The organism is Diaphorobacter ruginosibacter (assembly GCF_014395975.1).
Lineage (GTDB): Bacteria > Pseudomonadota > Gammaproteobacteria > Burkholderiales > Burkholderiaceae_C > Diaphorobacter_A > Diaphorobacter_A ruginosibacter.
The window spans coordinates 1705082-1759774 of record NZ_CP060714.1 but is presented as its reverse complement, the minus strand read 5'-3'; the positions used below and the strand labels follow the sequence as shown (position 1 = coordinate 1759774).

Sequence of the window (54693 nt, the reverse complement as noted above, 5' to 3'; positions counted from 1 at the left end):
GTTCGTCGGAAAACATGGATGGATTACTTCTTCGCAAACAAGGGATGCAGGGTGCTGTGCTTGGCGTCGTACACCTGGCCCGGTGCCTCATCGACCTGCACGGTCAGGCCCAGGTGCTTGCGCGGGTTGGCGAACAGCGGCGCCAGGTGCTCCCTGGCACATGCGGTGATCGCATCGCCCGAGGCTTTCTTGACCGCATCGGTGCGGCCGCCGCCCATGCGCAGGTTGATGTAGATGAAGCCATAGTCGCCATCGCCGCCCGCGGCGACCCCGGCGGCCCCACCGTCCGAGACCGCATGGTGCGGCGCCGGATAGGCATAGACGCGGGTGCCGCCGGTGGGGAATACCTGGCTGCCGTCTTCGGCGCGGATGGTGAGCATGGTGTCGGCAATGCCTCGGCACAGCCGCGTCATGTCAGTGTGCGGCTCGAGATTGCCGGTGTAGAAGATGACTACATGGGGCACGGTAACTCCGATCGCCTTCAGAGCCTGCCGGCCAGCGCAACGCCGGCCGAGGCCTGCGCCTGTGGAATGGCACTGCCGTCCTGCGGCGTGACCGGGAACACGGCGTTGATCTGCCCGGTGCCCGACGCTGCGAAATAAGGCGAGATGACTTCCGCCTTGCCATCGTAGGCCGACCAGCCCAGCGCGCCCATCAGCATCGCGGTGTCGTGCATGAAGCCCTCGCCATGCCCCTTGGCCGCATATTCCGGCAGCATGCCGCAGAAGGTGTCCCATTCGCCGGCCTGCCACAGGCGGATGACCTCGCGATCGAGCTGCTCCAGGAAGGGGCTCCAGATCTTGAATGCGAAGTCGGGCGCCTGGCCGTTCTGCGCGAAACGGTGCGAAAGCGACCCGCTCGCCAGAATGGCAACAGTGCCGTCGTACTGCTCCTCGATCGCGCGGCGCATGGCCCAGCCCAGGCGCGCGCTGTCATTGAGGTAATGCGCCATGCACATCGCGGAGACCGAGATCACCTTGAAATGCTGGTCCGCATTCATGTAGCGCATGGGTACCAGCGTGCCGTATTCCGGGTGCAGCGTCGTGGCATCGTGCGCCAGCGTCTCCACGCCGAAATCGCTGCCTGCCTCGGCCAGCAGCCGGCCCAGTTCCGGATTGCCCGGGAACTCGAAGCCCATGTTGCTGATGAAATGCGGCAGTTCGTTGCTGGTGTACAGCCCCTTGAAATGGGCTGCGCAGTTGATGTGGTAGCTCGCGTTGACCAGCCAGTGCGTGTCGAAGACCACGATGGTGTCAACGCCCGCTTCCCGGCAACGCCGGCCAATCTCCTTGAGACCGTCGATGGCATCCTGGCGCGAGCCCTTGCGCGGGCCGTCCAGTTCGCTCAGGTAAATGGACGGGACATGCGAGACCTTCGCGGCGAGTGCAATCTTGCCCATGATGATTCTCCCCTTATGAACGATAACTTTTCATCCTGATTTCCCAGGCTGACTGTTTGTACGATGACGATGGACGCGGCGCTGCCATTCAGCCCATCGTGATGTTGGCGCGGCGGATGATCTCGCCGTACCTGGCGATCTCGCTGTTCACGAAGCTCGAGAACTGCGCGACCGTTCCCGCCTGCGAGACCACGCCGCTCTTGGCGAAGACCTCGACCACGTTGGGCGTGGCCAGGGCCTTGTTCACCTCGGCATTGACCCGCTGGACGACCGCCTCCGGCGTGCCCGCGGGCGCGAGCAGCCCTTGCCAGGAATTGGACTCCAGGGCGGCGCCCTGTTCGGCCAGCGTGGGGACATGGGGTGCAAAGCGCGAACGCTTGGCGGTGGCCATGCCCAGGGCGACCAGCTTGCCGCTTTCGATATGGCCGCGAAACTCCGACCAGTTGCCAAACATCACGCCGACCTGACCACCCAGAAGATCGGTGAGCGCCGGCCCCTGGCCCTTGTAGGGTACGTGCACCATGTCCACCCCCATCATCTGGCACAGCAGCGCGCCCGACAGATGGGCCGATGTGCCGTTGCCAAAGGAGGCATAGGTCAGTGCCCCGGGCTTGGCCAGGGCCGCTTTCCTGAGGTCATCCAGGTTCTTCAGGCCGCTGGACGGATGGGTGGCGAGCACATGCTCGGACAGGCCCATGAGCGCCACGGGCTGCAGGTCCCTGGTGGTGTCGTAGGGCAGGCTCTTCACCAGCGTCTTGTTGGCCGTGAAGCTGTTGGCCACGCAGACAAGGGTGTAGCCGTCGGCTGGCTGCTTGGCCACGTAATCCACGCCGATCACGGTGCCGGCTCCCGGCTTGTTCTCCACGATGACACTCTGGCCGAGCTGCTTGCCGAGCTCGACGCCGATCAGGCGGGCCACCATGTCGGTGGTGCCGCCCGGCGTGAACGGCACGATGATGCGGACGGGCTTGGCCTCGGGCCAGCTGCCGCCCTGAGCCCAGCTCGCTTCGAGCGTGGGCGCCAGGACGGTCGCTGCCGATGCCTGCAGGAAATGACGGCGTTGCATGTCTGTCTCCTCAAGCTATCAATACACAATGCGCCAACACGCTCTTACACGCCCCAGTGCGGGATGTGATGCGAGCCCATGGAAACGGCGACGTTCTTCGGTTCGCAGAACACTTCGTAGCTCCAGGTACCGCCTTCGCGGCCCGTGCCGGAGGCCTTGGTGCCGCCGAAGGGTTGGCGCAGGTCGCGCACGTTCTGGCTGTTCACGAAGCACATGCCCGCCTCGATGGCAGCCGCCACGCGGTGCGCCTTGCCGATGTTCTCGGTCCAGACGTAGCTCGAGAGCCCGTACTGGATGTCGTTGGCGAGGCGGATCGCCTCGGCCTCGTCGCTGAACGGGATGATGCAGGCCACGGGGCCGAAGATCTCGTCCTGCGCGATCTGCATGCGGTTGTCCACGTCGGCGAACACGGTGGGCAGCACGTAGTTGCCCTTCTTCACGCGATCGGGCACCACGGGCGCGTCGAGGCCGCCGCACAGCATGCTCGCTCCCTCCTTGCGGCCCAGCTCGATGTAGTGGCGCACCTTGGCCAGGTGGCCCTGGCTGATCATGGGGCCGACGATGGTCTTCTCGTCGAGCGGGTCGCCCACGGTGATCTTCTTGGCGCGCTCCACGAAGCGGTCCACGAATTTCGCGTAGATGCCCTTCTGCACCAGGATGCGGCTGCCGGCGGTGCAACGCTCGCCGTTGTTGGAGAAGATCATGAACACGGCGGCGTCCAGCGCGCGCTCGAAATCCGCGTCGTCAAAGACCACGAACGGGCTCTTGCCGCCCAGCTCCATGCTGAACTTCTTGAGGCCCGCTGCCTGCACGATGCGATTGCCCGTGAGCGTGGAGCCCGTGAACGAGACGGCACGCACGTCGCGGTGCGCGACGAGCGGCTCTCCCGCGTCCTTGCCGTAGCCGTGCACCACGTTGAGCACGCCCGCGGGAACACCTGCCTCGAGCGCCAGCTCGCCCAGGCGCGCCGCCGTCATCGGCGAGAGCTCGCTCATCTTGAGCACGGCCGTATTGCCGAATGCCAGGCACGGGGCCACCTTCCATGTGGATGTCATGAACGGCACGTTCCACGGAGAGATCAGGGCGCACACACCCACCGGGTGGAACAGCGTGTAGTTCAGGTGCGTGGGCGTGGGATAGGTATGGCCGTCCACGCGCGTGCACATCTCGGCGAAATAGTAGAAGTTGTCGGCCGCGCGCGGAATGAGCTGTTTGCCGGTCTGCGCGATGACCTGTCCGCAATCGTTGGTCTCGGTCTCGGCAATCTCGGGAACGTGTTTGGCGATCAGGTCGCCCAGCTTGCGCACGATCTTCGCGCGCTCTGTCGCGGGCGTGTTGGCCCACTTCGGGAAAGCGTCCTTGGCGGCCGCCACGGCCGCATCGACATCGGCGGCACCGCCCGAGGCGACTTCGGCCAGCACCTCCTGCGTGGCGGGATTGACGGTCTCGAAATAGTCCTTGCCGGCAACCGACTGGCCGTTGATCAGGTGATCGATTCTCATGGTGTGCTCTTTCGTTTCTGTGTCTGTCTATCTGTCTGTCGGGTGGGTTCAGTCCAGGGTGATGTTGCGGCTCTTGATGAGCGCATGCCACTTCTGCCGCTCGGCACTGACGTAGTTGATCATGTCCGGCGCGTTGGTGGGACGTGCTTCCCACCCCGCGTCATAAAGTTTCTGCCGTACACCCGGATCGCGCATGGTCTTCTGCAGCTCGGTGCTCAGGCGCTCCTGCACGTCGCGCGGCGTGTTCGTCGGCACGGCCAGCCCTTGCCAGGTGTAGGCCTCGACGCCCGTGAAACCCATTTCCCTGGCGGTGGGCACATTGGGCAGCTGGGGGATCCGCTCGGCGGACATGGCCAGCAGCGGGACGACCTTACCCGCCTTGACCGCGCTGACGCCGCTGGGCAGGTCGAGCATCATCAACGGCACCTGCCCGCCCATGAGGTCCTGCAGCGCGGGCGCACCACCCTTGTAGGGCACATGCAGCATCGACACCTTGGCTTCGCGCTGGAACAGTTCCAGCGCCAGGTGGTGCGGGCTGCCGACACCCGCCGTGGCAATGCTGTACTTGCCCGGAGCACCCTGCAGCGCGGCGAGCAGGCCCTTGGCATCGGTGAAGCCCGAATTGGGGGCCGCGGTGATGACCAGGGGCGAGCGTCCCATCATGCCCAGCAGGGCAAAGTCCTTCTGCGGCTCGTAGTTGAGCTTCTTGTACAGCGCGCTGTTGTAGACCAGCACGCCGTTGTCGGCCGACAGCACCGTATAGCCGTCACCCGCGGCCCGTGCCACGAGTTCCGAGGCGATGATGGCCCCGGCGCCGGGACGGTTGTCCACCACGACGGGCTGCCCCAGCTGCTGCGACAGTTGCGCGCCCGTGGTGCGTGCGAGGAAGTCCGTGCCGCCCCCCGCGGGGTAGCCCACGACCCAGCGCAAAGGCTTGTGGGGATAGCTTTGTGCCGACACTACCGGGCTGGTCAGCGAGGCGGTTACGGCGAGCATGGCGGCGGCGAGGCAAAGATTGCGGCGCATGGCACTTGTCTCCTGGATGAAATCAGGTTTGGAAATGAATGATGGGAAATCAGGCTGCGGCCAGGGTGTTGACCAGGGTGCCGATACCGTCGATCTCGGTCTCGACCACATCGCCCGGCTGGACGTTGACGACACCGTCGGGCGTTCCCGTGAGGATGACGTCGCCGGGCTGCAGCGTCATGAAGCCGCTCAGATACTCGATCAGCTCGGCCACGCGGTGGATCATGTCGCCCGTGTTGCCGTTCTGCGTGACCTGGCCGTTGACGCGGGTGCGCAGGCCCAGGGCATGCGGATCGGGTACGTCGGCGGCGTCTACCAGCCAGGGGCCGATCACCGTGCAGGCATCCCGGTTCTTGACGCGCAGGTTCGGGCGGTAGAAGTTCTCGAGGTAGTCGCGCACCGCATAGTCGTTGCAGACCGTGTAGCCCGCGACATGGGCCATGGCGTGATTGGCGCTCACGCGGCGAGCGGTCTTTCCAATCACCACCGCCAATTCGCACTCGTAGTGCATGAAGGCGGCGCCCACCGGACGAGGCGTTTGCTCGCGATGCCCCACGAGGGAATTCGGTCCCTTCAGGAACACCAGCGGAGCGTCCTTGCTCGTCACGGTCAGCTCGCGCGACAGTTCCTTCACATGGTCTGCATAGTTCAGGCCCAGCGCGATGATGGTGCCGAACGCCACCGGAGGCAGCCATTGCACATCGGTTTCAGCCAGCAGCCTGCCGTCAGGCAATTGCACCTTGCCGCCCTGGCCTTCGGTGACGTCCAGCGTCTTGCCCTCGAAAAGAATGCGTCCGCGCTTCATGCCTGCGTCTCCTTCGCCACACCGTGGCTCAACTCGCCCAAGCCGGGCACGGTGATCCTGACCTGGTCGCCCGGCCGGGCAACAGGCGAGCCCTCGCCGGGGCCGAGCAGCAGCACATCCCCCTCGGACAGCGTCATGAACTCGGTGACATCGGCCACCAATTGCGCCGCCGGCCGCACCAGCGTGGCGAAGCTGCGCTCGTAAGCACGCTGGCCGTTGATGCTCACGCTCAGGGTGGCGTTGTCGATGTCGAAGCCAGGCTGGCTACGCAGCACCGCGCTCACGGGGCAGAAGCCGTCACGATTGCGCTGCACGACAGCCGGACGGTAGTAGTTCTCGTGCGGCAGGGTGACGTCGCTCACCACCACGAAGCCCGCGACATGCTCCATGGCCTGGTCCACCGAGACGCGCGTGGCCGTGCGGCCGATCACGAGGCCGATGGTGGCATCAATGCGCACCTCACCGGGTTCCGCCGGAATCTGCACCACGGCGCCGCTGGGCACCAAGGTGTTGCGCGACTTGATATAGAGCACAGGTGCCTTGGGTGCCGCCTTGTAGGGCGCGCTGTCGAACTGGGGCTCGAGCCGCTCGACGGTGGCGCGGTCATTGAGCAAGGCGCCATAGACCGTACCCAGAGGTCGGCCATCGCCCAGGATGGGGTGCTGCAACTGCATGGTCTGCATTTAATTAACAAGATAATAATTACCATGTTAATTACATGAGTGTCGGTTGAAATCAGGGTTTACCCTAAATTTCAAAGGCAGCACCATTTCGGCCCCTCGGGTGCCGTCAGCCCGTCACAGGAATCCTCATAGGTTCTCTGAGCAATCACTTTATGTGATACCCCCATGCCTGCAGGCGACTGCACAAGGACGGGACCGCTTCCTATAGTTCAGCCTCATTCGCCTGCACGCCAAACCACCCCCCCGGCGGCTGCGGGATGCCCATCATGAAAACAGAACCCCGAGGTATCGCGGGCGTGCCGTCCGCTGTCCTGCGCGCCTGCCGATCTCGCAGCCGGCATCACGCCACGCGCCGTGCACCCGGGCCCTGAGGAGACGATAAAAATGAAAGAGTCCCTGGAAGAGCGGTTCGCATCCATCGAGCCATTGGTGAATGCCAACCGTAGACTGGTGCATCGCGGCCGCTACCTGACGGCCAGCATCAAGGTGTGCGTGGGTGATTCACCGTTCATGCTGGAGATCCGCGGCGGGGAGATCCATGGCATCCACCGGCAGTCGCCCTTGTTTGCATCCGCCGACCTGGTCATCCAGGCGACGGAGGAGGCATGGGCAGCCCTGTGGGAGCCTTGCCCCCGCCCCGGCTGGCATGACCTGTTCGCCCTGACCAAGCGCGGCGCCATGCGCATCGAAGGCAATTCCCATGTGCTCTTTGCCCACCTTCAGTACCTGAAGGATGTCCTGTGCGCGCCGCGCCGCCGCCCCGCCCCGTGACCCAGTCCAAGGAAATGCAATGACAGCCACCATAGAACCCATCGTCGGCAGGTACGTGCACGTCAACATCATGGGCGATGCGTGCCGCGTGTACTTCGAGGAATGCGGCCAGGGCATCCCGCTGCTGTGCCTGCACACCGCCGGGTCGGACGGACGCCAGTTCCGCCACCTGCTGTGCGACGAGGACGTCACCTCGAAATTCCGTGTGATCGCATTCGACATGCCCTGGCATGGCAAGTCCTACCCGCCCCTCGGATACCAGGACAAGGACTACGAGCTCACCACCGAGCGCTACGTAGCGACCATACGCGCATTCGCCGCCGCGCTGGAGCTCGATCGCCCCGTGGTGATGGGTTGCTCGATCGGCGGCCGGATCGTGCTGCAGCTCGCCCATGCCCATGGCGAGGAGTTCCGCGCGCTGATCGGCCTCGAAGGAGCCGACCACCAGCCACCCTGGTACGACACGAGCTGGCTGAACCGCCCGGACGTGCATGGCGGCGAGGTCTGCGCGGCACTCGTGTCGGGCCTGATCGCGCCGCAAAGCCCGGATGAGTACCGCCATGAAACGCTGTGGCAATACAAGCAGAGCGGCCCTGGCATCTTCCGCGGGGATCTCTATTTCTACCGCGTCGACTCCGACCTGCGCGGCAAGCTCGATGGCATCGACACGCGCCGCACGCCGCTTTTCCTGTTGACCGGGGAGTACGACTTCTCGTGCAGTCCCGAAGACACGCTCCGCACGGCCCGCAGCATCCCCGGCGCGCAGGCCGTCGTGATGAAGGAGCTCGGGCATTTTCCGATGAGCGAGAACCCGCGGCAATTCAAGAAATACATCACGCCGGTGCTGCAGGCCATTGCCCAGGCCTGACCCCGTTCCTGATTCCAGACCCATCCAAACCCAAGGAGACTGAACATGAAGAAGATTGCCATCACCGGCCTGCTGTGCCTCGCCGGTACCGCGTTTGCCCAGGAAGAACTCAAGATCGGGGCCATCGTCACGCTGTCGGGCGCGGGCGCCGCCTGGGGACAGGCCATGCTCTATGCCACCGAGCTCGCCGCCGAGGATGTCAATGCCAAGGGCGGGCTGGAGGTGGGCGGCAAGAAGTACAAGGTCAAGGTCGTTCCCTATGACGACAAGTACCAGGCCGGCGAAGCGGTGACCGCGGCAAACCGCCTGGTCTTCGAGGACAAGGTCAAGTACATCATCGGCCCGGTGGGCTCCGCGGGGGCGCTCGCCGTGACGCCCATCATGGACAAGAACAAGGTGGTGATGCTCACCCTCGGATTCACCGACAAGGCCTTGGGAAAGGACAAGCCGTTCAACTTCCGTCCCAACCTGACGACCATGGAGACGTCCCAGCCCCAGATCAACTGGATCGTGAAGGCCAAGAACATCAAGAAAGTGGGTGGCCTGTTCCCCAATGACGAAACCGGCCAGCAGATCGCCCAGGATCTCGAGAAGGCCTACAGCAAGGCCGGCGCCCAGCTCAACGCCAAGGAGTTCTTCGAGCGCGAACGCGTGGACATGATGCCGCTGCTCACCCGCCTGATGGCCAAGGGCGTCGATGCCATCGAGCTGGACGGCAATGCGCCCGGTACCGCCGGCCTGATCGTCAAGCAGGCGCGCGAACTGGGTTTCAAGGGATTCATCATCCGCAGCGGCGGCCCCGCGACACCCGAGATCGTGAACGTGGCCGGCAACACCGCCACCAATGGCATGCTGGTGAACACGCCGATCAACCCCGCCAACACAGCCGTGAAGGCGTACTCGGACCGCTACCTTGCCAAGTACAAGAAACGCATGAACGGCTTCAGCCCCGCGTTCTATGACGGTACGCACATGCTGTTCCAGGCCATGTCCGCCGCAGGAACGACGACCGACACCGAGAAGGTGCGCGTGGCGCTCGAGAACATCAAGGACTTCAAGGGAATCCTGGGCACGCTCAACTGGACTGGTGCCGAGGTGTATGGCGCGGCCCACCAGATCAGTGCGCCGTTCTACATCGCCCGCGTGCAGGACGGCCAGGAAGTGATCGAGGCAAGCTGCTCGCTCACCGAGTGCAAGTGATCCGGCTCCTGGCTCGGCGCTGATCGTTCGGGGATACCACCGTGGACTTTACTTTCTTGATTGGCCAGGCGTTGACCAATGGCCTCATCATCGGGCTCCTGTACCTGCTGATGGCCATTGGCTTCACACTGGTCTTTGGTGTGATGCGCGTCGTGAACTTTGCGCATGGCGAGTTCTACATGCTGGGCGCGTTCTCGGCATACGTGTGCGTCACGAAGCTCCAGCTGCCTTTCCTGGCGGCGGTGCTCGCCACGTTCGCCTTCACGCTGGTGATCGGCTGGATCATCGAGGTCGTGGTGATGAAGGGCTTCCGGGGCGACGAGCTCAACGGGATGATCGCCACCATCGGGCTGGCGATGATCCTGCAGAACGGCGCCCTCATGGTCTTCGGCCCCGATCCCCAGTCCATGCCGCCGGCAGCCGAAGGCGTGGTGTCGCTCGGACCGGTGATGCTGCCGATGTCACGCCTCTATGTGGTGGCGTTTTCGCTGGTGGTGCTGGTAGTGCTCTATGGGTTTCTCATGCACAGCAAGGGCGGCCGCGCGTTGCGCGCCGTGGTGCAGGACATCGAGATCGCCAACGCGCAGGGCATCCGCTCCCAGTTCATGTACCCGCTCGGCTTCGGCATCGGCGTTGCGCTGGCCGCCATCGCGGGTGCACTGATGGCACCGGTGTTCTCGGTGTCGCCCAGCATCGGCTCGACGCCCCTGCTCAAGGCATTCATCGTGGTGATCCTGGGCGGCCTTGGCAGCATCCCGGGCGCTGCGCTGGCAGCCCTGCTGCTCGGGGTTTTCGAGAGCGTTGCCAATACCTTCATGTCCAGCAGCTTCTCCGACATGCTGCTCTTCTGCTTCGTGATCCTGATGCTGATCTTCCGTCCCTCGGGGCTGCTGGGAAAGGCAGGTCGCTGAGCCATGACCACTTCCACCATGACCGACAAATCCATCCGGGGTGCAGGCCCCGGTACACCCACCCGCGACCGGGCGCCAGGAGGCTCCTGGAAAGCCTGGATCCCGGCACTGCTCGTGCTGTTCGCCACCCCCCTGCTGCTTGCCGGGAACGCCTTCTACATCCATCTCGCGGTGCTCATCTGCCTCAATATCATTTTCGTGAACGGGCTCGCACTCATCAACCGCACGGGACAGCTCTCCTTCTGCCACGCCGCATTGATGGGCATGGGTGCGTTCGTCGCGGTGATCTGCACCGTGCGCTTCCAGGCACCGTTCCTTCTCTCCGTGCTGGCAGGTGTCGCGGCTTCCATGCTGGCCGCCTACCTGCTCGGCGCGGTCATCCTGCGCCTGCAGGGCGTGTACTTCGTGCTCGTGACCTTCTGCTTTGGCGAACTGTTCCGCCTGGTGCTGCTGGAGGGGGGCGACATTACCGGCGGCGCCAACGGCATCGCCAACATTCCGCCCGCCAGCCTGCTGGGTTTCGCGTTCGACAGCAAGCTGTCGTTCTATGTCCTGGCGGCCGCATGTGCGTTCCTGTCGATCCTCTTACTGATCGCGCTGTTCAAGACCCCCAAGGGTAATTCGCTCGATGCCGTGGGGGACAACCCCGACCTGGCCGAGGCAAGCGGCATCAGCATCCAGGGCTCCCAGATGTTCGCCTTCGTGCTGGGCAGCGCGTTTGCCGGCTTTGCCGGGGCACTGCTTGCCCACTACCTCGGGTTTGTTTCTCCGGAGTCCTTCAACCAGCACATCTCCGTGGCCGCCATCATCATGCTGGTGATCGGCGGACGCGGCTCGGTGCTGGGCCCGATACTCGGTGCGCTCATCATGACGCCGCTGCCTGAACTGTTCCGCAGCGCCATCGAAACGCAGAACATCATGTATGGCATCACGTTGATCCTGGTGCTCAAGTTCCTGCCCAAAGGACTGGTTGGACTGGTCGGCGCAGCCTCCAGGTTCCGCAACGAGGGAGGCCGGTGATGGCAGGCACACTGCTCAAGGTCGAGGGCCTCTCCAAGACATTCGGCGGACTCGCCGCGGTACGCGACCTGAGCTTCGAGCTCAGGGAAGGCGAGATCGTCGGCCTGATCGGCCCCAACGGCGCCGGCAAGAGCACGGCGTTCAACATGATCAGCGGCTCGCTCGCCCCCACCGCGGGCAAGATCGTGTTCGCGGGCGAGGACATCACGGGCCGCAAGCCGAGCCACGTGGTCAGGCACGGGCTCGCGCGCACGTTCCAGTCCGCAACTGTCTACCCGAAATCGACGGTGCAGGAAAACATCTACCGCGGCGCGCTCTGCCACTTCGACATTCCCGTCTGGGCCCAGATCGCCCGCACCTCGGCCTACAGGGATGCATTGGACAGGGTTCGCCATGACGTGGACAAGGTGCTGGAGATCACGGGCCTTGCAGCCTACCGCCACGAGATCGCGGGCGAGCTGGCCTACGGGCACCAGAAGCGCATCGGCGTGGCCATCGGCCTCGCGACGAATCCGAGGCTGCTCCTGCTCGACGAGCCGGCTGCAGGCCTCAACCCCGAGGAATGCGCCGAATTCGGGCGACTCCTGAAGACATTGCGCGATGAGCACCGCATTTCACTGCTGTTCGTCGAGCACCACATGGCGCTGGTGATGGGAACCTGCGAGAAGATCATCGTTCTCGTGCAGGGACAGAAGATCGCCCAGGGAACCGCGGAAGAAATCCGCAACAGCCCCGCCGTGATCGAAGCCTATCTGGGAGTGGATGAAGATGCGCACGCTTGAAGTCAAGGACATCGTCGTCCACTACGGGCTGGTCGAGGCATTGCACGGCGTGAGCTTCCGGATAGATGCTGGCAGGATCGTCGCGCTGATCGGCTCCAATGGCGCCGGCAAGAGCACCACGCTCAAGGCGCTGATGGGCTTGAAGAAGCTCACGTCCGGATCGCTCATGCTCGACGGCCATCGCATCGATGGCACCCACTCGGCTCAGCGCGTGGGCATGGGCATTGCGCTGTCGCCCGAGGGCCGCCGCCTCTTTCCGAGGATGTCCGTATGGGAAAACCTGATGGTGGGCGCGCATACCGTGGGCTCCGCCGCCCGGCGCAGCCAATCGCTGGATCTCGTCTATGAGCTCTTTCCCCGGGTCAAGGAGCGATGCCAGCAGATGGCTGGCTCGCTCTCGGGCGGTGAGCAGCAGATGGTGGCCATCGGCCGCGCGATGATGTCCAGCCCGCAGATCCTGATGCTCGATGAACCGTCACTCGGCATTGCCCCCAAGATTGTCTCCGAGATCGCGCAGGCCATCCGGCGCCTGAACCAGGAGACCGGTATCTCCGTCATCCTGGTGGAGCAGAACGCACGCCTGGCGCTCAAGATGTCCGATGATGCCTATGTATTCGAGCAGGGCCTCGTGATCCGTTCGGGCTCGGGGCAGGAGCTGCTGAACGACGTGTTCGTCCAGAAGGCTTTCCTGGGCATCTGAATTTCCGAATCCGACTCCACACGGCCACCCCATGACCCATCACAGCCCCCTCCCCATCATCCCCCGGGCCGAAGTGCGGCCCGCCTGGCTCGCACAGCATGCCGAGGAAGCGCTGGAGCCGTCGCTTCCGATCATCGATCCGCACCACCACCTGGCGGACCACAACTGGGGCGGCTATCTGGCGGAGGACCTGCTGGCCGACGTGAGCTCGGGCCACCGCATCGAATCGACCGTGTTCATCCAGGTGGGCTTTGCCTACCGCGACAGCGGACCGGAACCCCTCAGGCCCGTGGGCGAGACCGAGCGCGTGGTGCAGATTGCAGGCCGGGCCAACGCGCTGCAGGACGGAACGCAGGTCTGCGCGGGCATCGTCGGTTTTGCGGAGCTCTCGCTCGGCGCGGGCGTGGAGGACGTGCTGGCCGCGCACATGGAGGCCGGTGGCGGCCGGTTCCGAGGCATCCGCTGCCATGCGGCCGCCCACGAGAAGTTCCAGTACGGAGTGATGAACGCACCGCCACTGCATGTCTATCTCAACCCCTGCTTCCGCGAAGGCTTCTCACAGCTTGCGCGCTTCGGGTTGAGCTTCGACTCCTGGGCCTATCACACCCAGCTGGACGAACTGGCGGATCTCGCCAAGGCCTTTCCCGAGACACCCATCGTCATCGACCACATCGGTGTGCCGCTGGGAGTCGGACCCTACGCGGGCCATCGCGACGCCGTGTTTGCCGAGTGGAAGGCGCGACTGCAACACATTGCCCGGTTGCCCCATGTCTTCATCAAGCTGGGCGGCCTGGGAATGAGCGTGTTCGGGTTCCCGTTCCACGAGCGGAAACAGCCGCCCACCTCTGCCGAGCTCGCCCAGGCCTGGAAGCCCTACATCCACACCTGCATCGAGATCTTCGGCCCGAAGCGCTGCATGTTCGAGAGCAATTTTCCGGTGGACAAGGGCACCTGCAGCTACCAGGTGCTCTGGAACGCGTTCAAGCGCATCACGGCCGGCATGTCCGCCGACGAAAAGCGGTGGCTCTATCGCGACACGGCTGCCAACTTCTACCGCCTTTGAATCCGTAGCGTAGATCACGCAGTCCCTCCTCAGGCGCCCGCGCGCGCCTCGCGCCGGCATGCCCGTGCGCGGCCTTGACGCCGGCAGCGCCCGCATTGGCCGGCCCTCACTTCCACCCGATCCATGCCTTGATTTTTCATTTGACACAAAGCCCTTCTCAAATTATTCTTTCAGACAGAACTTTAGTTCTATCAAAAAGAACTCTCATAAAAATCCGCCAACGAACCCCGTCGGCCCGCGGCGACTTGCTCCCGCATTCAACGGATGGTTCAACCTCGCAGCACACAGGAGACCCGCAGAAATGACGACACCAGGCCACCCCTCCCCGGCAAAGATCCATCGCAGGCAGGCATTGGGAGGCATGCTGCTGACCGCGCTCGCCCCCGGCCTGGCGTGGGCCCAGGCCCCCCAATTCCCTTCCGACACCGTGCGGCTGGTCGTGCCCTACGCCGCTGGCGGCGCCACGGACATCGTGGCCCGGGCCGTCGTGGACAAGCTGGCGGCCCGCTGGGGGCATGCCATCGTGGTGGACAACAAGCCCGGCGCGGGCACCACGCTGGCGGCGGCCCAGGTGGCACGCGGCGCGGGGGATGGCCACCTGCTCTACATGACCACCTCGGCGCACACCATCAGCGGCCTGCTGTACAAGAAGCTCAGCTACGACCCGCTCAAGGACTTCGCGCCGCTGACCCTGATCGCCAAGGTGCCCCTGGTGCTCGTGGTCCGGCCCACCCTGAATGTGAAGAACCTGGACGAATTCACCCGGTATGTGCAATCGAACGCGGACAAGGTCTCGTTCGCCTCCCCGGGCAACGGAACCGCCCAGCACCTCACCGGCGAGATGTTCAATGCCACGATGAAGACGCAGATGGTGCATGTGCCCTACAAGGGCGATGCCCCCGCCATCACCGATCTGATGGGCGGCTCGGTCGATGCGATGTTCGCCACGCTGACGGTCGTCCTGCCGCACATTGCCTCGGGCAAGCTCAAGGCGATTGCACTCGCCAACGGCAAGCGGATCGAGAAGGTCCCGGACATCCCCACCTTCGGCGAACTGGGCCTCAAGAACTTCGAGGCCGCCACCTGGTTCGGCGTGCTGGCGCCTGCCTCGCTCACGCCGGCACTGCGGGAGCGCATCTCCGGCGACATACGCGCCGTGGTCGGCCAGCCCGATCTCAAGGCCAGGCTCGTCGATCTGGGCGGCGAAGTGGTTTCCAGCACGCCGGCCGAATTCGACACCTTCATGCAGGCCGAATTCCGCAAATGGCAGGACATCGTGAAGCAATCCGGCGCCGTCATCAATTGAGCCGGAGCCACGCTCCTTCCCCCAGCCCTTTCCTGCAACGAGATAGAGACACCCACCATGTCCACGGAAAAGACAACAGACCTCCAGCCGATGCTCATCGGCGACCAATGGATCACCAGCGATACCGACGCGCTGGACTCCGTCAACCCCGCCAACGGCAGCATCAACTGCCGCATCACGACGGCAAGCGCCGCGCACGTCGATGCGGCGGTTTCAGCAGCGCGCGAGGCCGCATCGGCAAAGTCATGGCGCGACATGCTTCCCCACGTCAGGGCGCAGATCCTGGGGCGCATCTCCGACGGCATCCGCGCCCACTCTGACGAACTGGCGCGGCTGCAGATGATCGAGAACGGTAAGGTGCTGAGCGAATGCAAGGCGCAGGTCGCGAGCGCCGCCTCGACCTACCGCTACTACGCTGCCGTCTGCGAGACGCTGGGATCGGAAATCCCGCCATCGCGCGGCGACTACCTCTCCATGACGGCCTATGAGCCCTACGGCATCGTCGCGGCGATCACGCCATGGAACTCGCCCATGACCATGGAGGCGCAGAAGATCGCTCCCGCACTGGCCGCGGGCAATGCCGTGCTGCTCAAGCCCTCCGAGGTCACGCCCAGCGTGGGCCTGGCGGTGGCCCGCATCGCACTGGAAGCCGGCCTGCCCCCCGGCATCCTGAACGTGCTGCCCGGCAGCGGCGCGGTCACGGGGAATGCCATCATCCACCACGCCGGCGTGCGCATGGTCTCCTTCACGGGCGGCACGCAGACCGGACGGAACATCGCCACTGTCGCCGCGCAGCGCCTGATCCCCGTGGCCCTGGAGCTGGGTGGCAAATCGCCGCACATCATCTTCGACGACGCCAACCTGGACGCGGCCGTCAACGGAGTCGTGGATGGCATCTTCGAGGGCAGCGGCCAGTCCTGCGTGGCAGGCTCACGATTGTTCGTGCACCGCAAGGTGCTCGACCGGGTGCTGCAGATGCTGGTGGATCGCGCCAACGCGCTGCGCGTCGACCTGCCTGATGCTCAGGGCGCGCAGATGGGCCCCGTGGCCGGGTTCAGGCACCGGGAGCGCATCGAGTCCATCGTGGAGAGTGCCCGCCGGGAAGGCGGCGAGATTCTGGCCGGAGGCGTCCGCCCGGGCGAGGAACGCCTGGCTTCCGGCGCCTTCTACCGGCCGACCGTCATCACGGGCCTCGACAACCACGCCACCGCGGTGCGCGAGGAAATCTTCGGCCCCGTCCTGTGCGTGCTGCCGTTCGATGATGAGGAAGACCTGGTCTTCCAGGCCAACGACACGGCATTCGGGCTCGCCTCCGGTATCTGGACGGCCAACTACCAGCGTGCATGGCGCGTCGCGCGGGCCCTGGAGGCCGGCCTGGTGTGGATCAACACCTACAAGCAGCTCTCGATCGCCACTCCGTTCGGCGGCTTCAAGGAAAGCGGCATCGGGCGGGAAAAGGGCGTGACGGGCGTGCGCCTGTACCAGCAGAGCAAGGGCATCTACTGGAGCATGAACCCCGCCAACCTGCCGCTCTGACCCGGCAACCGAAAACAACAGCAAGGAAAGACAGTGATATGACGCAACCCACCGTAGGTTTCATCGGCGTCGGCGTGATGGGCGAGCCCATCTGCCGGCACATCGCCACCAAGAGCGGGGCTCCCGTGATCGCATCCGACCCCAACGCCGAGCCGCTAAAGCGGCTGGCCGCCCATGGCGTGCGCGCGGTCGGCCTGGACGAACTGACGGCGCAGGCCGACATCGTGTTCCTGTCCCTGCCCTCGGGCGAGGTCATGAAGCAGGTGGTCATGGCCCCCGGAGGCCTGGCCGGGCGCCTGTCCCGAGGGAAGACCATCGTGGATCTGAGCACTTCCTCCGTCGACGTGACGCTGGAGGTGGCCCGGCACCTGGAAGAAAAGGGCATCCACTTTGCCGACGCACCCGTCATGCGCACGCGCGCCGCTGCCGAGGCGGGTACCCTGGCCGTGCCCGTGGGAGGCAGCCCGGAGGTTTTCGAGCGGATCGAGCCCTTCATACGAGCCTTTGCGTCCGACGTCACCCACGCGGGCAATGTCAGCGCCGGCCAGGTCGTGAAGATCCTGAACAACATGGTCCTGTACGAAACCGTTCTGGCGCTCTCCGAGGCCGCCGCCATCGGGCGTCGCGCGGGCGTGCAGCCCGACGTGCTGTTCCAGGCATTCTCGACGGGGTCCGCGGACAGCTTCGCACTGCGCAACCACGGAATGAAGGCCATTGCCCCGCAACTGTTCCCGGAGAAAGCCTTTCCGGTCAGCTATGCCCGCAAGGACATTTCCTACGCCGTGGCCCTTGGGGAGCAGGTCAATGTGGACCCGACCGGGGCGCGCAACCTTCTCGACACGCTGCAGAAGGCCATCGACGCGGGCCATGGGGACAAATATGCCCCGGCCATCAGCCTGCTGTTCGAAAGCAGCCCCCTGCCAGCATAGGAGCCGTGCGGCAGCCCCGCTTGGCTCTGCGCGGTGTGAACTTGCGATAACATCGATCCGCCCTGCAGAACATCGCTCCTGATACGCGACGAATGCAGGCATCCGCCTGCCTGCAGTAGCTCTTCCAAGATTGTTGTCGACCATGTCCCAAGCCGAAATCACCGACCTGTCCGAGCCCCCATTCGGTGATGGCGGCGGGGTGGCGGCCGTGGACCGTGCCCTGGTCATCGCCGGCGTGCTCGCGCGCACGGCGACGCCCATGACGCTGTCGGAGCTTTCGCAAGCCACGGGCTTCTACAAAAGCACGCTGCTGCGCCTGCTGACCTCGCTCGAACGCTCCAATCTGGTGACGCGTCGCACCGACCGACGCTATGCGCTGGGCTCTCTTGCCTTTCTTTTCGGACGAGCCTTCGACGCGTCGAACGGCCTGCGGGAGAACCTGGTGCCGATCCTCCAGTGGCTGGTCGAGCACGGCACGGAAAGTCCGTCGTTCCACATCCTCCACGGAGCGGACAGCCGTCTCTGCCTCTTTCGCCAGGATTCGGGGCACTCGACCCTGGACCGCGTCCGGGTGGGCGACGTCCTCCCGCTGCGGCGGGGTGCGGCGGGCAAGGTGCTGCAGGCCTATGCCTTCGATACACCGAGCTTCACGCCCCAGAGCCAGTTCGTCTTTACGTCCTTCGGCGAGCGTGACCCGCTGTGCGGCGCCGTTGCGGCTCCGGTCTTCGGGCCCAACAACATGCTGCTGGGCGCCCTGTCGCTCTCAGGCCCGCTGGAGCGCTTCTCGCCCGCAGCCGTGGATCGGATGAGTGCCCTGCTGCTCACCGCCTGCGAACGCGCCACGGAGGCCATGGGCGGGACCTGGCCCCGGCCATAGCGCATGGATAGGGCATAGGGCCCTGGTCGACCCGATCCGCTGAACACGCCGCTCCCGGCGCTTTCGTCCCCCTCCTCCTTTTCGTTCGTGCAGCGCACGGAAGGCAGGGGGTGCTCGGCTGCGCCCGCGAATCGGACTCGAGGGTCATTGGCCGCGCGCATGCCATCGCTCTCCGCCCCGGCGCCTCGGTGCCTCGTCATGGCCGGCAAGGGTTTGTACCCAATTCTTTTTCGTTGACTTTGGCGCGTTTCTATTCAAAACTTTAAAAAAGAGAACATAAGTTCTGTCAAACAGAACAACAATGAAATCATCCATTCATGAACAGGAGACCATTGCAGTGAAGCCGTTCAAGCACCTCATTCTTGCCAGCGTCGCCGCCGCGGCATGCGCGGCCATGGGCACGGCCTCGGCGCAGACGCCGGGTTACCCGGGCAAGCCCATCCGATTCGTGGTGGGTTTCAGCGCGGGCAATTCGATCGACTCGGTGGCGCGCATCATTGCGCAGCACATCACCAGCAAGACAGGGCAGGCCGTGGTGGTCGACAACAAGACCGGCGCCAACGGCATGCTGGCCGCAGCCGAAGTGGCACGCGCCCAGCCCGACGGCTACACCATCCTGATCAGCAACTCGAGCACCATCACCGTCAACCCATCGCTCTACAAGAAGATGTCGTACGACGTGAAGAGGGATTTCGCCCCCGTCTCGCTCGTGGTCTCCGTGCCCTTCATCCTCACCGTGAATCCACAGAATGACCCGGTCGGCACCGCGCCCAATCTCAAGGCCATGCTGGATCTCGCAAAGGCCAGGCCCGGTGCGTATTCCTATGGTTCGGCCGGGGTCGGCAACCTCACGCAACTGAGCTATGAACTGCTCAACGGCATGGCGGGCGTGAAGATGACTCACGTGGCGTATCGCGGCACCGCACCCGCGCAGGTGGCCGTGCTCGCCAAGGAGGTCGATTCGACCTTCGACAATCCCTCCTCCGTTCCCAAGATCAAGGCCGGCCAGTTGCGGGCGCTGGCGGTCACCTCCGCGCAACGCTGGCACGAACTGCCGGACGTTCCGACGATCGCAGAGGCGGGCTACCCCGGCTTCGACATTTCCTTCTGGGTGGGCGCCCTGGCCCCGGCACAGACGCCGCCAGCCATCGTCAAGACCCTCTCCGACCTGATCGCCACCGCCGCGCAGGATCCCGAGGTCAAGGCCAAGCTCGCGCAGCAGGGCAACATCCGCATGCTCGCTCCCCAGCAATTCGAGACCCAGATCGACAGCGAGACCCGGCAGTACGCCGACATCATCCGCAAGGCCAACATCGCACTGAGCGAGTGAGCCGACGATCCGCCAACCGGACAGCGGCGCCCCGCGCACAGGGGCCGGCCGCATGTCATAAACCGACGCAGACAAGCAACGCACGCCACGGGCATGCAACACATGGGAGCACAACAAGGTGGCCTGGGAAAAAGAAATCGACGAACTCGCACGCAGAACCGAACTTTCGCAGCGCATGGGCGGGGCGGAAAAGCTCAAGCGCCATCGCGACGCGGGCAAGTTGCCGGTGCGCGAGCGCATCGCGGCGCTGGTCGATGACGGCTCGTTCCGCGAAGTCGGCGGCCTCGCCGGCACGGGCAGCTATGACGAAAGCGGCGAGCTGACCGACTTCACCCCATCCAACCTCATCATGGGCCGCGCGCGCATCGAGGGTCGCCCGGCCGTCGTCATGGGAGACGACTTCACCGTGCGCGGGGGCGCCAATGACGGCGCGGTCGGCGACAAGATGATCGTGGCCGAGCAGATGGCACATGACCTGCGCATTCCGCTGGTGCGGCTTGTCGATGGCACCGGAGGCGGAGGCTCGGTCAAGAACATCGAACTCAAGGGCCACACGCTGCTGCCCAGGCTGAAGTCATGGCCCTATATCGCCCGCAATCTGGCGACCGTGCCGGTCGTGGGGCTGGGACTCGGCTCGGTGGCAGGCCTCGGTGCGGCGCGCGTGTCGGCCAGCCACTACTCCGTGATGGTCAAGGATACGGCCCAGCTTTTCGTTGCAGGGCCGCCCGTGGTGGCACGCACCGGCCAGACCATCGACAAGAACGATCTCGGCGGCAGTCAGATTCATACGCGCAATGGCGTGGTCGATGACGAGGCGGAGTCCGAGGCCGACGCGTTCGCGCGTGCGCGCCGCTTCCTCTCCTACCTTCCTTCCTCGATCTTCGAGTTGCCGCCGCGCGCCGAGGCCGGCCGCCATGCCGCCGAGAACCAGCAGGCACTGCGCAATGCGATTCCCGAGAACACCCGCTCGGTCTACAAGATCCGCACCATCGTGGAGACGCTGGTGGATGCCGGCTCGTTCATGGAGATCGGCCGGCACTGGGGCAAGGCCATCGCGGCAGGCCTGGCCCGCATCGACGGCTGGCCGGTCGTCATCGTCGCGAGCGATCCCTACCACTATGGCGGCGCCTGGGATCGCCAGACCGCAGAGAAGTACATGCACATGGTGGATCTGGCCGAGCAGTTCCACCTGCCTGTCGTGAACCTGGTGGACGTGCCCGGATTCCGCATCGGCCTCGACGCGGAAAAGGAAGGCGTGATGCGGGCCGGCGTGCGCGCACTCACGGCCATCGCGCAAAGCACCGTGCCCTGGTGCACCATCATCATCCGCAAGGCCTTCGGTGTTGCGGGTGGCGGACACCAGAACGCGGATCGCTTCAACTTCCGCTATGCGTGGCCCTCTGCGCAATGGGGATCCCTGCCCATCGAAGGCGGACTCGAGGTGGCCTACAAGGCCGAGATCGAGGCCTCGTCCGACCCCGAAGCCACACGCGCCCGGATCGAGAAGCGTGTGCGCGGCCTCACCTCGCCCTACCGCAGCGCGGAAGCCTTCGTGGTCGAGGACATCATCGACCCGGCCGAGACCCGCGCCGCACTCGTAGAGTTCGCCCATATCGCTGCGCCGCTGCGCCAGGCGGGCCCGGCACGCTTTGGCTATCGTCCCTGAGGTGCGCAGCGAATGAACACAGCCTCCCCTGCCCACGCCGCCACCCTGCGCCCGCTGCGCCGCATCCTTGTCGCCAACCGCGGCGCGGTGGCCGCCCGCGTGATCCGCGCTGCCCACCGGCTCGGCCTTGAAGCCGTGGCCATCCACTCCACGGCCGACGCCGGACTCCCCTACCTGCGCGACGCCGATGCCGCCATCTGCATCGGCGAGGGACCGGCCACACAGAGCTATCTCGACCAGGACGCCGTGCTGCAGGCCGCCCGTGACTGCGGCGCCGATGCCATCCACCCCGGCTACGGCTTTCTGTCGGAGAACGCGGATTTCGCCGAACGGGTGGAGGCCGCCGGCCTGTGCTTCATCGGTCCATCGCCGCGCTGGATTCGCGAGCTGGGCCACAAGACCGCCGCGCGTGCGCTCATGCAGCAGCACGGCATGCCCATGACCCATAGCAGCGACCTGCTGCCCGCCGACATCGATGCGGTCATCGCCACGGCGGACGCCATGGGATACCCGCTGATGCTCAAGCCCGCCAACGGCGGCGGCGGCATCGGCATGCTGCCGGTGCGCGGCCGAGCCGAGGTCGCCGATGCGCTGCGCCAGGCGCAATCCACAGCGGCCAAGGCCTTCGGCAGCGCCCAGCTCTATTTCGAGACACTGATCGAATCGCCACGCCATGTGGAGTTCCAGTTTCTTGCCGACCGCTACGGCAATGTGCGTTGCCTGCACGAGCGCGACTGCTCGGTGCAGCGCCGCAACCAGAAGGTCGTGGAGGAGGCCCCCGCGCCCGGCATCGACCGCGCGGAAGTCGAGCAGATGGGACAGCGGCTCGCCTCGATCCTCGGCGGCATGGGGTATGACGTGATCGGCACCGTGGAGATGCTCTACACGCCGTCCACCGGCTTCACGTTCCTCGAGGTGAACACCCGCCTGCAGGTGGAGCACGCGGTGACGGAAGAGGTCACGGGCATCGACATCGTTGCGGCGCAGATCCGCCTTGCGTCGGGAGAGCACATCGATTCGGTCCTGCCCCCACGGATCGCCGCCAGCGGCCACGCGGTCGAGGCACGGATCTATGCCGAGGATCCCGTGCGCTTCTTCCCATCGCCCGGAACGCTTGCGGCCTTCCAGGCGCCCGAGGCGCCGGGAATCCGCGTGGAGACGGGCTACTGCGAAGGCGCGCGCGTCTCCTCGTTCTACGACCCGATGATCGCCAAGGTCATCTCCCATGGCGCTGACCGTGCCGACGCGATCCGGGGCCTGCGCAGCGCGTTGGAAACATTCCATGTGAGCGGCGTGAAAACCAATATTCCCTTCGTGCTGCGAATTCTCGAAGATGAGGAATTCGTGGCCGCGCGCCTGCATACGCAGCTTGGCATGCGCCTTGCCGCCACCCGGCCGCAGGCCATGCCGACGCCTCAGTCCGCACAGGCCACGGCCCGTGCCTGACCCTTTCATCTCCATCGAACCCTACGACATCATGACCAACGCCCTCAAGTCACCCCTCTCCGGCCGCATCGTTGCACTGTGCGCCGAGCCCCAGTCCTCCGTCGCTCCCGGCGACACGCTCCTCATCGTGGAATCGATGAAGATGGAGATCCCAGTGGAGGCAGAAGCGTCCGGAAAGGTCGCGAAATTCCTGGTCGAGGTGGGAGACGACGTCACCGAGGGACAGGCCCTCGTGGAGCTGCAATGAGCAACGCAGCCTCCAGCCACACACCCTTCACGCGGCACGGCCGCGTGGCGGTCATCACCTGGTCCAACCCGCCCGTCAACGGAATCTCCTTCGCACTGCGCCAGCATGTGACGGCGGGCCTGGACGCGGCGCTGGCCGATGCGGACATCGATGCCATCGTGCTCACCGGCGACGGGCGCATGTTTTCCGGTGGCGCGGACATTCGCGAATTCAACACGCCCAGGAGCACGGCCGAACCCACCACACCGCAGCTCATCATGCGCATCGAGAACTGCGCCAAGCCGGTTGTCGCCGCCATTCACGGTTCCGCGCTTGGCGGCGGCCTGGAGCTGGCGCTCGGCTGCCACTGGCGCGTGGCGCTGTCCGATGTCAGCGTGGCGCTGCCCGAGGTGAAGCTGGGCCTGCTGCCCGGCGGCGGTGGAACGCAGCGCCTGCCGCGGCTGATCGGTGTGCCAAAGGCTCTCGACTGGATCGTCACCGGCCGCACGATACCGGCGCCGGATGCACGGGAGGCCGGTGTGCTCGATGCCCTGTTCGATACCGACCTGATCGGGAACGCCGTCGCATTCGCATCGAAGCTCGACAACACCACCGGGCTGCGGGCCACCGGCAAGCTGCCGGTAAGGGTTCCCGCCGATGCGGCCGATCTGTTCGGGAAGGCACGCGAGCATGCCCGCAAGACCGCGCGTGGCATGGACGCCCCGCTGCAGTGCATCGCCTGCGTGGAGGAATCCACGCGCAGCACGCTGGAGGAAGGCCTCAGGTTCGAACGCTCCCGCTTCATGGAGCTCGTCAACGGCACCCAATCGAAGGCCATCCGCCATCTGTTCTTCGCCGAGCGCGAAGCCGCCAAGCCGCCGCGCGATGCGCAGGACGCCACACTGCGCGATGTGCGGCGCGTGGGGGTGATCGGCGCCGGGACCATGGGCACGGGTATTGCAATGGCCTTCGCCAACGCAGGCTATCCGGTGACGCTCGTCGAAGTGGCCGATGCGAATCTCCAGAAGGGTCTCTCCACCATCCAGCGCAACTACGATGCCACCGTGAACAAGGGCAGGCTTGCGGCGGAAGTCGCGCAGGCGCGCATCGACCGCATCCACGGAACGACCGACATGCGGCAGCTCGCCGACATGGACCTGGTGATCGAGGCCGCCTTCGAGGACATCGCGGTCAAGCACGGCCTTTTCCGGCAGCTCGACCAGATCGTGCGCCAGGGCGCGATTCTCGCAACCAACACTTCGCGCCTCGACATCAACGACATCGCAGCGGTCACCACCCGTCCCCAGGACGTGGTGGGCCTGCATTTCTTCAGCCCCGCGAACGTGATGAAGCTGCTGGAGATCGTACGCGGCAGCGCCACGGCAGCCGACGTGCTTGCCACCGTGCTGCATGTCGCCAAAAAGATCGGCAAGGTGCCCGCTGTGGTCGGCGTGTGCGACGGCTTTGTCGGCAACCGCATGGTCAGCCCCTACACGCGCGAGGCACACTTTCTTCTGGAGGAAGGCGCGACCCCGCAGCAGGTAGACCAGGCACTCGAGCGTTTCGGCCTGGCGATGGGACCGCTGCGCATGGGCGACATGGCGGGCCTGGACATCAGCTGGGCCGCACGCAAGCGGCTCGCACCGACCCGGCCCAGGCACATCCGCTATTGCCATATCGCCGACCGCCTGTGCGAATCGGGGCGCCTCGGCCAGAAGACAGGCGCAGGCTTCTATCGCTATGAAGCGGGCAGCCGTGCGCCCATCCCCGACCCCAAGGTCGAGGAGATCATTAACGCCTGCGCCGCGGAATCCGGCATCACGCGCCGCGCCATCACCGACGAAGAGATCATCGAGCGCACCATGTATGCGCTGGTCAACGAGGCCGCACGCATTCTCGAAGACGGTGTCGCGCAGCGCGGCAGCGACATCGACGTGATCTATGTGAATGGCTACAGCTTCCCCGCGGTGCGTGGCGGCCCGCTGTTCCACGCCGATACCGTGGGCCTGCCCAGGGTGCTCGAGCGCATCCGCGAATTCCACCGCGTGCATGGCGAACTATGGACACCTGCGCCGCTGCTTGAGCGCCTGGTGGCCGAAGGCCGGCCGATCTCCACCTACGAAGTTCCTGCAGCAATGAGGACCGCATGACCCATGAGCTCCCCCCTTCCGCATCGGCAGCACCCGCTGGCCCGGACGCGGTCTTTCAGGACTATCTCGCGCAAGGTGAATTCCGCATCCAGCAATGCGGCAGTTGCGCGCGCCATCTTTTCTATCCGCGTGTGCTGTGTCCGCATTGCGGCGGCACGCAGCTCAGTTGGCGCCAGGCCAGCGGCAAGGGCACGGTGTATGCATGCAGCGTGGTCATGGGCAAGCCGGGAACGGACAGCGACTACGCCGTGGTGCTGGTCGACCTGGAGGAAGGCGCACGCATGATGAGCCACGTGATCGGGTGCGACCAGCACGCCGTGAAGATCGGCATGCCGCTTCGTGCCCGTATCATGGAGCGCGACGGCAAGCCGCTCGTGGTCTTCGAGCCCGCGAACGGAGGTATGCCATGAGCCTGAAGGATCTACGCGGAAAGTCCGCGATCGTCGGAGTGGGACAGGCCGGCATCGGCGAAGCACGCGGATTCTCCGCGATGGAGATTCTCGCGCAGGCGGCCACCCGGGCCGTCGCCGATGCGGGCCTCACGATGCGGGACATCGACGGCCTCGCCACCTGCAGTTCGGCCGCCAGCATGTGGGCGTTGCCCGTCGCCGAGTACCTGGGTCTGCGCCCTCAGTTCATCGACAGCACCATGCTGGGTGGATCGAGCTTCATCGCGCACCTGATGCCTGCGATGATGGCTCTCGAGAGCGGACAGTGCACCGCCGTGCTGGTCTGCTACGGCAGCACGCAGAAAACCGGCACGTTCTCGCGCAAGGGCATGACCGAGGCGTTCAGGCTGGTCGACCCGCTGCCCTACGAGCATCCATACCAGCCCATGCTGCCGCCCACGGCCTATGCACTCGCAGCGTCTCGCCACATGCATGAGTTCGGCACCACGCGCGAACAGCTCGCGGAGGTCGCTGTCGCCGCGCGCCGCTGGGCTCAACTCAATCCTGAAGCGTACATGCGCGATCCCCTGAGCATCGACGACGTGCTCGGCTCGCGCATGATTTCCACACCGCTCACGGTCCGCGACTGCTGCCTTGTCACCGATGGCGCGGGTGCGTTCGTTCTCATGCGTGCCGACCGTGCCAGGGCACAGAGGCAAAAGCCCGTCTACGTGCTCGGCAATGCAACCGCCGTGTGGAACCGGCAGATCTCCAGCATGGAGAACCTGACCGTCACCTCGGCCAGCGAATCGGGCAGGCGCGCCTTCGAGATGGCAGGGCTGAAGCCCAGCGACGTGGACGTGGTCGGCCTCTATGACGCATTCACGATCAACACACTGCTGTTCCTTGAAGACCTGGGCTTCTGCAAGAAGGGCGAGGCCGGCCCGTTCGTCGAGAACGGCGGCATCGCCCCCGGCGGTCGCCTGCCGGTCAATACCAACGGCGGCGGACTCTCCTGCGTGCACCCGGGCATGTATGGCATCTTCCTCGTGATCGAGGCCGTGCGCCAGTTGCGCGGAGAATGCGGCGAGCGGCAGGTTCCGGACGCGAAGATCGCCCTGGCCCATGGCAACGGCGGCACGCTGTCGAGCCAGTCCACCGCCCTCTTCGGGCTGGAGGAAACACTGTGACGCGTGGTCCCCTCCAAGGAGTCCTCCCATGCTGAACAAGGTCGTGGAATCGGTGCAGCAGGCCGTGCGCGATGTGCAGGATGGAGCGGTCATCATGATCGGCGGTTTCGGGATCTCCGGCGTGCCGACCGAGCTTGTCTGCGCCCTGCTCGACCAGGGTGCGCGGGAGCTCACCATCGTCAACAACAACGCGGGCAACGGCAAATATGGCCTGAGCCAGTTGATCGAGGCGGGCCGCGTCCGCCGCATGGTGTGCTCGTTCGCGCGCAACTCCAACCCCAAGGTTCCCAATGCCGAGGCATTTGCCGAGTGGTATCGCACCGGCAGGATCGAGCTCGAATGCGTGCCGCAAGGCACCATGGCCGAGCGCATGCGCGCCGCCGGCTCGGGACTCGGCCCGTTCTTCACGCCCACGGCCTACGGCACCACGCTGGCCAAGGGCAAGGAGACACGGGTGATCGACGGCGTGGGCTACGTGCTGGAAAACCCGCTGCACGGCGACTTCGCTTTCGTGAAGGCGCAAAGCGCGGATCCCTGGGGCAACCTCATGTTCCGCAACGCCGAGCGCAACTTCGGCCCCGTGATGTGCATGGCATCGAAGACGGCCGTGGCGCAGGTCGACGAGATCGTTCCGCTCGGCGCCTTCGAGCCCCAGAATGTGATGACGCCCGGCATCTTCGTTCAGCGTGTCGTCCAGGTGAAAGCAGCACAGCCATGACCACCACCCCACCCTTCAAGCGACTCACCCGCGAGGAAATGGCCGCGCGCGTCGCCAACGACATTCCCGACGGCAGTTACGTGAACCTGGGCATCGGCATTCCGACGCTGATCTCCAAGTGCCTGCCCAAGGACCGCGACGTGATCCTTCACAGCGAGAACGGCATCCTCGGCATGGGGCCGGGGCCCGCCGACGGCACCGTCGATCCCAGCCTGCTGAACGCCAGCAAGGAGCCCGTTTCCCTGCTCCCCGGCGCATCGATCTGCGACCACAGCATGTCGTTTGCGATGATGCGCGGCGGCCACATCGACGTGTCGGTGCTCGGGGCATTCCAGGTCGCGGGCAACGGTGATCTGGCCAACTGGGACACGGGCGCGCCCGATGCCATCCCCGCCGTGGGCGGCGCGATGGACCTCGTGGCAGGAGCCAGGCAGGTCATCGTGGTGATGGAGCACACCACCAAGGACGGCCAACCCAAGATCGTCGAGCAATGCACCTATCCGCTGACCGGCGCGGGCGTGGTGGACCGTATCTACACCGACTGCGCGGTGATCGACGTGACACCCCGCGGGCTCGTGGTGCGCTCGATGATCGAAGGCATGACGTTCGAGACGCTGCAGGCAATGACGGGTGCTGCCCTGACCCTGTGAACGACTCGCCGCAGTACCGGATGGGCCCGGTGCAAGATGCTTCGCCAGGCCCGGCAGCCCCGGGGCTGGGTCGCATCCCGTTATCTCAGATGCTGAAGCGCATTCATCGTTGAGTTGGCGGCATGCTCGCTCATGGCCCGGGCCGCGGCGGCACCGTCGCGCGCCATGATGGCGTCCACGATCTTTCCATGCTCGTCATTCGAGTGGGCGAGCCGGTTTTCCGTCACGAAGAACACCCTGGAGCGAAACGGTGCCAGCCGCTGGCGCAACGTCCTGGCGATTTCCTCCAGCGTACGGTTGTGGGCACCCGCGTGGATCTGGGCGTGAAATTCTTCGTTCAACTGGGCATAGGCCTTCTCGTCGCCCCGGTTCTTCGCGTCCATGGCCTGCAGATGCAGGTACTCGATCTGCTTTTGCTCCGACAGCGCCGCGCGCAGGGCGCACAGCTTGGCGCACAAGGCCTCCACCTCGCCCGCTGCCTCAAAGAGCCCGCTGAGCTCCGACGAGTCCACGGCCGCGACCGAAAAGCCTCTGCGCGGCAGATATTCCACCAGCTTGGTCGATGCCAGGTGCTGCAGGGCATCGCGAACCGGGCTGCGGGACACATTGAAGCGCGTGGCAATCGACTGCTCGTCCAGCCGCTCGCCGGGGCTGAACTTGTGCATGACGATCTCTTCCGCCAATTGCTCGGAGATGGTCTGAGAGAGAGTTTTTCCTGCAGTGCTGCTCATGTGGACACCTGTGGCGACTGTGCTTCCCTAATGTGCACAAAATTCAGATTTTGAGTGCATTTTATGTTTCTTCGCAAAAGTATCACCCTTTGAACGAGAAATTGCATGGAATTTTTTGCTTCTCCCGCCCTCACCACCGCCCGTGCGTTTTCCGAACCATTGTTTGGCGTGAAGTTTTCACCGGCCTGACGCCCCTGACCGCGAAACATCTCCGCGCCGACGAAGCGTCAAGACAACCCACTCACCCCTTTCCCGGATCAGTACTTACCCTTTATTGAGCTCTTTTTGAAAGAATTGAGTGCAATTTTAAAAAAAAGAATCCACAATCCGCTCAACACATTTTTCTAACCATTGAGCAAGGAGACATTCATGACAGGGATCGCATTGGCCACCTATGCAGGTAAACAGGGCTGCGCACCGGCACTGGTGCTGGACCAGCAGCTCTACGATCTGCGCGCAATGCAGCAGGCGGGGTTGGAGCCGGTGCCGCTGGCCTACCTGGAGGGCGGCGTCGAAGCCATCGTGAAGGACGGCAAGAACGGCCAGCGCTGGCTCGAAGGCGTGGCTGCACAGGCCCGGACCCTGGCGCAGACGCGCAAGGTCGACCCGGTCGCTGAAGGCTCTGCGCACCTTCAGGCGCCCTACGTGCCGCAGCACATGTTCTGCGCCGCATCGAACTACGCCAAGCACGCCAACGAGATGGGCACGGTGCTCGCGGCCAAGTCCGAGAGCAAGCCCTACATGTTCCTGAAGCTCTCCAATACCGTCATCGGCCCGGGCGGCACGGTGCTGATGCCCCCCGAAACCGCCAAGCTGGACTGGGAGGTCGAACTCGCCGCCGTGATCGGCAAGCGTTGCCGCCGCGTCAGTGTGGAAGACGCTCTCGACTGCGTGGCGTACTACACCATCCTCAACGACGTCACGGCGCGCGACCTGAACCTGCGTACCGACTACCCGTTCAAGCACGACTGGTTCCAGGGCAAGTGCCATGACACGTTCGCGCCATTCGGTCCCTGGCTGGTTCCCGCGTCGCAGATTCCCGACCCGCAGTCGGTACGCATGCGCCTCGACGTGAATGGTGAAACCATGCAGGACGACAGCGCCGCCACCATGATCTGGACGGTGCGCGAGCAGATCGCCTACCTCTCCACCATCGTGACGCTCGAGCCTGGCGACGTGATCGCCACCGGCACGCCGACCGGCGTCGGCATGGGGCGCGGCGTCTTCCTCAAGGATGGGGACCGCATGCTCGCTTCCATCGAGGGGATCGGCGAACTCGCCAACCAGGTCCGCGCGGAAGCGATCTAGCCCGTCCGCGGCGTTCGATGCATCCACAAGAACATCAAGGAGACAACATGCGAACCCAATGGAAACAAGCGGCACGGAACAAGGCCTTGAGCGCGGCCAGAATGCTGGGAATCTGTGCACTCGCGGCAAGCGCCCAATGCGCCCTGGCGCTGGAGAAGCTGAGCTACAACATGGCCTGGCTGCCCCAGGGAAGCTCTGTGGGCGTGATCGTGGCCCAGCAGCTGGGCTACTTCAAGAGCGCCGATCTCGAGGTGAACATCGTGCGCGGCTACGGCGGCAACCGCACAGCCAACGAAGTGGACCAGGGCCAATTCGACATCGGCTACGTGGACCCGGTCAGCGTCATGCTCAACCGTGCCAATGGAGGGCACATCCGCCTGATCGGAGCCATCAACACGCGCTGGCCCGCCGGCATCTGCTTCGACACCAAGCGCTACAACCCCAAGACACCGGCCGATCTCAAGGGCCTGCTGCTCGGTGGCGGATCAGGTTCGGTCGTGCACAACGTGCTGCCGGTCTGGCTGGAGCGCAACGGCCTGCCCAAGAACAACGTGCGCCTGATGCGCATGGATCCGGCCGTCGTCGATGCCTCGCTGATCGAGGGAAAGATCGACCTGGCCGAATGCTGGCGGGCCAGCAACCGCGTGGTCACGCAGAAGCAGGCCAACGACGCGGGCGTCAAGCTCGGCTGGATCGAATACAGCGACTTCGGCCTCGATGCCTACGGCAGCGGCTTTGCTGTCAGCGACGAGACCATCAAGAAGCGGCCCGACGCGTTGCGCAAGTTCCTCAAGGCCTCGTACCAGGGCTATGACTACGCACTGGCAAATCCCGAAAAGGCGGCCGATCTCATCGTCCGGGCCTTCCCCACGACGGACCGCAACGTGGCGCTGAATCAGATCAAGGACATCAACGACCTGATCATCGACGCCCAGGTGAAGGACAAGGGACTGGGATTCCTGCGCGAGGACCGCATGCTCAAGACCGTGCAGTTCATCGACAGCGCATTCAACCTGAACGGCAAGATCAAGGCGCAGGATGTCTACAGCGACGCACTGCTCAAGCCATGAAGGAGTTGCGTGAAATGGCACGACGACCCAACCCCCAGCGCATAGGGCATCTGGTTCTCAACGTCAGAGACCTGCAGGCCTCGGTGCGCTTCTACACCGACATAGTCGGCTTGACCGTCTCCGACTACATCGCCGACCAGATGGCATTCCTTCGCTGCTCGGACGATCACCACGATCTGGGCCTGGCGCAGATACCCGCAGGCAGCCCTCTGTTCGAGGACACCTACCGGCCCGCGCGGCCAGGGCTGGAGCACTTCGCGTACCGGCTGGAATCACTGCAGGAGATCGAGGAGGCTGCGCGCTTCCTGCAGGAAAACGGCGTGGAGATCGTGCGCGGCATCGGCAAGCACGGCCCGGGAGAGAACCTGTTCCTGGTCTTCAAGGACCCGGATGGCAACTACTGCGAGTTCTACGCCGACATGGTCCAGGTCACCGAGCAGACTCCGCACAGGGCGCGCGTCTGGGACAACGATCTCAAGGCATTCGACCAGTGGGAATTCGAGAAATTCGTGGTTCCACCGCCGGACTGGGGACCTTCCGGGCAGTCCTGACGGCCCATCGCGGAACCGGCATCGACGCACCACAGAAAAACCAAGGGTGCATCCAACATTCATTCATCGGAGACATTGCCGTGAATACAAGTTCTTTCGCCACGCGTTCGTGGCGGCAGTTGATCGATCCTCTCATCCTGGCCGTGATCCTGGCCGTGTTGTGGCAGCAGTCGGTCAACTGGTTTTCCATCAAACCCTATCTGCTGCCCCCGTTGAGCCAGGTCCTGGAGAGCCTGTGGACCAACCGCGTGGCACTGCTCAGCGAGTCCTGGGTCACGATCAAGGAGGTGCTGGCGGGCTTCGTTCTCGCCGTGGTGGGCGGTGTTCTGCTCGGCCTCCTGATCTATGCGATTCCGCTGGCCAAGCGTGCCCTCTACCCGCTCGTGGTGGTCTTCCAGGGCCTGCCCAAGATCGCGCTGGCGCCCCTCATGGTGATCTGGTTCGGCTACGGGGACACGTCGAAGGTGCTCATGGCCTTCCTGTTCGCCTTCTTTCCCGTCACCGTTGCCACATTGGGCGGACTCGCCGGAACCCCGGCCCATCTGATCGAGCATTTCAGGGCCATCGGCGCGCCGCCCGGCATGACCTTCCGGAAGCTGCTCGTCCCGGCCGCCATGCCTTCCATCATGGACGGCTGCCGCGCCGCGATGCCGCTGGCCGTGATCGGCGCCATCGTCGGTGAGTTCGTGGGCTCCGAGCACGGCCTCGGCCACCTCATCCTCGAAGCCAACGCGAATGCACGCACCGACTACCTGTTCGCAGCACTCATCGTCATCTCGGTCGTGGCGGGAACACTGTATGCGGTGGTGGAGCTCGCCGCCAAGCGCGTCTGGTGGCGCGGGCTGTAGGGCAGCCTTTCCCGCCATCGTTCAACCAACCGACAACCTTTTTCGATTTTCCATTTCCAACAGGAGACAGACATCATGGCCAAACTGCGTCACATTGCCCTCGCCGTACCCGATCCGCAAGCCGCGGCAGAGTTCTACAGCAAGGTCTTCGACATGGAGATCATCGAGCCCACGCATTCTCCGATCGCGGAAGGCGTGTACCTGTCCGACGGCACGGTCTGCCTCGCGCTTCTGAACTACAAGACCGACGAGGCCGCGGGCCTCGAGCGCGGCAAGGACTGGATCGGCACGCACCATTTCGGCTTCTGGTGCGATGACCTGGAAGAGCAGCGCAAGCGCATCGAGGAGAACGGAGGCACCTTCTTCATGGACCTCCCGCACGACAAGAAGAGCCTGTACTACGAGATGAAGTTCCGCGACCAGCACGGCATCGTGTTCGACATCTCGGAAGGCGGCTGGGTCGGAGCGAAGAAGTGAGACCGGCACTCATGGCTGCGTTGACGCCATCGCAGGCCCCGGCCCGGGACATCGCCATCGAGGCCCGGGGCGTCGGCAAGACCTTCGGCTCCGGCATGCTCGCGCTCGACCATGTGGACTTCGCCATCGAGCGCGGCGAGTTCGTCTCCATCCTCGGCCCGAGCGGCTGCGGCAAGAGCACGCTGCTGCGCGTGATTGCCGGGCTGTACGAGTCCGACGCCGGAGGCGACCTGCAGATCCTCGGCAAGCGCAGCAACGGCGTGAGCGAGGACGTGGGCGTGGTCTTCCAGACGCACAACATGCTGCCCTGGGAGACCGTCGAGGCCAACATGCGCCTCGCCGCGGAAGTGCGCCGCATGCCCAAACGGGAGATCGATGAGCGCATCGACCAGCTGCTGCCGATCCTCAAGCTGGAGAAATTCCGCAAGAGCCATCCGCATCAGCTCTCGGGCGGCATGCGCCAGCGGGCTGCGCTCGGGCAGATCCTGATCACGCGCCCCAAGGTACTGCTGCTGGACGAACCCTTCGGCGCTCTGGACGCACTCACGCGCGATCAGCTCAACGTGGAGTTGCTGCGCATCTGGCAGGAAATGCGCCAGACCGTGGTGCTCATCACGCACAGCATTGCCGAGGCCGTGCTGCTGTCGGACCGCGTGCTGGTGATGTCGGAGCGGCCCGGAAAAATCATCCAGGAAATCAACATCGACCTGCCACGCCCCCGTGACCCCCGGTTGACCAAGGAACAGGTGCGCTTCGGCCAGTACGTGGTGCAGCTGGGCCAGATCATGGGCGTGGAATAGGCCGCCACGGCTCGAGAAAGAGACACACAACATGAACCCAGGAAAATTTCACGGCGTGATCCCCGCCATGGCCACGCCGTTCACCAAGGACTTCGAGCTGGACGAGCCGCGCGTGCGCACGCTCATTGATGAGTACCTATCGGCCGGCGTGCATGGGATTTCGGTCGCCGGCAGCCAGGGCGAGTTTTTCGCGCTCTCGGCCAGAGAGCACATCCGCCTGCTCGAGATCTCCATGGATGCCATCAACGGTCGCGTGCCGCTCTATGCCGGCACCGGCGCGGCGACCACGCGCCAGGCCATTGAAATCACGTCCGCGGCCCAGTCGATGGGAGTGGATCTGGCCCTGGTCATCACGCCCTACTTCGTTCAACCCACGCAAAGCGAGCTGGTGGAACACTTCACGGCCGTGGCGCAAGCCACCACGGCGCCCGTGATGCTCTACAACAATCCTCCACGCACCTCGGTGAACGTGACCGCGGCAACGCTGGCCGAGTGCATGCGCCGGCAGGACAACATCGTGGGCATGAAGGATTCGAGCGGGGATCTCACACAGTCGATCGAGTATCAACTGCTCGCTCCCCGCCCCGCCCTTCTGTTCTCGGGCCGCGACACCATTGCGCTGGCGATGATGCTCCACGGCGCGCAGGGAACGATCTCGCCCGCCGCCAACGTGTTCCCTGAACTCATGGTCCGCATGTACGACGCGCTGCGCGCGGGGCACCATGAAGAAGCACTGCGCATCTCCAACATCTTCGCGCCATTGCGCGCCGCCTGGGCCTGGGGCTCCTTCCCCGTGGTCATCAAGGAGGCCATGCAGCTCGTGGGCCGCAGCGCCGGACCAACGCGCGCGCCGATCGCCGCGCTGCCTCCTGCCGTGCGCGAGAAGCTGTCGGAAGTGGTCGAGCGCATCGCGGCGCAAGCCTGAGGACGGGGCCATGCTCGACAGCCACGCCCTCGACACCCTGTTCCGCAGCGCCCGGTCGCAGAACGGCTGGCTTGATCGGCCGGTCACGGATGCGCAGTTGCGCTCCATCTACGAACTGGCGCGCTGGGGCCCCACCTCGGGCAACAGTTGCCCGATGCGGGTGATCTTCGTGCGCACCCCCGACGGGCGGGACAAGCTGCTGCCATGGATCTCGCCCGGCAACGTGGACAAGGTTCGGCAGGCACCGGTGACCGCGATCGTGGGCTACGACAGCGAGTTCCATCGCGCACTGCCACGCCTGTTTCCGCACAACCCGGGCTTTGCCGGAACCTTCGAAGGGCCTGAAAAGGCAGCACACCGGCAGGACACGGCGTTCCGCAACGCCAGCCTGCAGGCGGCCTACCTGATGCTGGCGGCGCGTGCCGTGGGGCTCGACTGCGGCCCCATGTCGGGCTTCGATGCGAAGGGCGTCGACGGCACCTTCTGGAGCGGCACCTCGGTGCGCACCAACTTCCTGTGCGGCCTGGGGCATGGCGACACAAGCAAGCTGTTCGACCGCCTGCCCCGGCTCGATTTCGATGAGGTCTGCAGGCTGCAATAAGGCCTTCGGAGGGCTCGGCAGAGGAATCTCTCTTCCGCCGCTCGCCGCCACCCCTGTTTTCCATCCCACCGAGTGAGTAACCTTGGAGTCCATTGAAATGAAGAAATATCTTGGCATGGTCGTGATGCTCGCCGCCTCCGGTGCAGCCACAGCCCAATCGTCCGTCACCCTGTTCGGCATTGTCGATGCCGGCCTGACCTACGCGAAGGCCAGCGGCGGCGACTCCGTCTACGGCATGAGCAACAGCGGCAATCTCACCAGCCGCCTCGGCTTTCGCGGCCTGGAGGATCTGGGCGGCGGACTCAAGGCGGGCTTCTGGCTCGAGGGCGGCTTCAACAATGACTCCGGCACCGGGCTGACCGCGGGCTCCTTCGACTTCAGGCGCCGCTCCACCATCAGCCTCATGGGAGGCTTCGGCGAGGTGCGCCTGGGCCGGGCTTTCACGCGCGCCTACGAGGACCTCAGCCGCCATGACGTATTCGGCCAGGTTGGCATCGGGCAGAACCAGACCTGGTACAACGCTCCGGCCGCAGTGGTTCGCGGCAGCAACATGCTGACCTATATCTCGCCTTCGCTTTCAGGATTCAAGGCATCGGCCGATATTGGTTTCGGGGAAACCCCGGGCAGCGCATCGAACAACCGCTACCTCGGCGGCTCGGCCACCTATGACAACGGCCCGCTCAGCCTGTCGCTTGCGGCCGAGCAATGGAACGATGCCGCATATGCGGCGGGAGCACAGACCGTCGTGCTGGACAACACGCGGGCCTATGGCCTGGGCGCTTCCTACAACTTCGGATCGGCCAAGCTGGCGGCTCTGGTGCGCCAGCAGCGCAACAAGCCTGTCACGGGCGAAAGCGTGAAGTTCAATACCGCCCATGTCGGAGCCATCGTGCCGCTGGGTGCAGGCGAGGCCCGCGTGGGCTACAACTACTACGACAACACCGGCACGGATGGCAAGGCCCATCAGCTTTCGCTGGGCTATGTCTACAGCCTTTCCAAGCGCACGGCGCTCTATGGCACCTATGCTTTCATGAAGAACCAGAAGCAGGAACGTTTCATGCTGACGGCAGCGGGCCTCAACATGACAGCCCCGTCACCCGGCAAGAGCCAGAATGCCATTACGGTGGGGATTCGCCACAGTTTCTGAGGCACCGGCCCGAAACACGCCGTTCAAGTTGCGAGAAGCGCGGAAAGCTGCGCATTCCAAGTGAGTTGAGACCTCTTCGCGAGGTCTCTTTTTTTGAAGCGTTCCGGGCGTTGCGCGATCGCACATCCGCTCCCCGGCAACACCTATCCCTGCTCCATTGCCTGCCCGATGCTCAACTCATTGCCGCTCGGGTCGGCCATGCGGAAGTCCCGCATGCCATAGGGCCGGTCCGCGAGCGGAACCACGATGCGGACACCTGCACCGACCAGTTTCTCGTAGTAGTCGTCAACGCCTGTCACGTTGAGAAAGATATGCGCAGCCCCGGCCGGCTTGGCTCCCTCCCTGTGGATGAGCGTTATCTCCACGCCGTCGCGGCAGATGGCCGCTATGTCGGCGGGCTCGCCCCAGGACCAGGCCAGATCGAATCCAAGTACGTTGCAATAGAAGTCGATCGATTCCGCCAGCGCGTTCACGGAAAGAATGGGGGAGACGGACAGGATCTTCATGGACCGCAACCTTTCGGAGTGACTTGACGGCATGTTAGCCGCATCAGGACCCCTCCCCGAAACAGGTAGCCGCCGTCGGGGGAGGAAAGCCTAGTCCGGGTCCACGGACCCATGCATGACCTGGATGACGAACGGCCCCACCTCGACAACATCGCCGGTGAACAGCGTGGCATGCCGCACGAGCTGTCCGTTCACGCGGACGCCATTGGTGCTCCGGTTGTCCTGCAGGCTCACGATGCTGGACCAGCGCCGTATGGTTCCGTGGACGCGGCTGACCAGAGGGGAGATCAGCTGGATCTGGTTGTCCGCCGAGCGGCCAAACGAATTCACGCCTTGCTCCAGCGTGATGTGACGAACGGCCGACGAGCCCTTCTCCCTGATGAGTATTTCTGGTGTATGCATACCTGTCTCCCTGCGTTGCCCCGTGCATCCAGCACCACAGGCAATTTCCAATCTGCATCTCAAATTTAGCCAAAAACATCAAAACAATCAATTTAAATAGTAATAAACAATGTTCGGCTGGGAGCCTCAACTCGTATCTCTGATCGATGCCCGCCCCTTTCGGATGGCAGGAAACGAATGCCGGGGCGGACAGCCATCTCCCCGAATAATCCTTGCGCTTCAGTCAAGTTCCCAACAATTCATAGGATATCGAAAATAAAGAACTTAGTTCCATTTTTTCGAACAATGAGCATTCTAGAAAATGTACAGCGTGTCCTCAAACTGTTTGCGGACGGGGCAAGCGACCTGAGCTTCACGGAGGCAGCCACGCAACTGGATCTGCCCAAGAGTTCCGCGTCGCATCTGCTCAACCAGATGACACGCTACGGGCTGCTGGACCAGCATCCGCAGACGCGCCGCTTCCGCGCGGGTGCGTTGCTGGGCCGCGCGTCACATGCAGCCTATGCATCGAGCGCGCTCGACGATGCCTGCCGGGAAGTGCTCGAACGTCTGTCCACTCGCAGCGGACTCACGGCCTATCTCTCCACGCTCTCGGGGCATGACACCGTGGTGCTCCAGCGCCTGAATGGCAATTCGCCGGTGCAGGTGCTGTCGTCCCCCGGCTCGCGGCGCGATGCCACCAGCACCGCCATGGGACGCGCGCTTCTTGCGCGCATGAGCGATGTGGAACTGCATGCGCTCTATGGCGACGATGCATCGTCCGCGCTTCCCGTCGCAAGCCAGGGCGCGTTCGCGACGCTCGAACAGCTGCAGCAATGCATCGACGAGATCCACCAGACCCGCCACGCCGTCGTCATCGACGGCCCCATCCCCGGTGTCGGGGCAATCGCCGCGGCTGTGCGCAATCCGGTCGACGGCGAACTGCGGGGCCTGTGCGTTTCCTTCGTCTCCAGCCTCAAGCCCTCCGCGTCGCAGATCGAGCGCTGGAGCCGCCTGGTGCAGTTGGAGGTAGGAACGCTCGGTCGCCGGATCGGCGATCCCTTCTGGCGCACCGACACCGAACTTTGAACGAGAAAGACACCATGAATCTTCTGCTCCTCAGCAACTCCTCCAGCGATGCTGGGTACCTCACGCACGCCCTGCCCTGGGTACAGGAATGGGCCGGCCAGCATGACGCCTCGGGCGACGCGCTGTTCATCCCGTTCGCGGGTGTCACGCGCACCTGGGACGAGTACGAGACCCTGGTCGCCAATGCCCTCGCGCCGCTGCTCACGGTGCGTTCCGTCCACCGCATGGACGCCCCCGTGACGGCCGTGCGCAAGGCGCGCCACATCCTCGTGGGTGGCGGCAACACCTTCGCGCTGCTCGGCGAGATGCGCCGTACCGGGCTGCTCGCCGCGATCCGCGAGCGCGTGCAATCGGGCGAAGCGTCCTACATGGGCTGGAGTGCCGGTTCCAACGTCGCCTGCCCGACGATCTGCACCACCAACGACATGCCGATCATCGATCCCCAGGGCTTCGATGCGCTGGGCTTCGTGCCGTTCCAGATCAACGCGCACTACACCGACGCGCATCCCGCGGGCCATCGCGGAGAAACGCGAGAGCAGCGCCTGCGCGAGTACACGCTCAAGCAACCCGGCATGCGCGTGATCGGATTGCCGGAAGGCACGGGCCTGCAGGTGCAGGGCACGCAGTACCGATTGCTGGGCGACGCCGGTGCGCGCCACTTCCTCGGCAGCGAAGCGCCGCGCTGGCTGCCCGCCGGGCCGCTCGCCATGGCATGAATTCAAGATCCCCGAACACTGCACGAGAACCATGAAGCAAGTTTCCTCCATCATCGAACTGCTGTCGTCCGCCCATGTGACCGGTGAAGACGTTGCGCAGCACCTGCGCGCGATCGGCGATTGCGAGATCACGGTCACTCGCCATGCGCGTGGCGACGTCTCCACCGACTTCATCAGCATCGAGATCCCTGGCCTCGATCGGGAGGCCCCCAGGCTCGGCATCGTCGGCCGCCTCGGTGGCATTGGCGCACGCCCCACGGTCAGCGGCCTGGTCTCGGACAGCGACGGTGCGGTGGTTGCGCTGGCGAGCGCGGCAAAGATGCTCGAGATGGCACGCAACGGCGACACGATGCCCGCCAATGTGCTGATCCACACCCACATCTGTCCTCGCGCGGGCACGCGCCCCAACCATCCCGTGCCGTTCATGAAGTCGCCATTCCCGATGCGCGAAATGATGATGCATGAGGTAAGCCAGCGCATGGATGCCATCCTTTCGATCGACACATCGCGCGGCAATCGCCTGGTGAACCATCGCGGAGTAGCACTCACGCCGGTCGCCAAGCAGGGCTGGCTGCTGCCGATCCCGGACATGCTGCTCGACGTTATGGGCTGGGTGAGCGGCGAGCTGCCCGTGACGCTTCCGCTCACGACCCAGGACATCACACCCTACGAGAACGGTTTGCCGCATGTGAACTCGATCATGCAGCCGGCCATCGTCACGCCCGCGCCCGTGGTCGGCGTGGCCATCACCGCGCAGACCACCGTGCCGGGCTGCGCGACCGGTGCCACCAATGCATGGGATACCGACGTGGCCATGCGCTTCTGCGTCGAGGTTGCCAAGCTGTTCGGCGAACGCAAGCTCGCTTTCTTCAACGAAGACCATTGGCAACAGTTGCAGGCCCGCTATGGCTCGCTCGCGCATCTTCAGACCGTGGGGCGGGAAGCATGAACAGCGCCCGGCCGGCACCCAGGCGGGTGGCCTTTTTCACGATCGGCGAATCACCTCGCAGCGACGTGGTGCCCGCCATGAGCGCGTTGCTCGGCGCGCATGTGCAGATCGATGAATTCGGTGCGCTGGACGCACTCGACGACGGCCAGCGCGAGGCCCTTGCTCCTCGCGAGGGGCAGCACTGCTTTGCAACGCGGCTGCGCGACGGCGGCTCGATCACGCTCGACAAGCATGCCACCGAGGAACGGCTGGCCCACGTGATGCGCGAGGCGGACGACGCGGGCTATGACGTGCTCGTTCCGCTCTGCACGGGCACGGCGCTTCCCCAGTTGAAGACATTCATGGTCGAGCCCCAGCAACTCGTGGACCAGACCATGGCGGCACTCGCGCGGCATGCCCGGAAGGCAGGGGCGATCGTACCGCTCAAGGAACAGCTCGCGACCTTCCACCTTGCCGAACCGCTGTCCTGCGAGTTGCAGCTCGACTACGCGTCGCCCTACGAAAACAACCCCGAGCGCGCAGCGGAGGCCTTCAGCCGCGCGGGCCGCGCGCTCGCCGACTGCGACTTCATCGTCATGCATTGCATGGGCTACACCGAAGCCATGCGCTGCCAGGTTGCGCAGGCAAGTGGACGCCCCACCCTGCTGTCGAACCACATCGTGGCGCACACGCTAGGACAGATTCTCGCCTGACGTCCGACCGCCCTCCTCCCTTCCTTCCTTCCTTTCTTTCTCCTCCGCCAGCCCTCACTCCTCCATACCCATCATGCTCAGCACCCAACGCCGCAAACTCCTCACCCATTCCACCCTCATCGCGGCCGCCGCGTTGCTCGGCACCGGGGCCGTCCAGGCCCAGGCGCCATGGAAGCCGGAACGTCCCGTCAAGCTCCTCGTGGGCTTCGCGCCCGGGGGCTCCGCCGACACACTCGCACGCCTCATCGGCGAGCAGCTGGGCCAGAAGCTGGGCCAGCCCGTGGTGGTGGACAACGTTCCCGGCGCAGGCGGCAACATCATGGCGCAGCGCCTGGCCACATCGACACCCGATGGCTACACGCTGGGTATCGGTGCGGCGGGCTCCATGGCGATCACGTTCGACCTGAACCCCGCCGTCACACACTACAAGCCCGAGAGCTTTGCGCCCGTGACCATGCTGGCCACGCAGCCCAACGTTGTCATCGTGAATACCAATATTCCCGCCAGCAACATCGCGGAGCTGAAGGCCTACATCCAGCGCACGCCGTCGGCAAGCTACGGCATCGCGGGCATCGGTATCTCCAACCACCTGATCGCCGAAGCCATGCTGCACCGCATGGACGTGAAGATGGCCGCCGTACCCTACAAGGGAGCCGCGCCCGTGATCACCGACCTGATGGGTGGCCACATCGCGATGACCGTGGACAACATCACCACCGCTGCCTCGCTCGTGAAGGAGGGCAAGGTGAAGGCCCTGGGCGTCACCACCGCCAAGCGCGCACCGCAGCTGCCCAACGTGCCCACGCTGCAGGAACAAGGCATCAAGGGCTTCGACATGCCCACCTGGCAGGGTCTCTTCCTGCCCGCCAGCACGCCCGCCAACATCCAGCAGGCCTACTTCGACGCCGTGCAGGATGTTCTCAAGAGCGCATCCACGGCGGAAAGAATGGCCGTGCTGGGCTCGCAGCCCGTGGTCGGCATGAAGTCCGCGGACTTCGTGAAATACCTGGCCAACGACCGCAAGCAGTGGGGTGAAACCATCAAGGCTGCGGACATCAAGCCTCAATAACCGGCAACCGGGGGCCTGGCGCCGTGGTGCGCGCCAGGACCTCCATGCATCGGCGGCAGGTGCGTTGCCGTGCTTTCACGCCCCCGAAGAATCCACATGCGAAAACGAACTGCCACCACCATGCAGGCCCGGTCGCATCGGGCATCGTTCGCGCACCACTCCCGTCCGGCACCACGGCCCTCACCTTCTCCCCAGGCATTCCCTCACATCCGTGATGCTTGTCAATTTAGTTCGTTTAACGTACTATCAACATGACAAACAAAATGCAGCTCCACGACGAGCCTGCTCCATCATCGACAGGAAGGAAAAAAACATGCCCATCAAGGTTCTTGAATTGCATCACGTCGGCTTTGGCGTCACCAATGCCGTCGCAGAGGAGATGCGCGACTTCTACGCCGGCCTCCTGCAACTGCCGCAGGACGCGACGCGCTGGAACATTCCCGGCATTCATGGCTACTGGATCAACCTGCCCAATGGCACGCAGGTCCACATCCTTGGCAGTGACGGTCCTTCGCCCTATGCCAAGGGACCGGGCAAGGATCCCGTGAACAACCACATCGCGCTGGCGGTCGAGGATGTCCTGGCAGCCGAGGCGGAGCTCATCGCGCGCGGTGTCGAATATTTCACGCTGGACAACGTGGCATCACCCAGCCTCAAGCAGCTCTTCATCCACGATCCCGCCGGCAACATGGTGGAAATCCACCAGAAGAACGAGCGCAGGCCCGGGATTGCCAAGGAAAGCGCTGCGTCAAACGGCTGAATAGCGCCACCTGCCCAACGGATGCCCCGAGCCGGAAGCCGCCATGTCAACGCCTGGATCGCGCCTTGGCAGGTTCTTGCGCCCCGGCTGCCCCGTGTCCCTTCAGATGGCTCCAGATCTTGGCCAGCAGGCCCTGGAACACCGCGATCTCCTGCGGCGTCAGGGCTGCGACCAGCGATTCGCAGCCACTCCAGAAGTCGGGAAGCGCATCGTTGAGCAATTGCCGCCCTGTGGGGGTGAGCTCCAGCACAAGGCTGCGGCGGTCCTCCGCATGCGACTTGCGTGCCAGCAGCTTGCGCACTTCCAGCCAGTCGAGCAGCCCCGTGACGCTGGAGCGCGTGACGTCGAAGTACTCGGCAATGTAGCTCGGGGTGAGCACGCTCACGTCCAGCAGCCCGCGCTCGGCCAGCCCGAAGAGCATCAGGATGTCGAACTTCTTCTCCGACATGCCATGCGGCGCCAGTTGCTTGTTGAGGTGCACAAGCACGTCGTCACTCAACCAGAGCAGCAGCAGGCCCACCGATGCGGATTTGCGCCGGAGCGCGGAGGGGCTGGTCTGCCTCATCAGTTCGAGATGGGGCGCTGCGGCTTCTGCTGCGCTGCGCTCGGCGGACGCAACCGAGGAGGACGAAGAGTGAGCTGTCATCGAGGAATCGTATCAGAGCCATCCGCACATTTCGCGGTGGCGCCATCACCTGTTGACGTGCGGCGGCCCGCAGCAGGAAAGTTGAACCCAACAAGTACGCCAATCGTACTTTAAGTCTTGAATACCAAACCGCAAACGGAATCCCGAATCATGTACTTTCCAATGTCCGACCTGAGCAGCGAGCACCGCAACAACCTGCTCCACTCCACCATCATTCCCCGGCCCATCGCCTGGATCTCCACGCGCGCTGCGAACGGCCAGATCAATGTGGCGCCGTTTTCCTTCTTCAACCTGATGTCGGGAGACCCGCCTTTGCTGACCGTGAGCATCGGTTCACGCGATGACAAGCTCAAGGACACGGCATCCAACATTGCCGCCACCGGCGAGTTCGTCGTGAACCTCGTGTCCTACCCCTCCATGGAGCGCATGAACATCACCGCGATCGACTTCGACTCGGACGTGGATGAATCGCGGGAAGCGGGCCTGGAGCTGGAGGCATCACGGCTGGTGAGCGTGCCACGCATCAAGGAGAGCCCGGCTTCCTATGAATGCCGGACCCGCCAGATCATCGACATCGACGGACGACGCCTGCTGGTGCTCGCAGACATCGTCGGCGCGCATATCGATGACCGCGCGATCCTCGACCTGGAGAAGATGCATTTCGACCCCCTGCCCCTGGACCTGGTCGCCCGGCTTCACAACCCGGGCTGGTACACGCGCATCCATGAACCCTTCAAGCTGTTGATTCCCTCCGTGCAGCAGTGGCGGAAAGGGGGGGATGAGCCCACCCGGGCGCAGCAGCCGCAAGCCCTGCTCGCCGAACAGGCCGCATCGGGAGAGTGAGCATGGAGCGCACGACCCTTTCCGATCAGACCATCCGGCAGCTTGCCGACGAACTGCATGCCAGCGAGCGGTCACGCGTGCAGGTTGAGCACTTCTCAAAGCGGTATCCGGAGATGCGCATTGCCGACGGCTACGCCATTTCACGCGCATGGATGAGGACCAAGGTGGCCGAGGGGCGCACCATCGTGGGCCGCAAGATCGGCCTGACCTCGCGTGCCATGCAGCATGCCAGCCAGATCACGGAGCCCGATTTCGGCACCCTCTTCGACGACATGTTCTTCGAGCCGGGAGACATTCCCTCCAGCCGCTTCATCGCCCCGCGCGTGGAAGTGGAACTGGCCTTCGTCCTCAAGAAGCGCCTTCACGGGACCGGTCTCACCGTGCAGGAGGTGCTGGATGCAACCGACCATGTGCAGCCGGCCATCGAGATCATCGACGCGCGCATCGAACAACACGACAGGGACAGCCGGGCCATACGCAAGGTATTCGACACGATTGCCGACAACGCCGCGAACGCCGGTGTGATCCTGGGCGGCGCCAAGGTCTCGCCCCACGACATCGACCTGCCGTGGTGCGGCGCCGTGCTGCGCCAGAACGGTGTCGTCGAAGAGACCGGGCTGGCCGCCGGCATACAGGGGCATCCGGCCGTAGGTGTGGCCTGGCTGGCAGGCAAGCTCGCGCCCTGGGGCGAAGCACTGGAGCCGGGCCAGCTGGTGCTTGCGGGGTCCTTCACGCGCCCCGTGGCAGCACAGCGGGGCGACCAGTTCCATGCGGACTACGGGCGACTCGGCCACTTCGAATTCAGATTCGTCTAGCAAGTGCCCGGCTGGCGACCTGCTGCTTCTTGACTCGAACCTCACAGCTGAAACATCAGCATCGTGACTGCGAAGCCTGCAAACACCACCGCGCTCACACGCGAAAGCAGCCGCGACGCGAACGGCGTGGCCAGCCATGTCCTCGCCTTGGCAGCCGCACCGGCATAAGTGGCATGAATCAACAGCAGCGCCACGCAGTACGTCGCAATGCCGATGATCAGCCGGTCCGCAGAGGAGCCCTGGGCATTCTTGCCCTCGACCATCTGCGGAAGAATCGACAGGAAGAACAGGAGTGCTTTCGGATTGCTCGTCTGCAGCAGCACGCCACGAACCAGCAGGCCCCAACCGCCCACGCTCTCCGAACCCTGCGGCCGTGGGCCATGGGCCGATGGCGATGGCTGGCGATTCCAGGCCTTGCAGGAAAGATAGAGCAGATATCCAACCCCGCAGTACTTCATCGTGGTGAACAACGCGGGCGACGATCTCACCAGGAGGCCGACTCCGGCCGACGAGAGCCCTGCCATCAGGGCCGCACCGACCGCGAGGCCGGCCACGCCATACATCGCAGTGCGCCATCCGCATGCGATGGCGTTATCCAGCGTCATCAGAACGCCAGGCCCCGGGCTGGCGACGGTGATGAGGACCATCGTCACAAACAAAAGATACTTCTCGTCCATCGCTGTCGGCCTGCCCACTGCTGCTGTTGAGGTGACGAGTGTGTGATGCCACCGACACGCTGGCAAACGACTTTTTCGCCATAATGTGTTGATATTCAGTCAACACCTTTCATCACTTGCAGCCAGTACCCATGCCCTCCCGACCACCGCTCAACTCCTTGCACATCTTCTGCGTTGCCGTGCGAGAGGGCGGGTTCCGGCAGGCGGCGCAGGCCCTGTGCGTGACGCCCGGTGCCATCAGCCGGCAGATACAGCAGTTGGAAGAGCGTGTCGGCTACCCACTGTTCGAGCGCGGCGCCGGTATCAATTGCCTACCGACTCCGGCGGGTCGCCAACTGTATGGACGGGTGGCCGACAAGCTGGCTGCGGTGGTCGAAGCCGTGGAAGGCAATACGCATCCCCGGACAACCCACGTTCTGGTGGATACGAGCGTGACCCTGGCGATGCATTGGCTCATTCCACAACTGCGAGGGTTCAGCGAACGGCATCCCCACATCCAGGTACAGGTGCGAACGACGGACGGCGACATCGACCCCTCAACGTCCGCACAGGTCTTCATCCGCCGCGATCCCTCCGAGTTGCGGGGACTTCCGCATGAAGACTTCATGCTCGAGCATTCCGTCATGGTGGCCAGCCCCGCATTGCTGCCATCGAGAAGACAGGGTGCCAACGCCAGGCGCCGCTGGATCGAGGGCATGCCACGCATTGGCGCGAAATCGCGGCCGGACTTGTGGAATCGCTGGGATGCGTTTTCCGGGTCGAGCGGCCTGCGCCTGGAGCCCACGCTCTTCTTCGACAACACCGTACTGGCGATACAGGCCGCGGCCCAGGGACTGGGCATTTGCATCGTCCCCGAGATCTTCGTGAAGTCGTTTCTCGACAGCCAAACCCTCCATCCGGTGTTCGCGGAGCGCATCACGACAGGCAGCTATTCGGTTGCCGTCGCCAGGGGCAAGGAATCGCTACGGGTCCGGACATTCATCGACTGGATGCGCGAGGTTTCTCATCTGGCTTCGTCGGGAGTCGCATCAGCGCGCTAGAAATCTCCTTCGACATGGCGACATGGCAGTTGCACAACCGAAGGCTGCTGGCTCGAAGTATCCGATTGCGCCACCAGCGTCTTTGGCAGTACGCAAGACCACATCACCATGCGAGTTGACCACCTCGACCGTGTTCTGCATGGCACTCTCCTTCGTTCGCCCATCACGCCTGCCCCACCCCGCCGCAAGGCATTGCCGCGGCGGGGCGTCTGGCCGTCTTACCTTGCGCCGGTCAAGGTGTTGTAGCTGGTGATGAGGTTGCGGTAGTCCGGAATATGGTTGGAGAACAGCGTGCCCAGGCCCTCGATGTCGTTGCGCCAGTCGCGGTGCAGTTCACAGGCTGCACCAAACCAGGTCATCAGTTGGGCACCGGCCTGCTCCATGCGGCTCCAGGCCGCCTGCTGGCTCATGCTGTTGAAGGTGCCCGAGGCATCGGCGATCACGAACACCTCGAAGCCTTCCGCCAATGCCGACAGCACGGGGAACGCCACGCAGACTTCGGTCACCACGCCGGCGACGATGAGCTGCTTCCTGCCCGTGGCCTTGACGGCCTTGACGAAGTCCTCGTTGTCCCAGGCATTGATCTGGCCGGGGCGCGCGATGTAGGGAGCCTTGGGGAATTTCTCCTTGAGCTCGGGCACCAGGGGGCCATTGGGACCGTTCTCGAAGCTGGTGGTCAGAATGGTGGGCAGCTTGAAGTACTCGGCCATGTCGGCCAGTGCCAGCACGTTGTTCTTGAACTTGTCGGGGTCGATATCGCGAACCAATGACAGCAGGCCTGCCTGGTGGTCCACCAGCAGTACGGCGGCGTTGTCCTTGTCGAGGCGAACATAGGGTTGGTTGCTCATGGAAATCTCCTGAAAAGAGCGTGGAAGCCCCGGGGGGCGGGAAGATCCGGTCCTTGCGGGACCGGGGAAACGGATGTCTGAATGCATGCCTCCAGCCAAGCGCAGGCCAGAGGACGGATGCCCGGTCGATGGCGATGAGGTGTCAGTCGTGCGCCACGGTGTTGTTCACATGGCGGGTGGATTTGTTGCCGGGCTTGCCTGCGGCTCTCTGGCTGAGCATCAACCCGCCCATCACCACGGCCGCGCCAACCACCTGCAGTCCCGAGGGCTGAACGCCCTTGACGAGGGCATCGAGCACAAAGGCAGTCACGGGCACCAGCAGCATGAAGGGAGCCACGGCAACGGCCCCGGCCCGTTCGATGGCCCCGAACCACAGCGCAAACGGCACGGCGGTCAGCGCCACGGCCAGCAGGCCCAGGCCCAGTACGTTGGCAGCATCCAGTTGTGCGGGAGCATCCTGGGCCAGCACAGCCACCACGGTCAGCTCGACGCCCGCGATCAACAGCTGCCAGCCGGTGAATCCCAGCAAGGGCATGGGAGGCTGGCCCCATTTGTTCAGCAGCACGCCGCCCGTGGCGATGGAGAGCATGCTGCCGATGGCTGCGGCCATGCCCAGCGGATCCAGCTGCGCATGGCTGGAGAGCACGACCAGCGACACGCCAAGAGCGCCCAGCAACACGGAGCCGACCTTGGTGGCCGTGGGACGTGCACCCAGGAGGCCCCAGGCGATGAAGATCACCGCCAGCGGCGTCAGCGCCTGGAAGATCGCAGCGACGCCGCCCGGCAAGCGGGTTGCTGCAACGAAGAACAGTCCGAAGAACAGGCCGGCATTCAAGGTGCCCAGCACCGCCATCCGCCCCCACCAGATGCGCGGCGGCATGCAGCGGACGATGGCCAGCAGCACCAGGGCTCCTCCGAGCGCCCGGAAGGCGGCGAGGAACAGCGGATGGGGCGGCAGCCAGGTCGTGGTCAATACGTAAGTGAAGCCCCAGAGAATGGCGGCGGCCGCAGCGGAGAGTTTGGCGTTCATGTGTCTATTCCGAAAAAAATGGGCAAAGCGTTCCCCCGGCCTCGTGACATGCACAAGGCGCGATGGGCGATGAAGAAAGAAGCAACCTGCAGCGGAGGCCGGCCCCATGCCGGCCCCGCGTGGTTCCTAGGCGGGCACGGCGTGGATCTGGCCGAACCTGCCGCCGTGGAAATCGGACACGGCGGCACGGATCTCGTCTTCGCTGTTCATCACGAAGGGGCCATGGCCGACGATGGGCTCCGCGAGGGGCTGGCCACTGAGCACGAGCAGCATGCTGTCGTTATGTGCCTCGAGCAGCACCTGCGATCCCTGTGCGCCCAGGTGTGCAAACTGGTCGGCACGCACGGTATCGTGGCCGTTGACCAGCACGGAGCCCAGCAGCACCACAACGGCCAGCACATGGCCCGGCGGAAGGTCGAGCACGGCGGACCTGCCGGCGGCGAGGCGCAGGTCCCAGACATTGAGCTGCGAGCGGGTGCGTGCCGGGCCGGCATGGCCCTCAAAGCTGCCGGCAATGACACGCACACTGCCGGCACCGCCAGGCAGGGGCACGTCGGGAATCTGCCCGGAGGCAATGGCCTGGTAGCCGGGCTCCTGCATCTTCATGCGGGCCGGCAGGTTCACCCACAGCTGCACCATGTGGAAGGGGCCGCCGCGCCGCGCATAGGCGGGCGAGTGAAACTCTTCATGCAGGATGCCGCCGGCAGCGGTCATCCATTGCACGTCACCGGGGCCGATGACGCCGCCAGCCCCGGTGGAGTCGCGGTGCTCGACCTCCCCTTCGTAGACGATGGTGACCGTCTCGAAGCCGCGATGCGGATGGCGGCCGACGCCCCTGCGCTGCGTGGTCGGGGTGAACTGATGCGGCCCCGCATGGTCCAGCAGCAGGAACGGGCTGAGTTGCGTACCGTGCTGGCTGTAGTGGAACAGCGAACGCACGGGGAAGCCATCACCGACCCAATGCTGCTCGGGAGCGCTGTAGATTCCTTGCGTGACCTTCTTCATTGACTTCTCCTGAACTGCGCAAGCACCGAAAAGGACCTGCGTATGTGTTGGAAGCAACTGTAGAAGCGCAACGCTGCATTGAATAGTAGGCTGTTTTTGCCATCAGCGTTCACCATGGTGAACGCTGATGGCCTGCCCGGCTCAAGCGCTCGCAATCTCGGCCTGCAGGGCCTCGAACTCGGTGCCGAGGAAATCGAGCAGCAGCCGCACGGAGGGCAACAGGCCACGGCGCGACGGAAACACCGCATGGACGATGCCCGCCCGCGGCTTCCAGCCCGGCACCACGTCCACCAGGCGCCCGCTGCGCAGGTCGTCCAGGATCATCATGGCCGGCAGTTGGACCACGCCAACTCCGTGCAATGCGGCCAGGCGCAGGGCGATACGGTCTTCACAGACCATGCGCGGCTGATAGCGCACCTCGGCAGCCGCCCCCTGGGGGCCCAGCAATTGCCAGCTCTCGCTGCGCTGCAGCCGACCATCGCCCAGGCTGGGCCACTGCGACAGGTCGGCGAGCTGCGGCATTCCGCCCATGGCCTCCACCAGCCCGGGGCTTGCCACGAGGAACTGGGTGCTCTCGCCCAGGGTCTTCATCACCAGGCCGCTGTCCTCCAGAGGAGGAAAGCGCACACGAAGGGCCAGATCCAGGCCTTCGCGGATCACATCCACGCGCCGGTTGGTGCTCTCCACATGCAACTGAATGCGCGGGCACTGCACCATGAACCGCGCCAGCATGTCGCCCACCTGGTAATCAAGAAGCGCCAGCGGACAGCTCAGGCGCACCGCGCCCTGGGGTTCCTCCTGCGTGCGGTCTATGACCTCCTGGGCCGATTCAGCCTCCACCAGCATGGCCTGGCAGCGCTGGTAGTACTCCTGGCCGATCTCGGTCACGGCAAAGCGCCGGCTCGAACGCTGCAGCAGGCGCACGCCCAGCGACTCCTCGAGCAACGCAATGCGGCGGCTGAGCTTGGACTTGGGCATGCCGAGGGCCCTGCCGGCCGGGGCAAAGCCGGCATGGTCCACTACCTGGACGAAGTAGTACAAGTCATTGAGGTCGCGCATGGAGAGTCAGGCCTGATGGGAGCACGGCTGCAATGTACCGTAGCGCCGATCCTCAATGGCGCACGGATGCCTTGATCAGCAATTCCGTGATTCCGTCGGCATCGGCATCGGCGTCGGCGTCGTCCGTGGAGCTAATTGAGGTTCTCGCCACGGCATCAGGCAGCGCAGGAAGCTTCCAGCTCTGCGGCGAGCCGTGCTCCTTGCCACGGCCCGGCTTCATCAGCCCGTGGAGCAGCAGTTCATAAAACTCCGAGAACGCCTCTTCCAGCGTCAGACCGGCCCGCGCGAGAAACCGTGTGCGCCGGATGCGCAATGCGCCGCCCATCAGAATTTCGGCGACCAGGGTGGCGTGGCGAGGGTGAAACACACCTTGCGCAACCCCCCGCTCCACCAGCTTGGCAAGCCCGTGGCCTCGCTTTTCCTGGTAGCTGTCGAACAACCTGCGACCTTGGCGCGACGCGTCGAGATCGCGCAGAAACGGAACGCCGAGCAAGGCCGATGCGCGCACACCGATGTCGAGGTACTGCGTGATCGTCTCCACGACGTCGCCCTCCCTTGCCCGGAGCGTATCGCTCTCTTCCAGCAGGGAATTCAGGTGCCGGCGCGCCACGGCCAGGAACAAGTCCTCCTTGGTTTCGGCCACCGAGTAGAGCCGGCTGCGCGAACAGCTGAGGCGCCGGGCGATCTCGCCCACCGTCAGATCCGATACGCCCTCGACACGAAACAGTTCAAAAAGGTCGGACAGGAATTCTTCCTGCGAGCGTCTTGATGACATAAGTAGATTCCCGAGCTTTGCTCCAAAACAGTACCAAATCAATTGACTCGGTACTTTTATTTCATTCAAATAGTACCAAACAAACATGTTTGGTACCGAATGACTGATAACCGACAGAGAGACACTGCCCCCGTGGCGCGCACCGCGCCCGGGGACAGCAGCGCCCCAAGCCGCAGCATTGAAACTCATATCGGTGCGATTGTGCTGATTGCACTCGTACTGATCACACTGATCAACGTCGTCGTCCGGTACTTCACGGACCAGTCCTTCGCGTGGACCGAGGAAATCTCGGTGTTCCTGCTGCTGGCGCTGACGCTCGCGGGATCTGCCGTGGCTTCCGCACGGGACGGGCACATCCGCATCGAGTTCTTCTACGAACGCGCAACCCCGCCCGTGCGCCGGCTGCTGGTCTGGCTGAGCATGCTCTGCACCCTGGCGATGTTCCTGCTGCTCGCGGTCCTGATGATGCGCGCCGGATGGCAAGAGTTCACCTTCGAGGAAACCACGACAGGGCTGGGCGTGCCCCGGTGGTGGTACACGGTGTGGCTTCCGCCCCTCGCGCTCTATGTCGTGGCTCGCACCTGGGCCTCCGGCCTGCGGCAGCTCAAGAGCTTGCGTGCCCCGGCGCAGGAAGAGGTGCTCCGATGATCGGCGCCATCCTGCTCCTTGGCTTTGTCTTCCTGATGCTGGCGGGCGTTCCCATCGGCATCGCGATGGGCGTGAGCGGCACGATCGCGGTCGTCATGACCGGTCTTGAAATGCCCTGGTTCGGGCTGTTCACCGTTCAGCAGAATTTTGAAGCGGGCATCGGCAAGTATCCGTTGCTGGCCCTGCCCATGTTCGTGCTGGTGGGGGCCGCCTTCGACAGGTCCGGCGTGGCCCAGCGCATGGTCAATTTCGCCACGGCGGTGTTGGGCCGAGGCCCCGGGATGCTGCCCATCGTCGTCATCGTGGTGGCCATGATCCTGGGAGGCATCTCCGGTTCTGGCGCGGCGCTGGCGGCCGCCATCGGAAGCGTGATGGTCGGAGCGATGACCAAGGCGGGCTATCCGCGGGCGTTCTCCGCCACCGTGATCGGCTCGGCCACGGCGACCGACATCCTCATTCCGCCATCACTGGCATTCGTCATCTACAGCATCCTGGTGCCGGGCGTTTCGCTGCCCGAGCTGTTCGCCGCCGGCATGGTGCCGGGGGTCCTGGCGGGGCTGGCATTGATCGTTCCGGCATGGTGGATTTCCCGCCGCCATGGATTCGGCAAGGCCGAGTCGCAGGAGCCTCGCCCGCCGTTCTGGAAGAGCCTGCGCGAGGCCAGTTGGGGATTGGTCACGCCCGTGCTGATCCTGGGCGGAATGCGCGCCGGCTGGTTCACGCCCACGGAGGCCGCCGTGGTTGCCGCCGTCTATGTGCTGGGCCTCGGGCTGTTCATTCACCGGACCATCGGCTGGCGTGACCTATACGACATCTTCTCCGAAGCCGCCGTGGTGTCTGCCGTCATTCTGGTGATCCTCGGGCTGGCCGGCATCTTTGCCTATTGCATCCAGACGCTGGGAATCGTCGACCCCATCGTGGCCTGGTTCTCCGAAAGCGGATGGAACAGTCTCTTCACGCTGATCGTGGTGCTGGTCGTGCTCAAGCTCGTGGGCATGTTCCTGGATGGCGTGTCCGTTTTCATGGTGTTCCTGCCCCTGCTGGTTCCCCTGATCAAGCTGTTCGGCTGGGATCCGGTCTGGTTCGGCGTGCTGGTCACGATGGTGATCGCTCTCGGCCAGTTCACACCGCCGCTCGCCGTCAACCTGCTCGTGGCATGCCGCCTGTCCCAGGTGGCCGTGGAGGAAACACTGCCATGGGTGGGCTGGTTCTTCCTCAGCTTCGCGATGGCAATTGCTGCCGTCGTGTGCTGGCCCGGGCTGGCGCTCTGGCTGCCCAAGGCCGTCGGCTACTGAGCCTGCGGGTAGCTTTTTTTCAAAAACCAAGGAGACAAACATGATTCAACGCCGACAACTGCTGCAGGCCGGTGCCTGCGCAGCCGCCATCGGGATGCCCGCGCTGGCGCTGGGGCAAGCCAAATATCGTGCCGAGTACCGGCTCTCGCTCGTGGTGGGTGCGGGCACCAACTGGCATTTCGCAGCCGAGCGGTTTGCCAATCTGGTTCGGGAAAAGACGCAGGGGCGCCTGAACTTCAAGCTCTACCCGGGCTCTTCGCTCGTGCAGGGCCAGCAGGACCGGGAGCTGACGGCATTGCGCCAGGGGGTGATCGACGTCCTTGTCGGCACCACCGTGAACTGGTCGGGCACGGTCAAGGACTTCGCGCTGTTCAACCTTCCCGGCCTGATGCCGAACGACCGCGCCGTCGATGCGGTGCTCGCGTCGGATGCGCTCAACAAGGACTTCTATGAAGTGATCCGCCGCTCGGGCATGGAGCCGCTGGCAAGCGGCGAGTATGGCCCCATCCAGGTCATCAATTCCAAGCGCCGGGTGGCACTGCCCAATGACATCAAGGGTCTCAAGATCCGCGTCGTGGCAACGCCCATGCAACAGCAGGTCATGAGCGCCATGCACGCCAACCCGACCACGATGACCTTTGCCGATGCCCAGCCGGCACTGGCCTCCGGCGCGATCGATGGACTCACCCTGACGCTCGAGCAGTTCGCCGCCTACAAGCTGAGTTCCCTGGGCCAGAAGTACATCACCTACTGGAACCAGTCCAACGAGCTCATCCACTTCCTCGTGGCCAACCCGATCTGGAAGACCTGGAGCGAGCAGGACCAGAAGCTGGTGCGTGAGGCAGCCCAGGAAGCGGGCAAGGAACTGACCCGGCGCGTGCGCGAAACGGTGGCCGCCAACGAGCAGCTGGTCGCCAGGCAAGGCGTGGACATCTACAAGCCCACCGCGCAGGAGCAGGTGCTCTGGAACGACGCGACCCGCGAGGTCTACCAGCGCTGGAAGCAGCAGATCAACGCACCGCTCGTGAGCAAGTTCGAGCAGGTCGTGGCCCAGGCCCCGAAGTCCTGATGGCCCGGCCGACTGACACCCACACAAGGAGAAAACCATGAGCAACGTAATCGTCGCCGGAGTCGGCATGACGCCGTTTCGCAAGCCTGGAGACCATGCCCCCTACACGCAGAT

The 54693-nt window shown here is 64.5% G+C and carries 61 protein-coding genes (2 of these 61 only partly in view); 43 read left to right on the top strand and 18 right to left on the bottom strand.

Features of this window, described 5'->3' with window-relative positions; translation table 11 throughout:
* From hpaH (H9K76_RS08060) to H9K76_RS08025, 8 genes are all read right to left on the bottom strand, one after another.
* On the bottom strand, positions 1 to 16 hold the 5' end (the start) of the coding sequence (gene hpaH / locus H9K76_RS08060) for a 2-oxo-hept-4-ene-1,7-dioate hydratase (RefSeq protein WP_187599398.1). Its footprint begins 818 nt before the window's first position; 16 of the gene's 834 nt are visible here — the first part of the coding sequence; its start codon is at positions 14 to 16; its stop codon lies off the left edge, out of view.
* A 7-nt stretch (positions 17 to 23) separates the two neighbouring features.
* On the bottom strand, positions 24 to 464 hold the full coding sequence (locus tag H9K76_RS08055) for a 5-carboxymethyl-2-hydroxymuconate isomerase (protein WP_187599396.1): 441 nt from the start codon (positions 462 to 464) through the stop codon (positions 24 to 26).
* A 17-nt stretch (positions 465 to 481) separates the two neighbouring features.
* Entirely contained in the window at positions 482 to 1399 is a 918-nt protein-coding gene (hpaD, locus tag H9K76_RS08050; RefSeq protein WP_187599394.1) for a 3,4-dihydroxyphenylacetate 2,3-dioxygenase, read from the bottom strand.
* Between the two features lie 88 nt (positions 1400 to 1487).
* Positions 1488 to 2465, bottom strand: a complete 978-nt coding sequence (locus H9K76_RS08045; protein WP_187599392.1) for a tripartite tricarboxylate transporter substrate binding protein — start codon at positions 2463 to 2465, stop codon at positions 1488 to 1490.
* 44 nt (positions 2466 to 2509) lie between these two features.
* Entirely contained in the window at positions 2510 to 3967 is a 1458-nt protein-coding gene (hpaE, locus tag H9K76_RS08040; RefSeq protein ID WP_187599391.1) for a 5-carboxymethyl-2-hydroxymuconate semialdehyde dehydrogenase, read from the bottom strand.
* Positions 3968 to 4015: 48 nt separating this feature from the next.
* Positions 4016 to 4993: a Bug family tripartite tricarboxylate transporter substrate binding protein gene (locus H9K76_RS08035; RefSeq protein ID WP_187599389.1), complete on the bottom strand. Its 978-nt coding sequence runs from the start codon at positions 4991 to 4993 to the stop codon at positions 4016 to 4018.
* Positions 4994 to 5042: 49 nt separating this feature from the next.
* Complete coding sequence (locus tag H9K76_RS08030; protein WP_187599387.1) at positions 5043 to 5798, bottom strand: fumarylacetoacetate hydrolase family protein; 756 nt, start codon at positions 5796 to 5798, stop codon at positions 5043 to 5045.
* Positions 5795 to 6472 (bottom strand): fumarylacetoacetate hydrolase family protein, encoded by a 678-nt coding sequence (locus H9K76_RS08025; RefSeq protein ID WP_187599385.1) that lies wholly within the window; start codon positions 6470 to 6472, stop codon positions 5795 to 5797. Before H9K76_RS08025 ends, H9K76_RS08030 begins: the two co-directional genes overlap by 4 nt.
* A gap of 393 nt (positions 6473 to 6865) precedes the next feature.
* On the opposite strand from H9K76_RS08025, the gene H9K76_RS08020 reads away from it, so the two are divergent.
* From H9K76_RS08020 to H9K76_RS07920, 21 genes are all read left to right on the top strand, one after another.
* Complete coding sequence (locus tag H9K76_RS08020) at positions 6866 to 7252, top strand: hypothetical protein (RefSeq protein WP_187599383.1); 387 nt, start codon at positions 6866 to 6868, stop codon at positions 7250 to 7252.
* Positions 7253 to 7271: 19 nt separating this feature from the next.
* Positions 7272 to 8120 (top strand): alpha/beta fold hydrolase, encoded by an 849-nt coding sequence (locus tag H9K76_RS08015; RefSeq protein ID WP_187599381.1) that lies wholly within the window; start codon positions 7272 to 7274, stop codon positions 8118 to 8120.
* 45 nt (positions 8121 to 8165) lie between these two features.
* On the top strand, positions 8166 to 9320 hold the full coding sequence (locus H9K76_RS08010) for an ABC transporter substrate-binding protein (RefSeq protein WP_187599379.1): 1155 nt from the start codon (positions 8166 to 8168) through the stop codon (positions 9318 to 9320).
* Between the two features lie 41 nt (positions 9321 to 9361).
* Positions 9362 to 10231, top strand: coding sequence for a branched-chain amino acid ABC transporter permease (locus tag H9K76_RS08005; protein WP_187599377.1), 870 nt, complete (start codon positions 9362 to 9364; stop codon positions 10229 to 10231).
* 3 nt (positions 10232 to 10234) lie between these two features.
* Positions 10235 to 11251 carry a branched-chain amino acid ABC transporter permease gene (locus H9K76_RS08000; RefSeq protein WP_246475381.1) on the top strand — a complete coding sequence of 339 codons (1017 nt, stop codon included), beginning with the start codon at positions 10235 to 10237 and terminating at the stop codon, positions 11249 to 11251.
* A complete protein-coding gene (locus tag H9K76_RS07995; RefSeq protein WP_187599376.1) occupies positions 11251 to 12033 on the top strand; it encodes an ABC transporter ATP-binding protein in 783 nt (260 codons plus the stop codon). Before H9K76_RS08000 ends, H9K76_RS07995 begins: the two co-directional genes overlap by 1 nt.
* Complete coding sequence (locus tag H9K76_RS07990; RefSeq protein WP_187599374.1) at positions 12020 to 12733, top strand: ABC transporter ATP-binding protein; 714 nt, start codon at positions 12020 to 12022, stop codon at positions 12731 to 12733. The genes H9K76_RS07995 and H9K76_RS07990 overlap by 14 nt, the downstream gene beginning before the upstream one ends.
* Before the next feature lie 31 nt (positions 12734 to 12764).
* Positions 12765 to 13796, top strand: a complete 1032-nt coding sequence (locus H9K76_RS07985; protein ID WP_187599372.1) for an amidohydrolase family protein — start codon at positions 12765 to 12767, stop codon at positions 13794 to 13796.
* 301 nt (positions 13797 to 14097) lie between these two features.
* Positions 14098 to 15102: a Bug family tripartite tricarboxylate transporter substrate binding protein gene (locus H9K76_RS07980; RefSeq protein ID WP_246475380.1), complete on the top strand. Its 1005-nt coding sequence runs from the start codon at positions 14098 to 14100 to the stop codon at positions 15100 to 15102.
* A gap of 57 nt (positions 15103 to 15159) precedes the next feature.
* On the top strand, positions 15160 to 16638 hold the full coding sequence (locus H9K76_RS07975; RefSeq protein WP_425489684.1) for an aldehyde dehydrogenase: 1479 nt from the start codon (positions 15160 to 15162) through the stop codon (positions 16636 to 16638).
* Positions 16639 to 16676: 38 nt separating this feature from the next.
* The gene (locus H9K76_RS07970) at positions 16677 to 17567 is read left to right on the top strand and encodes an NAD(P)-dependent oxidoreductase (protein WP_187599370.1); all 891 of its coding nucleotides are present in this window, start codon (positions 16677 to 16679) and stop codon (positions 17565 to 17567) included.
* 142 nt (positions 17568 to 17709) lie between these two features.
* On the top strand, positions 17710 to 18444 hold the full coding sequence (locus H9K76_RS07965; protein WP_187599369.1) for an IclR family transcriptional regulator: 735 nt from the start codon (positions 17710 to 17712) through the stop codon (positions 18442 to 18444).
* 301 nt (positions 18445 to 18745) lie between these two features.
* Positions 18746 to 19774, top strand: a complete 1029-nt coding sequence (locus tag H9K76_RS07960; RefSeq protein ID WP_246475378.1) for a Bug family tripartite tricarboxylate transporter substrate binding protein — start codon at positions 18746 to 18748, stop codon at positions 19772 to 19774.
* 118 nt (positions 19775 to 19892) lie between these two features.
* Positions 19893 to 21440, top strand: a complete 1548-nt coding sequence (locus H9K76_RS07955) for an acyl-CoA carboxylase subunit beta (protein WP_187599367.1) — start codon at positions 19893 to 19895, stop codon at positions 21438 to 21440.
* A gap of 12 nt (positions 21441 to 21452) precedes the next feature.
* Complete coding sequence (locus tag H9K76_RS07950) at positions 21453 to 22886, top strand: acetyl-CoA carboxylase biotin carboxylase subunit (RefSeq protein WP_187599366.1); 1434 nt, start codon at positions 21453 to 21455, stop codon at positions 22884 to 22886.
* Positions 22879 to 23133 carry an acyl-CoA carboxylase biotin carboxyl carrier protein subunit gene (locus H9K76_RS07945; RefSeq protein ID WP_343066323.1) on the top strand — a complete coding sequence of 85 codons (255 nt, stop codon included), beginning with the start codon at positions 22879 to 22881 and terminating at the stop codon, positions 23131 to 23133. The genes H9K76_RS07950 and H9K76_RS07945 overlap by 8 nt, the downstream gene beginning before the upstream one ends.
* A complete protein-coding gene (locus H9K76_RS07940; protein WP_187599364.1) occupies positions 23130 to 25262 on the top strand; it encodes a 3-hydroxyacyl-CoA dehydrogenase NAD-binding domain-containing protein in 2133 nt (710 codons plus the stop codon). Before H9K76_RS07945 ends, H9K76_RS07940 begins: the two co-directional genes overlap by 4 nt.
* Positions 25259 to 25672 (top strand): Zn-ribbon domain-containing OB-fold protein, encoded by a 414-nt coding sequence (locus H9K76_RS07935; protein ID WP_187599362.1) that lies wholly within the window; start codon positions 25259 to 25261, stop codon positions 25670 to 25672. Before H9K76_RS07940 ends, H9K76_RS07935 begins: the two co-directional genes overlap by 4 nt.
* Positions 25669 to 26841 (top strand): thiolase, encoded by a 1173-nt coding sequence (locus tag H9K76_RS07930; RefSeq protein WP_187599360.1) that lies wholly within the window; start codon positions 25669 to 25671, stop codon positions 26839 to 26841. Before H9K76_RS07935 ends, H9K76_RS07930 begins: the two co-directional genes overlap by 4 nt.
* 28 nt (positions 26842 to 26869) lie before the next feature.
* Positions 26870 to 27559, top strand: coding sequence for a 3-oxoacid CoA-transferase subunit A (locus tag H9K76_RS07925; RefSeq protein ID WP_187599359.1), 690 nt, complete (start codon positions 26870 to 26872; stop codon positions 27557 to 27559).
* Entirely contained in the window at positions 27556 to 28209 is a 654-nt protein-coding gene (locus H9K76_RS07920; RefSeq protein WP_187599357.1) for a 3-oxoacid CoA-transferase subunit B, read from the top strand. The genes H9K76_RS07925 and H9K76_RS07920 overlap by 4 nt, the downstream gene beginning before the upstream one ends.
* Before the next feature lie 80 nt (positions 28210 to 28289).
* Here H9K76_RS07920 and H9K76_RS07915 read toward each other — a convergent pair whose 3' ends face one another.
* Positions 28290 to 28940: a GntR family transcriptional regulator gene (locus H9K76_RS07915; RefSeq protein WP_187599355.1), complete on the bottom strand. Its 651-nt coding sequence runs from the start codon at positions 28938 to 28940 to the stop codon at positions 28290 to 28292.
* A 369-nt stretch (positions 28941 to 29309) separates the two neighbouring features.
* Here H9K76_RS07915 and H9K76_RS07910 point away from each other — a divergent pair, with 369 nt between their 5' ends.
* The 9 genes from H9K76_RS07910 (at position 29310) to H9K76_RS07870 (ending at position 36667) form a co-directional block, all read left to right on the top strand.
* On the top strand, positions 29310 to 30248 hold the full coding sequence (locus tag H9K76_RS07910; RefSeq protein ID WP_187599354.1) for a fumarylacetoacetate hydrolase family protein: 939 nt from the start codon (positions 29310 to 29312) through the stop codon (positions 30246 to 30248).
* 101 nt (positions 30249 to 30349) lie between these two features.
* A complete protein-coding gene (locus tag H9K76_RS07905; RefSeq protein WP_187599352.1) occupies positions 30350 to 31318 on the top strand; it encodes an ABC transporter substrate-binding protein in 969 nt (322 codons plus the stop codon).
* A gap of 14 nt (positions 31319 to 31332) precedes the next feature.
* Positions 31333 to 31869, top strand: coding sequence for a VOC family protein (locus H9K76_RS07900; protein WP_187599350.1), 537 nt, complete (start codon positions 31333 to 31335; stop codon positions 31867 to 31869).
* An 80-nt stretch (positions 31870 to 31949) separates the two neighbouring features.
* Positions 31950 to 32717: an ABC transporter permease gene (locus H9K76_RS07895; protein ID WP_223196283.1), complete on the top strand. Its 768-nt coding sequence runs from the start codon at positions 31950 to 31952 to the stop codon at positions 32715 to 32717.
* Between the two features lie 75 nt (positions 32718 to 32792).
* Positions 32793 to 33194, top strand: coding sequence for a VOC family protein (locus tag H9K76_RS07890; RefSeq protein WP_187599348.1), 402 nt, complete (start codon positions 32793 to 32795; stop codon positions 33192 to 33194).
* An 11-nt stretch (positions 33195 to 33205) separates the two neighbouring features.
* Positions 33206 to 33994, top strand: coding sequence for an ABC transporter ATP-binding protein (locus tag H9K76_RS07885; protein ID WP_187599347.1), 789 nt, complete (start codon positions 33206 to 33208; stop codon positions 33992 to 33994).
* A gap of 31 nt (positions 33995 to 34025) precedes the next feature.
* Complete coding sequence (gene dapA, locus H9K76_RS07880) at positions 34026 to 34919, top strand: 4-hydroxy-tetrahydrodipicolinate synthase (protein WP_187599345.1); 894 nt, start codon at positions 34026 to 34028, stop codon at positions 34917 to 34919.
* Between the two features lie 10 nt (positions 34920 to 34929).
* On the top strand, positions 34930 to 35520 hold the full coding sequence (locus H9K76_RS07875; protein WP_187599343.1) for a malonic semialdehyde reductase: 591 nt from the start codon (positions 34930 to 34932) through the stop codon (positions 35518 to 35520).
* Positions 35521 to 35617: 97 nt separating this feature from the next.
* Entirely contained in the window at positions 35618 to 36667 is a 1050-nt protein-coding gene (locus tag H9K76_RS07870; protein ID WP_187599341.1) for a porin, read from the top strand.
* A gap of 143 nt (positions 36668 to 36810) precedes the next feature.
* On the opposite strand, the gene H9K76_RS07865 is transcribed toward H9K76_RS07870, so the two are convergent.
* Together H9K76_RS07865 and H9K76_RS07860 are read right to left on the bottom strand one after the other, a co-directional pair.
* Complete coding sequence (locus H9K76_RS07865) at positions 36811 to 37173, bottom strand: VOC family protein (RefSeq protein ID WP_187599339.1); 363 nt, start codon at positions 37171 to 37173, stop codon at positions 36811 to 36813.
* Positions 37174 to 37263: 90 nt separating this feature from the next.
* Positions 37264 to 37575 carry an FHA domain-containing protein gene (locus H9K76_RS07860; RefSeq protein WP_187599337.1) on the bottom strand — a complete coding sequence of 104 codons (312 nt, stop codon included), beginning with the start codon at positions 37573 to 37575 and terminating at the stop codon, positions 37264 to 37266.
* A gap of 285 nt (positions 37576 to 37860) precedes the next feature.
* On the opposite strand from H9K76_RS07860, the gene H9K76_RS07855 reads away from it, so the two are divergent.
* The 6 genes from H9K76_RS07855 to H9K76_RS07830 all read left to right on the top strand — a co-directional run bounded on the left by H9K76_RS07855 (position 37861) and on the right by H9K76_RS07830 (position 42829).
* Positions 37861 to 38643 carry an IclR family transcriptional regulator gene (locus H9K76_RS07855; protein WP_187599335.1) on the top strand — a complete coding sequence of 261 codons (783 nt, stop codon included), beginning with the start codon at positions 37861 to 37863 and terminating at the stop codon, positions 38641 to 38643.
* 14 nt (positions 38644 to 38657) lie between these two features.
* Complete coding sequence (gene pepE / locus H9K76_RS07850; RefSeq protein WP_187599333.1) at positions 38658 to 39359, top strand: dipeptidase PepE; 702 nt, start codon at positions 38658 to 38660, stop codon at positions 39357 to 39359.
* 31 nt (positions 39360 to 39390) lie between these two features.
* Positions 39391 to 40308: a DUF1177 domain-containing protein gene (locus H9K76_RS07845; RefSeq protein WP_187599331.1), complete on the top strand. Its 918-nt coding sequence runs from the start codon at positions 39391 to 39393 to the stop codon at positions 40306 to 40308.
* Complete coding sequence (locus H9K76_RS07840; protein ID WP_187599329.1) at positions 40305 to 41000, top strand: AroM family protein; 696 nt, start codon at positions 40305 to 40307, stop codon at positions 40998 to 41000. The genes H9K76_RS07845 and H9K76_RS07840 overlap by 4 nt, the downstream gene beginning before the upstream one ends.
* 73 nt (positions 41001 to 41073) lie before the next feature.
* Positions 41074 to 42069: a Bug family tripartite tricarboxylate transporter substrate binding protein gene (locus tag H9K76_RS07835; RefSeq protein ID WP_187599327.1), complete on the top strand. Its 996-nt coding sequence runs from the start codon at positions 41074 to 41076 to the stop codon at positions 42067 to 42069.
* 313 nt (positions 42070 to 42382) lie between these two features.
* Complete coding sequence (locus tag H9K76_RS07830) at positions 42383 to 42829, top strand: VOC family protein (RefSeq protein WP_187599325.1); 447 nt, start codon at positions 42383 to 42385, stop codon at positions 42827 to 42829.
* Positions 42830 to 42875: 46 nt separating this feature from the next.
* Here the strand turns inward: H9K76_RS07830 and H9K76_RS07825 are convergent, their stop codons facing one another.
* Positions 42876 to 43475 carry a MarR family winged helix-turn-helix transcriptional regulator gene (locus H9K76_RS07825; protein WP_187599324.1) on the bottom strand — a complete coding sequence of 200 codons (600 nt, stop codon included), beginning with the start codon at positions 43473 to 43475 and terminating at the stop codon, positions 42876 to 42878.
* 150 nt (positions 43476 to 43625) lie between these two features.
* Here H9K76_RS07825 and H9K76_RS07820 point away from each other — a divergent pair, with 150 nt between their 5' ends.
* The gene (locus H9K76_RS07820; RefSeq protein WP_187599322.1) at positions 43626 to 44318 is read left to right on the top strand and encodes a flavin reductase family protein; all 693 of its coding nucleotides are present in this window, start codon (positions 43626 to 43628) and stop codon (positions 44316 to 44318) included.
* Between the two features lie 2 nt (positions 44319 to 44320).
* The gene (gene hpaH, locus H9K76_RS07815) at positions 44321 to 45133 is read left to right on the top strand and encodes a 2-oxo-hept-4-ene-1,7-dioate hydratase (RefSeq protein ID WP_187599320.1); all 813 of its coding nucleotides are present in this window, start codon (positions 44321 to 44323) and stop codon (positions 45131 to 45133) included.
* 41 nt (positions 45134 to 45174) lie between these two features.
* On the opposite strand, the gene H9K76_RS07810 is transcribed toward hpaH (H9K76_RS07815), so the two are convergent.
* Entirely contained in the window at positions 45175 to 45780 is a 606-nt protein-coding gene (locus tag H9K76_RS07810) for a LysE family translocator (protein WP_246475501.1), read from the bottom strand.
* Positions 45781 to 45941: 161 nt separating this feature from the next.
* Here H9K76_RS07810 and H9K76_RS07805 point away from each other — a divergent pair, with 161 nt between their 5' ends.
* On the top strand, positions 45942 to 46850 hold the full coding sequence (locus H9K76_RS07805) for a LysR family transcriptional regulator (RefSeq protein ID WP_187599316.1): 909 nt from the start codon (positions 45942 to 45944) through the stop codon (positions 46848 to 46850).
* A gap of 218 nt (positions 46851 to 47068) precedes the next feature.
* On the opposite strand, the gene ycaC is transcribed toward H9K76_RS07805, so the two are convergent.
* The 5 genes from ycaC to H9K76_RS07780 form a co-directional block, all read right to left on the bottom strand.
* Positions 47069 to 47698 (bottom strand): isochorismate family cysteine hydrolase YcaC, encoded by a 630-nt coding sequence (ycaC, locus tag H9K76_RS07800; RefSeq protein WP_187599314.1) that lies wholly within the window; start codon positions 47696 to 47698, stop codon positions 47069 to 47071.
* Between the two features lie 142 nt (positions 47699 to 47840).
* Entirely contained in the window at positions 47841 to 48728 is an 888-nt protein-coding gene (locus H9K76_RS07795; RefSeq protein ID WP_187599313.1) for a DMT family transporter, read from the bottom strand.
* Between the two features lie 126 nt (positions 48729 to 48854).
* A complete protein-coding gene (locus tag H9K76_RS07790) occupies positions 48855 to 49733 on the bottom strand; it encodes a pirin family protein (RefSeq protein WP_187599311.1) in 879 nt (292 codons plus the stop codon).
* Positions 49734 to 49874: 141 nt separating this feature from the next.
* Entirely contained in the window at positions 49875 to 50792 is a 918-nt protein-coding gene (locus tag H9K76_RS07785; RefSeq protein WP_187599309.1) for a LysR family transcriptional regulator, read from the bottom strand.
* A 52-nt stretch (positions 50793 to 50844) separates the two neighbouring features.
* The gene (locus H9K76_RS07780) at positions 50845 to 51654 is read right to left on the bottom strand and encodes a TetR/AcrR family transcriptional regulator (protein WP_187599308.1); all 810 of its coding nucleotides are present in this window, start codon (positions 51652 to 51654) and stop codon (positions 50845 to 50847) included.
* A 12-nt stretch (positions 51655 to 51666) separates the two neighbouring features.
* Between H9K76_RS07780 and H9K76_RS07775 the strand changes: the two genes are divergently transcribed.
* The 4 genes in view from H9K76_RS07775 to H9K76_RS07760 are tightly spaced (at most 40 nt apart) and all read left to right on the top strand, a layout consistent with a single transcriptional unit that may run on beyond the window.
* Positions 51667 to 52215 (top strand): TRAP transporter small permease, encoded by a 549-nt coding sequence (locus H9K76_RS07775; protein WP_187599306.1) that lies wholly within the window; start codon positions 51667 to 51669, stop codon positions 52213 to 52215.
* Positions 52212 to 53510 (top strand): TRAP transporter large permease, encoded by a 1299-nt coding sequence (locus H9K76_RS07770; RefSeq protein ID WP_187599305.1) that lies wholly within the window; start codon positions 52212 to 52214, stop codon positions 53508 to 53510. Before H9K76_RS07775 ends, H9K76_RS07770 begins: the two co-directional genes overlap by 4 nt.
* A 40-nt stretch (positions 53511 to 53550) precedes the next feature.
* Positions 53551 to 54579, top strand: coding sequence for a TRAP transporter substrate-binding protein DctP (gene dctP, locus H9K76_RS07765; RefSeq protein ID WP_187599303.1), 1029 nt, complete (start codon positions 53551 to 53553; stop codon positions 54577 to 54579).
* Positions 54580 to 54616: 37 nt separating this feature from the next.
* Positions 54617 to 54693: the 5' portion of a lipid-transfer protein gene (locus H9K76_RS07760; protein WP_187599301.1), read on the top strand. 1108 nt of this gene lie beyond the right edge of the window; the window shows 77 of its 1185 coding nt (coding positions 1-77); the start codon lies at positions 54617 to 54619; the stop codon falls past the right edge of the window.

Excerpts from the sequence above, each read along its gene's own strand:
- H9K76_RS07990 (WP_187599374.1), top strand. The coding sequence starts at position 12,020 with ATGCGCACGCTTGAAGTCAAGGACATCGTCGTCCACTACGGGCTGGTC.
- H9K76_RS07830 (WP_187599325.1), top strand. The coding sequence starts at position 42,383 with ATGCCCATCAAGGTTCTTGAATTGCATCACGTCGGCTTTGGCGTCACC.
- H9K76_RS07995 (WP_187599376.1), top strand. The coding sequence starts at position 11,251 with ATGGCAGGCACACTGCTCAAGGTCGAGGGCCTCTCCAAGACATTCGGC.
- H9K76_RS07775 (WP_187599306.1), top strand. The coding sequence starts at position 51,667 with ATGACTGATAACCGACAGAGAGACACTGCCCCCGTGGCGCGCACCGCG.
- H9K76_RS08030 (WP_187599387.1), bottom strand. The coding sequence starts at position 5,798 with ATGAAGCGCGGACGCATTCTTTTCGAGGGCAAGACGCTGGACGTCACC.
- H9K76_RS07820 (WP_187599322.1), top strand. The coding sequence starts at position 43,626 with ATGTACTTTCCAATGTCCGACCTGAGCAGCGAGCACCGCAACAACCTG.
- H9K76_RS07885 (WP_187599347.1), top strand. The coding sequence starts at position 33,206 with ATGGCTGCGTTGACGCCATCGCAGGCCCCGGCCCGGGACATCGCCATC.
- H9K76_RS07805 (WP_187599316.1), top strand. The coding sequence starts at position 45,942 with ATGCCCTCCCGACCACCGCTCAACTCCTTGCACATCTTCTGCGTTGCC.
- H9K76_RS08045 (WP_187599392.1), bottom strand. The coding sequence starts at position 2,465 with ATGCAACGCCGTCATTTCCTGCAGGCATCGGCAGCGACCGTCCTGGCG.
- H9K76_RS07905 (WP_187599352.1), top strand. The coding sequence starts at position 30,350 with ATGCTGGGAATCTGTGCACTCGCGGCAAGCGCCCAATGCGCCCTGGCG.
- hpaD (WP_187599394.1), bottom strand. The coding sequence starts at position 1,399 with ATGGGCAAGATTGCACTCGCCGCGAAGGTCTCGCATGTCCCGTCCATT.
- H9K76_RS07835 (WP_187599327.1), top strand. The coding sequence starts at position 41,074 with ATGCTCAGCACCCAACGCCGCAAACTCCTCACCCATTCCACCCTCATC.
- H9K76_RS07975 (WP_425489684.1), top strand. The coding sequence starts at position 15,160 with ATGTCCACGGAAAAGACAACAGACCTCCAGCCGATGCTCATCGGCGAC.
- H9K76_RS07960 (WP_246475378.1), top strand. The coding sequence starts at position 18,746 with ATGAAATCATCCATTCATGAACAGGAGACCATTGCAGTGAAGCCGTTC.
- H9K76_RS07810 (WP_246475501.1), bottom strand. The coding sequence starts at position 45,780 with ATGGTCCTCATCACCGTCGCCAGCCCGGGGCCTGGCGTTCTGATGACG.
- H9K76_RS08015 (WP_187599381.1), top strand. The coding sequence starts at position 7,272 with ATGACAGCCACCATAGAACCCATCGTCGGCAGGTACGTGCACGTCAAC.
- dctP (WP_187599303.1), top strand. The coding sequence starts at position 53,551 with ATGATTCAACGCCGACAACTGCTGCAGGCCGGTGCCTGCGCAGCCGCC.
- H9K76_RS07910 (WP_187599354.1), top strand. The coding sequence starts at position 29,310 with ATGACAGGGATCGCATTGGCCACCTATGCAGGTAAACAGGGCTGCGCA.
- H9K76_RS07845 (WP_187599331.1), top strand. The coding sequence starts at position 39,391 with ATGAAGCAAGTTTCCTCCATCATCGAACTGCTGTCGTCCGCCCATGTG.
- H9K76_RS08010 (WP_187599379.1), top strand. The coding sequence starts at position 8,166 with ATGAAGAAGATTGCCATCACCGGCCTGCTGTGCCTCGCCGGTACCGCG.
- H9K76_RS07770 (WP_187599305.1), top strand. The coding sequence starts at position 52,212 with ATGATCGGCGCCATCCTGCTCCTTGGCTTTGTCTTCCTGATGCTGGCG.
- hpaE (WP_187599391.1), bottom strand. The coding sequence starts at position 3,967 with ATGAGAATCGATCACCTGATCAACGGCCAGTCGGTTGCCGGCAAGGAC.
- dapA (WP_187599345.1), top strand. The coding sequence starts at position 34,026 with ATGAACCCAGGAAAATTTCACGGCGTGATCCCCGCCATGGCCACGCCG.
- H9K76_RS07795 (WP_187599313.1), bottom strand. The coding sequence starts at position 48,728 with ATGAACGCCAAACTCTCCGCTGCGGCCGCCGCCATTCTCTGGGGCTTC.
- H9K76_RS07940 (WP_187599364.1), top strand. The coding sequence starts at position 23,130 with ATGAGCAACGCAGCCTCCAGCCACACACCCTTCACGCGGCACGGCCGC.
- H9K76_RS07930 (WP_187599360.1), top strand. The coding sequence starts at position 25,669 with ATGAGCCTGAAGGATCTACGCGGAAAGTCCGCGATCGTCGGAGTGGGA.
- H9K76_RS07925 (WP_187599359.1), top strand. The coding sequence starts at position 26,870 with ATGCTGAACAAGGTCGTGGAATCGGTGCAGCAGGCCGTGCGCGATGTG.
- H9K76_RS07920 (WP_187599357.1), top strand. The coding sequence starts at position 27,556 with ATGACCACCACCCCACCCTTCAAGCGACTCACCCGCGAGGAAATGGCC.
- H9K76_RS07980 (WP_246475380.1), top strand. The coding sequence starts at position 14,098 with ATGACGACACCAGGCCACCCCTCCCCGGCAAAGATCCATCGCAGGCAG.
- H9K76_RS07875 (WP_187599343.1), top strand. The coding sequence starts at position 34,930 with ATGCTCGACAGCCACGCCCTCGACACCCTGTTCCGCAGCGCCCGGTCG.
- H9K76_RS07840 (WP_187599329.1), top strand. The coding sequence starts at position 40,305 with ATGAACAGCGCCCGGCCGGCACCCAGGCGGGTGGCCTTTTTCACGATC.
- H9K76_RS07865 (WP_187599339.1), bottom strand. The coding sequence starts at position 37,173 with ATGAAGATCCTGTCCGTCTCCCCCATTCTTTCCGTGAACGCGCTGGCG.
- H9K76_RS07915 (WP_187599355.1), bottom strand. The coding sequence starts at position 28,940 with ATGAGCAGCACTGCAGGAAAAACTCTCTCTCAGACCATCTCCGAGCAA.
- H9K76_RS07855 (WP_187599335.1), top strand. The coding sequence starts at position 37,861 with ATGAGCATTCTAGAAAATGTACAGCGTGTCCTCAAACTGTTTGCGGAC.
- H9K76_RS07860 (WP_187599337.1), bottom strand. The coding sequence starts at position 37,575 with ATGCATACACCAGAAATACTCATCAGGGAGAAGGGCTCGTCGGCCGTT.
- H9K76_RS07870 (WP_187599341.1), top strand. The coding sequence starts at position 35,618 with ATGAAGAAATATCTTGGCATGGTCGTGATGCTCGCCGCCTCCGGTGCA.
- H9K76_RS07780 (WP_187599308.1), bottom strand. The coding sequence starts at position 51,654 with ATGTTTGTTTGGTACTATTTGAATGAAATAAAAGTACCGAGTCAATTG.
- H9K76_RS07970 (WP_187599370.1), top strand. The coding sequence starts at position 16,677 with ATGACGCAACCCACCGTAGGTTTCATCGGCGTCGGCGTGATGGGCGAG.
- hpaH (WP_187599320.1), top strand. The coding sequence starts at position 44,321 with ATGGAGCGCACGACCCTTTCCGATCAGACCATCCGGCAGCTTGCCGAC.
- H9K76_RS07900 (WP_187599350.1), top strand. The coding sequence starts at position 31,333 with ATGGCACGACGACCCAACCCCCAGCGCATAGGGCATCTGGTTCTCAAC.
- H9K76_RS07935 (WP_187599362.1), top strand. The coding sequence starts at position 25,259 with ATGACCCATGAGCTCCCCCCTTCCGCATCGGCAGCACCCGCTGGCCCG.
- H9K76_RS07950 (WP_187599366.1), top strand. The coding sequence starts at position 21,453 with ATGAACACAGCCTCCCCTGCCCACGCCGCCACCCTGCGCCCGCTGCGC.
- ycaC (WP_187599314.1), bottom strand. The coding sequence starts at position 47,698 with ATGAGCAACCAACCCTATGTTCGCCTCGACAAGGACAACGCCGCCGTA.
- H9K76_RS07785 (WP_187599309.1), bottom strand. The coding sequence starts at position 50,792 with ATGCGCGACCTCAATGACTTGTACTACTTCGTCCAGGTAGTGGACCAT.
- pepE (WP_187599333.1), top strand. The coding sequence starts at position 38,658 with ATGAATCTTCTGCTCCTCAGCAACTCCTCCAGCGATGCTGGGTACCTC.
- H9K76_RS07965 (WP_187599369.1), top strand. The coding sequence starts at position 17,710 with ATGTCCCAAGCCGAAATCACCGACCTGTCCGAGCCCCCATTCGGTGAT.
- H9K76_RS08000 (WP_246475381.1), top strand. The coding sequence starts at position 10,235 with ATGACCACTTCCACCATGACCGACAAATCCATCCGGGGTGCAGGCCCC.
- H9K76_RS07790 (WP_187599311.1), bottom strand. The coding sequence starts at position 49,733 with ATGAAGAAGGTCACGCAAGGAATCTACAGCGCTCCCGAGCAGCATTGG.
- H9K76_RS08020 (WP_187599383.1), top strand. The coding sequence starts at position 6,866 with ATGAAAGAGTCCCTGGAAGAGCGGTTCGCATCCATCGAGCCATTGGTG.
- H9K76_RS07985 (WP_187599372.1), top strand. The coding sequence starts at position 12,765 with ATGACCCATCACAGCCCCCTCCCCATCATCCCCCGGGCCGAAGTGCGG.
- H9K76_RS08025 (WP_187599385.1), bottom strand. The coding sequence starts at position 6,472 with ATGCAGTTGCAGCACCCCATCCTGGGCGATGGCCGACCTCTGGGTACG.
- H9K76_RS07890 (WP_187599348.1), top strand. The coding sequence starts at position 32,793 with ATGGCCAAACTGCGTCACATTGCCCTCGCCGTACCCGATCCGCAAGCC.
- H9K76_RS07825 (WP_187599324.1), bottom strand. The coding sequence starts at position 43,475 with ATGACAGCTCACTCTTCGTCCTCCTCGGTTGCGTCCGCCGAGCGCAGC.
- H9K76_RS08035 (WP_187599389.1), bottom strand. The coding sequence starts at position 4,993 with ATGCGCCGCAATCTTTGCCTCGCCGCCGCCATGCTCGCCGTAACCGCC.